Annotated in this window: 55 protein-coding genes and 1 riboswitch (2 of these 56 running past the window's edge); of the genes, 15 read left to right on the plus strand and 40 right to left on the minus strand. The window is 70.5% G+C overall.

The genetic code is table 11. The annotated features are described in order from the left end of the window. Nucleotides 1-1,022, minus strand: the 5' portion of a protein-coding gene (locus tag ACIBN2_RS41500; protein ID WP_399142654.1) for an MMPL family transporter. The gene continues 1,222 nt to the left of window position 1, outside the view; 1,022 of the gene's 2,244 nt are visible here — the first part of the coding sequence; it begins with the start codon at nucleotides 1,020-1,022; the stop codon falls past the left edge of the window. Nucleotides 1,023-1,445: 423 nt separating this feature from the next. On the opposite strand from ACIBN2_RS41500, the gene ACIBN2_RS41505 reads away from it, so the two are divergent. Continuing rightward, on the plus strand, nucleotides 1,446-2,249 hold the full coding sequence (locus ACIBN2_RS41505) for an SAM-dependent methyltransferase (RefSeq protein WP_399142655.1): 804 nt from the start codon (nucleotides 1,446-1,448) through the stop codon (nucleotides 2,247-2,249). A gap of 63 nt (nucleotides 2,250-2,312) precedes the next feature. On the opposite strand, the gene gatB is transcribed toward ACIBN2_RS41505, so the two are convergent. From gatB to ACIBN2_RS41535, 6 genes are all read right to left on the minus strand, one after another. After that, on the minus strand, nucleotides 2,313-3,827 hold the full coding sequence (gene gatB, locus ACIBN2_RS41510) for an Asp-tRNA(Asn)/Glu-tRNA(Gln) amidotransferase subunit GatB (RefSeq protein ID WP_399142657.1): 1,515 nt from the start codon (nucleotides 3,825-3,827) through the stop codon (nucleotides 2,313-2,315). 15 nt (nucleotides 3,828-3,842) lie between these two features. After that, the gene (locus tag ACIBN2_RS41515) at nucleotides 3,843-4,094 is read right to left on the minus strand and encodes a hypothetical protein (protein WP_358595498.1); all 252 of its coding nucleotides are present in this window, start codon (nucleotides 4,092-4,094) and stop codon (nucleotides 3,843-3,845) included. Then, entirely contained in the window at nucleotides 4,091-5,590 is a 1,500-nt protein-coding gene (gene gatA, locus ACIBN2_RS41520) for an Asp-tRNA(Asn)/Glu-tRNA(Gln) amidotransferase subunit GatA (RefSeq protein ID WP_399142659.1), read from the minus strand. Before gatA ends, ACIBN2_RS41515 begins: the two co-directional genes overlap by 4 nt. Nucleotides 5,591-5,594: 4 nt before the next feature. Further along, nucleotides 5,595-5,891, minus strand: coding sequence for an Asp-tRNA(Asn)/Glu-tRNA(Gln) amidotransferase subunit GatC (gene gatC / locus ACIBN2_RS41525; RefSeq protein WP_016432511.1), 297 nt, complete (start codon nucleotides 5,889-5,891; stop codon nucleotides 5,595-5,597). Between the two features lie 124 nt (nucleotides 5,892-6,015). Next, a complete protein-coding gene (locus ACIBN2_RS41530; RefSeq protein WP_399142661.1) occupies nucleotides 6,016-6,510 on the minus strand; it encodes a cupin domain-containing protein in 495 nt (164 codons plus the stop codon). A 26-nt stretch (nucleotides 6,511-6,536) separates the two neighbouring features. Then, nucleotides 6,537-6,908: a DUF4267 domain-containing protein gene (locus tag ACIBN2_RS41535; RefSeq protein WP_399142663.1), complete on the minus strand. Its 372-nt coding sequence runs from the start codon at nucleotides 6,906-6,908 to the stop codon at nucleotides 6,537-6,539. Nucleotides 6,909-7,002: 94 nt separating this feature from the next. Here ACIBN2_RS41535 and ACIBN2_RS41540 point away from each other — a divergent pair, with 94 nt between their 5' ends. Then, on the plus strand, nucleotides 7,003-7,587 hold the full coding sequence (locus ACIBN2_RS41540) for a TetR/AcrR family transcriptional regulator (RefSeq protein WP_399142664.1): 585 nt from the start codon (nucleotides 7,003-7,005) through the stop codon (nucleotides 7,585-7,587). Between the two features lie 18 nt (nucleotides 7,588-7,605). Here the strand turns inward: ACIBN2_RS41540 and ACIBN2_RS41545 are convergent, their stop codons facing one another. The 5 genes from ACIBN2_RS41545 to ACIBN2_RS41565 form a co-directional block, all read right to left on the minus strand. Further along, on the minus strand, nucleotides 7,606-9,852 hold the full coding sequence (locus tag ACIBN2_RS41545) for a putative bifunctional diguanylate cyclase/phosphodiesterase (protein ID WP_399142666.1): 2,247 nt from the start codon (nucleotides 9,850-9,852) through the stop codon (nucleotides 7,606-7,608). A 259-nt stretch (nucleotides 9,853-10,111) separates the two neighbouring features. Beyond that, nucleotides 10,112-12,304 (minus strand): NAD-dependent DNA ligase LigA, encoded by a 2,193-nt coding sequence (gene ligA / locus ACIBN2_RS41550; protein ID WP_399142668.1) that lies wholly within the window; start codon nucleotides 12,302-12,304, stop codon nucleotides 10,112-10,114. A 15-nt stretch (nucleotides 12,305-12,319) separates the two neighbouring features. Next, nucleotides 12,320-13,318, minus strand: a complete 999-nt coding sequence (locus ACIBN2_RS41555) for a methionine synthase (protein ID WP_399142669.1) — start codon at nucleotides 13,316-13,318, stop codon at nucleotides 12,320-12,322. Beyond that, the gene (locus ACIBN2_RS41560) at nucleotides 13,315-14,004 is read right to left on the minus strand and encodes an SDR family oxidoreductase (RefSeq protein WP_399142670.1); all 690 of its coding nucleotides are present in this window, start codon (nucleotides 14,002-14,004) and stop codon (nucleotides 13,315-13,317) included. Before ACIBN2_RS41560 ends, ACIBN2_RS41555 begins: the two co-directional genes overlap by 4 nt. A gap of 71 nt (nucleotides 14,005-14,075) precedes the next feature. Beyond that, entirely contained in the window at nucleotides 14,076-14,615 is a 540-nt protein-coding gene (locus ACIBN2_RS41565; protein WP_393866639.1) for a TIGR00730 family Rossman fold protein, read from the minus strand. A gap of 50 nt (nucleotides 14,616-14,665) precedes the next feature. Between ACIBN2_RS41565 and ACIBN2_RS41570 the strand changes: the two genes are divergently transcribed. Continuing rightward, entirely contained in the window at nucleotides 14,666-14,989 is a 324-nt protein-coding gene (locus ACIBN2_RS41570; protein ID WP_399142672.1) for a DUF427 domain-containing protein, read from the plus strand. A 47-nt stretch (nucleotides 14,990-15,036) separates the two neighbouring features. Beyond that, complete coding sequence (locus ACIBN2_RS41575) at nucleotides 15,037-15,822, plus strand: alpha/beta fold hydrolase (RefSeq protein WP_399142674.1); 786 nt, start codon at nucleotides 15,037-15,039, stop codon at nucleotides 15,820-15,822. A 7-nt stretch (nucleotides 15,823-15,829) separates the two neighbouring features. On the opposite strand, the gene mnmA is transcribed toward ACIBN2_RS41575, so the two are convergent. Continuing rightward, entirely contained in the window at nucleotides 15,830-16,960 is a 1,131-nt protein-coding gene (gene mnmA / locus ACIBN2_RS41580) for a tRNA 2-thiouridine(34) synthase MnmA (RefSeq protein ID WP_399142675.1), read from the minus strand. Nucleotides 16,961-17,021: 61 nt separating this feature from the next. On the opposite strand from mnmA, the gene ACIBN2_RS41585 reads away from it, so the two are divergent. Beyond that, nucleotides 17,022-17,681: an N-acetylmuramoyl-L-alanine amidase gene (locus ACIBN2_RS41585; RefSeq protein ID WP_399142677.1), complete on the plus strand. Its 660-nt coding sequence runs from the start codon at nucleotides 17,022-17,024 to the stop codon at nucleotides 17,679-17,681. A gap of 4 nt (nucleotides 17,682-17,685) precedes the next feature. On the opposite strand, the gene ACIBN2_RS41590 is transcribed toward ACIBN2_RS41585, so the two are convergent. From ACIBN2_RS41590 to ACIBN2_RS41600, 3 genes are all read right to left on the minus strand, one after another. After that, a complete protein-coding gene (locus ACIBN2_RS41590; RefSeq protein ID WP_399142679.1) occupies nucleotides 17,686-18,849 on the minus strand; it encodes a cysteine desulfurase family protein in 1,164 nt (387 codons plus the stop codon). 176 nt (nucleotides 18,850-19,025) lie between these two features. Further along, nucleotides 19,026-19,301, minus strand: a complete 276-nt coding sequence (locus ACIBN2_RS41595; protein ID WP_399142681.1) for a DUF4190 domain-containing protein — start codon at nucleotides 19,299-19,301, stop codon at nucleotides 19,026-19,028. 36 nt (nucleotides 19,302-19,337) lie between these two features. Beyond that, a complete protein-coding gene (locus ACIBN2_RS41600; RefSeq protein ID WP_399142683.1) occupies nucleotides 19,338-19,505 on the minus strand; it encodes a hypothetical protein in 168 nt (55 codons plus the stop codon). A gap of 123 nt (nucleotides 19,506-19,628) precedes the next feature. Here ACIBN2_RS41600 and ACIBN2_RS41605 point away from each other — a divergent pair, with 123 nt between their 5' ends. Beyond that, on the plus strand, nucleotides 19,629-20,255 hold the full coding sequence (locus tag ACIBN2_RS41605) for a TetR family transcriptional regulator (protein WP_399142685.1): 627 nt from the start codon (nucleotides 19,629-19,631) through the stop codon (nucleotides 20,253-20,255). Between the two features lie 483 nt (nucleotides 20,256-20,738). Here the strand turns inward: ACIBN2_RS41605 and ACIBN2_RS41610 are convergent, their stop codons facing one another. Then, on the minus strand, nucleotides 20,739-21,776 hold the full coding sequence (locus tag ACIBN2_RS41610; protein ID WP_399142687.1) for a helix-turn-helix transcriptional regulator: 1,038 nt from the start codon (nucleotides 21,774-21,776) through the stop codon (nucleotides 20,739-20,741). 122 nt (nucleotides 21,777-21,898) lie between these two features. On the opposite strand from ACIBN2_RS41610, the gene ACIBN2_RS41615 reads away from it, so the two are divergent. Then, a complete protein-coding gene (locus ACIBN2_RS41615; protein ID WP_399142689.1) occupies nucleotides 21,899-22,486 on the plus strand; it encodes a TIGR03086 family metal-binding protein in 588 nt (195 codons plus the stop codon). On the opposite strand, the gene ACIBN2_RS41620 is transcribed toward ACIBN2_RS41615, so the two are convergent. Continuing rightward, nucleotides 22,473-23,360 carry a thioesterase family protein gene (locus ACIBN2_RS41620; RefSeq protein WP_399142690.1) on the minus strand — a complete coding sequence of 296 codons (888 nt, stop codon included), beginning with the start codon at nucleotides 23,358-23,360 and terminating at the stop codon, nucleotides 22,473-22,475. The two genes, ACIBN2_RS41615 and ACIBN2_RS41620, sit on opposite strands and share 14 nt — an antisense overlap. A 165-nt stretch (nucleotides 23,361-23,525) precedes the next feature. Here ACIBN2_RS41620 and ACIBN2_RS41625 point away from each other — a divergent pair, with 165 nt between their 5' ends. Next, nucleotides 23,526-24,749, plus strand: coding sequence for an alpha/beta hydrolase (locus ACIBN2_RS41625; protein ID WP_399142692.1), 1,224 nt, complete (start codon nucleotides 23,526-23,528; stop codon nucleotides 24,747-24,749). Here the strand turns inward: ACIBN2_RS41625 and ACIBN2_RS41630 are convergent. The 10 genes from ACIBN2_RS41630 to ACIBN2_RS41675 all read right to left on the minus strand — a co-directional run bounded on the left by ACIBN2_RS41630 (nucleotide 24,658) and on the right by ACIBN2_RS41675 (nucleotide 35,905). Beyond that, a complete protein-coding gene (locus ACIBN2_RS41630; RefSeq protein ID WP_399142694.1) occupies nucleotides 24,658-25,314 on the minus strand; it encodes a trimeric intracellular cation channel family protein in 657 nt (218 codons plus the stop codon). The genes ACIBN2_RS41625 and ACIBN2_RS41630 overlap by 92 nt on opposite strands. 22 nt (nucleotides 25,315-25,336) lie before the next feature. Further along, complete coding sequence (locus ACIBN2_RS41635) at nucleotides 25,337-26,728, minus strand: M1 family metallopeptidase (RefSeq protein WP_399142695.1); 1,392 nt, start codon at nucleotides 26,726-26,728, stop codon at nucleotides 25,337-25,339. A gap of 97 nt (nucleotides 26,729-26,825) precedes the next feature. Beyond that, the gene (locus ACIBN2_RS41640; RefSeq protein ID WP_399142697.1) at nucleotides 26,826-28,034 is read right to left on the minus strand and encodes an ABC transporter ATP-binding protein; all 1,209 of its coding nucleotides are present in this window, start codon (nucleotides 28,032-28,034) and stop codon (nucleotides 26,826-26,828) included. A 14-nt stretch (nucleotides 28,035-28,048) separates the two neighbouring features. Further along, complete coding sequence (locus ACIBN2_RS41645; RefSeq protein WP_399142699.1) at nucleotides 28,049-29,146, minus strand: ABC transporter ATP-binding protein; 1,098 nt, start codon at nucleotides 29,144-29,146, stop codon at nucleotides 28,049-28,051. Next, nucleotides 29,143-30,141 (minus strand): ABC transporter permease, encoded by a 999-nt coding sequence (locus ACIBN2_RS41650; protein ID WP_399142701.1) that lies wholly within the window; start codon nucleotides 30,139-30,141, stop codon nucleotides 29,143-29,145. The genes ACIBN2_RS41645 and ACIBN2_RS41650 overlap by 4 nt, the downstream gene beginning before the upstream one ends. Before the next feature lie 111 nt (nucleotides 30,142-30,252). Further along, the gene (locus ACIBN2_RS41655) at nucleotides 30,253-32,049 is read right to left on the minus strand and encodes an ABC transporter substrate-binding protein (RefSeq protein WP_399142703.1); all 1,797 of its coding nucleotides are present in this window, start codon (nucleotides 32,047-32,049) and stop codon (nucleotides 30,253-30,255) included. Between the two features lie 70 nt (nucleotides 32,050-32,119). Next, the gene (locus tag ACIBN2_RS41660) at nucleotides 32,120-33,127 is read right to left on the minus strand and encodes an ABC transporter permease (protein WP_399142705.1); all 1,008 of its coding nucleotides are present in this window, start codon (nucleotides 33,125-33,127) and stop codon (nucleotides 32,120-32,122) included. A 309-nt stretch (nucleotides 33,128-33,436) separates the two neighbouring features. Further along, nucleotides 33,437-34,195, minus strand: a complete 759-nt coding sequence (locus ACIBN2_RS41665; protein ID WP_399142771.1) for an enhanced serine sensitivity protein SseB C-terminal domain-containing protein — start codon at nucleotides 34,193-34,195, stop codon at nucleotides 33,437-33,439. A gap of 133 nt (nucleotides 34,196-34,328) precedes the next feature. After that, complete coding sequence (locus tag ACIBN2_RS41670; protein WP_399142707.1) at nucleotides 34,329-35,123, minus strand: enhanced serine sensitivity protein SseB; 795 nt, start codon at nucleotides 35,121-35,123, stop codon at nucleotides 34,329-34,331. 77 nt (nucleotides 35,124-35,200) lie between these two features. After that, nucleotides 35,201-35,905, minus strand: coding sequence for an AAA family ATPase (locus tag ACIBN2_RS41675; protein ID WP_399142708.1), 705 nt, complete (start codon nucleotides 35,903-35,905; stop codon nucleotides 35,201-35,203). 191 nt (nucleotides 35,906-36,096) lie between these two features. Further along, nucleotides 36,097-36,189, plus strand: a riboswitch (glycine riboswitch). A 145-nt stretch (nucleotides 36,190-36,334) separates the two neighbouring features. On the opposite strand from ACIBN2_RS41675, the gene gcvT reads away from it, so the two are divergent. The 6 genes from gcvT (at nucleotide 36,335) to ACIBN2_RS41705 (ending at nucleotide 41,921) form a co-directional block, all read left to right on the plus strand. Beyond that, complete coding sequence (gcvT, locus tag ACIBN2_RS41680) at nucleotides 36,335-37,453, plus strand: glycine cleavage system aminomethyltransferase GcvT (RefSeq protein ID WP_399142710.1); 1,119 nt, start codon at nucleotides 36,335-36,337, stop codon at nucleotides 37,451-37,453. A gap of 117 nt (nucleotides 37,454-37,570) precedes the next feature. Then, nucleotides 37,571-37,948 carry a glycine cleavage system protein GcvH gene (gene gcvH, locus ACIBN2_RS41685; RefSeq protein ID WP_399142712.1) on the plus strand — a complete coding sequence of 126 codons (378 nt, stop codon included), beginning with the start codon at nucleotides 37,571-37,573 and terminating at the stop codon, nucleotides 37,946-37,948. 14 nt (nucleotides 37,949-37,962) lie between these two features. Then, the gene (gene glyA / locus ACIBN2_RS41690; protein WP_399142714.1) at nucleotides 37,963-39,243 is read left to right on the plus strand and encodes a serine hydroxymethyltransferase; all 1,281 of its coding nucleotides are present in this window, start codon (nucleotides 37,963-37,965) and stop codon (nucleotides 39,241-39,243) included. Nucleotides 39,244-39,299: 56 nt separating this feature from the next. Further along, nucleotides 39,300-40,667 carry an L-serine ammonia-lyase gene (locus tag ACIBN2_RS41695; RefSeq protein ID WP_399142716.1) on the plus strand — a complete coding sequence of 456 codons (1,368 nt, stop codon included), beginning with the start codon at nucleotides 39,300-39,302 and terminating at the stop codon, nucleotides 40,665-40,667. A gap of 98 nt (nucleotides 40,668-40,765) precedes the next feature. After that, nucleotides 40,766-41,323, plus strand: a complete 558-nt coding sequence (locus tag ACIBN2_RS41700) for a GH25 family lysozyme (RefSeq protein ID WP_399142717.1) — start codon at nucleotides 40,766-40,768, stop codon at nucleotides 41,321-41,323. Between the two features lie 55 nt (nucleotides 41,324-41,378). Then, on the plus strand, nucleotides 41,379-41,921 hold the full coding sequence (locus tag ACIBN2_RS41705) for an MOSC domain-containing protein (protein ID WP_399142719.1): 543 nt from the start codon (nucleotides 41,379-41,381) through the stop codon (nucleotides 41,919-41,921). 22 nt (nucleotides 41,922-41,943) lie between these two features. On the opposite strand, the gene ACIBN2_RS41710 is transcribed toward ACIBN2_RS41705, so the two are convergent. From ACIBN2_RS41710 to ACIBN2_RS41750, 9 genes are all read right to left on the minus strand, one after another. Continuing rightward, entirely contained in the window at nucleotides 41,944-42,603 is a 660-nt protein-coding gene (locus ACIBN2_RS41710) for an NADPH-dependent F420 reductase (protein ID WP_399142721.1), read from the minus strand. A gap of 176 nt (nucleotides 42,604-42,779) precedes the next feature. Continuing rightward, nucleotides 42,780-42,992, minus strand: a complete 213-nt coding sequence (locus tag ACIBN2_RS41715; RefSeq protein ID WP_384263574.1) for an EF-hand domain-containing protein — start codon at nucleotides 42,990-42,992, stop codon at nucleotides 42,780-42,782. Between the two features lie 60 nt (nucleotides 42,993-43,052). After that, on the minus strand, nucleotides 43,053-43,964 hold the full coding sequence (locus ACIBN2_RS41720) for a MerR family transcriptional regulator (protein ID WP_399142723.1): 912 nt from the start codon (nucleotides 43,962-43,964) through the stop codon (nucleotides 43,053-43,055). 57 nt (nucleotides 43,965-44,021) lie between these two features. Continuing rightward, the gene (locus tag ACIBN2_RS41725) at nucleotides 44,022-45,209 is read right to left on the minus strand and encodes a hypothetical protein (protein WP_399142725.1); all 1,188 of its coding nucleotides are present in this window, start codon (nucleotides 45,207-45,209) and stop codon (nucleotides 44,022-44,024) included. After that, the gene (locus ACIBN2_RS41730) at nucleotides 45,209-46,018 is read right to left on the minus strand and encodes a polysaccharide deacetylase family protein (protein WP_399142727.1); all 810 of its coding nucleotides are present in this window, start codon (nucleotides 46,016-46,018) and stop codon (nucleotides 45,209-45,211) included. The genes ACIBN2_RS41725 and ACIBN2_RS41730 overlap by 1 nt, the downstream gene beginning before the upstream one ends. Nucleotides 46,019-46,094: 76 nt before the next feature. Beyond that, nucleotides 46,095-46,598 (minus strand): ATP-binding protein, encoded by a 504-nt coding sequence (locus tag ACIBN2_RS41735; RefSeq protein ID WP_399142728.1) that lies wholly within the window; start codon nucleotides 46,596-46,598, stop codon nucleotides 46,095-46,097. A 296-nt stretch (nucleotides 46,599-46,894) separates the two neighbouring features. Further along, nucleotides 46,895-47,662: an enoyl-CoA hydratase/isomerase family protein gene (locus tag ACIBN2_RS41740; RefSeq protein ID WP_399142730.1), complete on the minus strand. Its 768-nt coding sequence runs from the start codon at nucleotides 47,660-47,662 to the stop codon at nucleotides 46,895-46,897. A 172-nt stretch (nucleotides 47,663-47,834) separates the two neighbouring features. After that, a complete protein-coding gene (locus tag ACIBN2_RS41745; protein ID WP_399142732.1) occupies nucleotides 47,835-49,076 on the minus strand; it encodes an Ig-like domain-containing protein in 1,242 nt (413 codons plus the stop codon). A gap of 165 nt (nucleotides 49,077-49,241) precedes the next feature. Continuing rightward, nucleotides 49,242-50,474 carry an Ig-like domain-containing protein gene (locus tag ACIBN2_RS41750; protein ID WP_399142734.1) on the minus strand — a complete coding sequence of 411 codons (1,233 nt, stop codon included), beginning with the start codon at nucleotides 50,472-50,474 and terminating at the stop codon, nucleotides 49,242-49,244. Nucleotides 50,475-50,692: 218 nt separating this feature from the next. On the opposite strand from ACIBN2_RS41750, the gene glgX reads away from it, so the two are divergent. Further along, nucleotides 50,693-52,945 (plus strand): glycogen debranching protein GlgX, encoded by a 2,253-nt coding sequence (glgX, locus tag ACIBN2_RS41755; RefSeq protein ID WP_399142736.1) that lies wholly within the window; start codon nucleotides 50,693-50,695, stop codon nucleotides 52,943-52,945. Between the two features lie 18 nt (nucleotides 52,946-52,963). Here the strand turns inward: glgX and ACIBN2_RS41760 are convergent, their stop codons facing one another. The 3 genes in view from ACIBN2_RS41760 to ACIBN2_RS41770 are tightly spaced (at most 25 nt apart) and all read right to left on the minus strand, a layout consistent with a single transcriptional unit that may run on beyond the window. Beyond that, nucleotides 52,964-53,608, minus strand: a complete 645-nt coding sequence (locus ACIBN2_RS41760; RefSeq protein WP_399142738.1) for a response regulator — start codon at nucleotides 53,606-53,608, stop codon at nucleotides 52,964-52,966. Next, nucleotides 53,598-54,848, minus strand: a complete 1,251-nt coding sequence (locus ACIBN2_RS41765; RefSeq protein ID WP_399142739.1) for a sensor histidine kinase — start codon at nucleotides 54,846-54,848, stop codon at nucleotides 53,598-53,600. Before ACIBN2_RS41765 ends, ACIBN2_RS41760 begins: the two co-directional genes overlap by 11 nt. 25 nt (nucleotides 54,849-54,873) lie before the next feature. Then, nucleotides 54,874-55,134 carry the 3' portion of an ABC transporter permease gene (locus ACIBN2_RS41770; protein ID WP_399142741.1) on the minus strand. It continues 474 nt past the right edge of the window, so only the last 261 of its 735 coding nucleotides appear in the window; the start codon falls outside the window, past its right edge; it ends in the stop codon at nucleotides 54,874-54,876.

The raw sequence follows: 55,134 nt of genomic DNA on the forward strand, positions 1-55,134 counted from the left end.
TCCAGACGCCGTCGCTCGCGCCGGCTCAGGGCGCGCGGGCCGATGAACGACAGCAGGGCCGGGAGCAGGGTGACGGAGGCCGCGACGGTGAGGATCACGGTGAGGCTGGCGGCGATCGCGACGCCGTTGAGGAAGCTGAGCCTGAGGATCAGCATTCCGAGCAGGGCTATGCAAACCGTGGCACCTGCGAAGACCACGGCGCGTCCGGTGGTCGTCACGGCGCTGGTGGCGGCCTCGGCGACCGTCAGCCCGCGTTTGAGGCCGCGGCGGTGTCTGGTGACGATGAAGAGCGCGTAGTCGATGCCCACGCCGAGGCCGATCAGCATGCCCAGCATGGGCGCGAAGTCGGCGACGGTCATGACGTGCCCGAGCAGCACGATCCCGGCGTACGCGGTGCCGACGCCGACCAGCGCGGTTCCGATGGGCAGCACCGAGGCGGCGAACGAGCCGAAGGCGAGGAAGAGGACGACCGCCGCGACGACCACGCCGACGATCTCGGCGACGTGCCCGCCGGACGACTCGGTCAGAGCGACGGCGCTGCCGCCCAGCTCGACCTGGAGTCCGTCCGTCTCGGCGGACTTTGCGGTGCTGACCACGGCCTGGGCCTCGGACTTCGTGATGTCCTCGGCGCGGTCGCGGAAGGTGAGCGTGGCGTACGCGGTGTGCCCGTCGGAGCTGATCCGGCCGCCGCCCTGGCCGTCGTAGGGGCTGCTGACGGAGGCGACACCCGGCAGGTCGGTGATCTTGTCCAGGGTCTGGTTCATCGTCTGCTCGACGTCGGCCGCCCGGACGGTGCCGGACGTGGTGTGCCACACGACGGTGTCGCTGTCGCCGCCGATTCCGGGGAAGCCCTGCTGCAACAGCTTGGTGGCGGCGCCCGATTCGGTGCCGGGAGCCTCGTAGTCGTTCGAGTACGCCGTACCCGTCACGGCGGCGGCCGCGCTGACTCCGCCGAAGGCGAGGAGCCACAGCAGTACCGCCAGGAGGCGGTTCCGAACACACCAGCGTGCAAGGGCTGCCACAGACGAGCTCCCGGAGGGGATATGTGGATCTTTGACCGGGAACAGACGTTCACGAGATGAACAGCCCGCAAAGAACGCGTGAGCAATGAAAGGCCCACTCTTGCAGGCAGAAGTGATCGTTTACGCCGTTCGTGGGCTTATTCACAAGAGTGGGAGGCAGATCACAGGACAGTAACGGCGACTCTGTCACCTCGGTCGAACTGATTCCGGCATCTCGGAATCAGCGCCTCCATCCATGGCGGGCGAGAGTAGCGCCTCCTCCTGAGAAACCGGCTGCGGGCCGCCCCGACCGGGTGCTAGCTTCCGCGGGTCAGCCCTCACCGGCCCCTGGCCGACGACACAAGCGGGTGCATTGTTTGAAGGTCCGGCCGAGCTCCTGTGCATCGCCTTCCACTACGAAGATCCGAAGGAGCCCGTTCACCGATGTCCGACATCGCCTCCAGGACCTCGAACGACCCTCTCGCCGACCGTGTGAACCACCCGTCCTATCCGCGCAGCAGCCAGTACGACGCCCGCTGGACGGTCGAGAACCAGATGGGCCCGAACGCCCTGTGGCTGCTGGAATGGCTGGCCCCCGCCCTCGGGCTTGACGCGCTGCGTCCGTGTGCCCGGGTGCTCGACCTCGGCTGCGGCCGCGCGATGACGTCGGTCTTCCTGGCCCGGGAGTTCCACGCCCAGGTCACCGCGGCCGACCTCTGGGTCCGGCCCGACGACAACGCCCGGCGCATCACGGAGGCGGGGTTCGCCGACCGCGTGCTGCCCGTGCACGCGGAAGCTCACGAGCTGCCCTTCGCCGAGGCGAGTTTCGACGCGATCGTGAGCATCGACGCCTACCAGTACTTCGGCACCGACGACCTCTACCTGCCCACGCTCACCCGGCTGCTGAAGCCCGGCGGCCGCATCGGCGTCGTCGTACCGGCACTGCGCGAGGAGCCGGCAGGCGACGAGCCTCCCGGGCACCTCAGGCCCTGGTGGGAGCCCGATTTCTGGTGCTTCCACTCCGCCGGGTGGTGGCGGCGCCACTGGACCCGCAGCGGGGCCGTCGAGGTCGAGGCGGCCGACTGGCAGCCGGACGGCTGGCGGGACTGGCTGCTGTGGTGCGAGGTGGTCGCCGAGGAGAGCCCGGACGAGTTCCACCGCACGATGGCCCGCCGGGTGGGCGAGATGGTGCGGGCGGACGAGGGCCGCACGCTCGGTTTCGTACGGGTCGTGGGGCGCCGTAAGTAAGCAGCCGGAACAGCCGAACGGCCCCGGAGGTCACACCTCCGGGGCCGTGTCGCGTGCTGCCGCTCAGCCTTCGGCGACGCCCAGCTTCTCCAGGATCAGCTCCTTGACGCGGGCCGCGTCGGCCTGGCCGCGGGTCGCCTTCATGACCGCGCCGACCAGGGCACCGGCCGCGGCCACCTTGCCGCCGCGGATCTTGTCGGCGACGCCCGGGTTGCCGGCGATGGCCTCCTCGACGGCGGCGGTCAGCGCACCCTCGTCGGAGACGACCTTCAGGCCGCGCTTGTCGACGACCTCGTCCGGGGTGCCCTCGCCCGCGAGGACGCCCTCGATGACCTGGCGGGCCAGCTTGTCGTTGAGGTCGCCCTTCGAGACCAGCTCGGTGACCCGCGCGACCTGCGCCGGGGTGATCGCCAGCTCGTCGAGCGACGTGCCCGACTCGTTGGCGCTGCGCGCCAGTTCGCCCATCCACCACTTGCGGGCGGAGGCGGCGTCGGCACCGGCGTCGATCGTGGCGACGATCGGCTCCAGCGCACCGGCGTTCAGGATCGCCTGCATCTCGGTTCCGGAGATGCCCCACTCCTCGCGCAGCCTGCTGCGGCGCACCAGCGGCAGCTCGGGCAGCGCGCCCCGGATCTCCTCGACCCACTCGCGCGAGGGGGCCACCGGCACCAGGTCCGGCTCCGGGAAGTACCGGTAGTCCTCCGCCTCCTCCTTCACGCGGCCCGAGGTCGTCGACCCCGTGTCCTCGTGGAAGTGGCGGGTCTCCTGGATGATCGTGCCGCCGGAGGACAGCACGGCCGCGTGCCGCTGGATCTCGAAGCGGGCCGCGCGCTCCACGGACCGCAGCGAGTTGACGTTCTTCGTCTCCGAGCGGGTGCCGAACTTCTCGCGGCCGTGCGGGCGCAGCGACAGGTTCACGTCGCAGCGCATCTGGCCCATCTCCATCCGGGCGTCGGAGACACCGAGCGCCCGGATGACCTCGCGCAGCTCACGGACGTACGCCCGCGCGACCTCGGGAGCACGCTCGCCCGCGCCCTCGATCGGCTTGGTGACGATCTCGATGAGCGGGATACCGGCGCGGTTGTAGTCGAGCAGCGAGTGCGAGGCGCCGTGGATACGGCCCGTCGCGCCGCCGACGTGGGTCGACTTGCCGGTGTCCTCCTCCATGTGGGCGCGTTCGATCTCCACGCGGAAGGTCTCGCCGTCCTCCATCTGTACGTCGAGGTAGCCGTTGAAGGCGATCGGCTCGTCGTACTGGGAGGTCTGGAAGTTCTTCGGCATGTCCGGATAGAAGTAGTTCTTCCGGGCGAAACGGCACCACTCGGCGATCTCGCAGTTCAGCGCGAGACCGATCTTGATCGCTGACTCGACGCCGGTCGCGTTGACGACCGGGAGCGCGCCGGGCAGGCCGAGGCAGGTCGGGCAGGTCTGCGAGTTGGGCTCGGCGCCCAGTTCGGTCGAGCACCCGCAGAACATCTTGGTCTTGGTGCCGAGTTCGACATGGACCTCGAGGCCCATGACGGGGTCGTACGACGCCAGCGCGTCCTCGTACGACACCAGGTCGGTCGTGGTGGTCACGGTGTAACTTCCCTCTCAGCCCAGCAGGACGTCGTCGTCGCCCAGCCGCTTCAGCTCGCGGTACAGGACGGCGAGGCCGGTGACGATGCCGACCGCGGCCACGGTCGCGTCGATCAGCCGCAGCGTGTCCTGCTCGGAACGCGCCTTCCTGATCCGCTTGGCGACACCGAGCGCGCCGAAGGCGGTGGTGGCGATGGACACGTACATACCGGACTTGGACTTCTTGAAGTCCTGAGCCTTGGTCAGTGTCTTGCCTGTCTTGGTCACAGCGACGGAGCCTCCTCCAGGAGCGGGTGCCCCCACTTTTCCACGTAGGCGGCTTCGACCGCGGCGCCGACCTTGTACAGACGGTCGTCCTTGAGCGCCGGGGCGATGATCTGCAGGCCGACCGGGAGGTTGTCCTCCGGGGCCAGACCGCAGGGCAGCGACATGGCCGCGTTGCCCGCCAGGTTGGTCGGGATGGTGCACAGGTCGGCCAGGTACATCGCCATCGGGTCGTCGGCGCGCTCGCCGATCGCGAAGGCGGTGGTCGGCGTCGTGGGCGACACGATCACGTCCACCTGCTCGAAGGCCTTCTCGAAGTCGCGCGTGATGAGCGTGCGGACCTTCTGCGCGGAACCGTAGTAGGCGTCGTAGTAGCCGCTGGAGAGGGCGTACGTGCCCAGCATGATGCGGCGCTTGACCTCGGGACCGAAGCCCGCCTCACGGGTGAGGGAGGTGACCTCCTCCGCCGAGTGACTGCCGTCGTCGCCGGTCCGCAGGCCGTAGCGCAGGCCGTCGAAGCGGGCGAGGTTGGAGGAGCACTCGGACGGGGCGATCAGGTAGTACGCCGACAGCGCGAGGTCGAAGGACGGGCAGTCCAGCTCGACGATCTCGGCGCCCAGCTCCTTGAGGAGGGCGACGGACTCGTCGAACCGCTGGATGACACCGGCCTGGTAGCCCTCGCCGCGGAACTGCTTCACGACGCCGACGCGCATGCCCTGGACGCTGCCGTTGCGGGCGGCCTCGACGACCGGCGGGACCGGGGCGTCGATGGAGGTGGAGTCGAGCGGGTCGTGGCCCGCGATGACCTCGTGCAGCAGCGCCGCGTCCAGGACCGTACGGGCGCAGGGCCCGCCCTGGTCGAGGGAGCTGGAGAACGCGACCATGCCGTACCGGGAGACCGCGCCGTACGTCGGCTTCACGCCCACCGTGCCGGTGACGGCGGCCGGCTGGCGGATGGAGCCGCCGGTGTCGGTGCCGATGGCGAGGGTGGCCTGGTAGGAGGCGATCGCGGCGGAGGAGCCGCCGCCCGAGCCGCCGGGGATCTTGGTGAGGTCCCACGGGTTGCCGGTCGGGCCGAAGGCGCTGTTCTCCGTCGACGACCCCATGGCGAACTCGTCCATGTTGGTCTTGCCGAGGATCACGACGTCGGCGGCCTTGAGCCGCTTGGTGAGCGTCGCGTCGTACTGCGGGATCCAGCCCTCGAGGATCTTCGAGCCGACGGTCGTCGGAACGCCCTCGGTGGTGAAGATGTCCTTGAGCGCGAGCGGGACGCCGGCGAGGGGGCCGAGCTTCTCGCCCCTCTCCCGCTTCTCGTCGACGGCACGGGCCTGCGCCAGGGCGCCTTCGCGGTCGACGTGCAGGAAGGCGTGCACCTTCTCGTCGACGGCCTCGATCCGGGCGAGGTGCGCCTCGGCCACCTGCACGGCCGTGAGCTCGCCGGACGCGATTTTCGCGGCCGTCTCGGCGGCGGTGAGCTTGATGATGTTGCTGTCCGTCATGGGATCAGTCCTCCCCCAGGATCTGCGGCACCTTGAAACGCTGCTGCTCCTGGGCCGGGGCGCCGGAGAGCGCCTGCTCGGGGGTGAGCGAGGGACGGACCTCGTCCTTGCGCATGACGTTCGTCAGCGGGAGCGGGTGCGAGGTCGGCGGTACGTCTTGGTCGGCGACCTCGCTGACGCGGGCGACCGCGCCGATGATGTCGTCGAGCTGGCCTGCGAAGTGATCGAGTTCTTCGGGCTTCAGCTCCAGACGCGCCAGCCGGGCGAGGTGGGCGACCTCCTCGCGCGTAATGCCAGGCATGCAGCGATCCTCTGGGGTGAGTGTGTGTGTGGTGTGCGACTGGCCCCAATCCTATGGGGCGGGGGCCTCGGGCCGTTAAACGGTTTGCCCGGCCCCCTCCGCGTCGCTGACGCACCCCCGCCGGTCAGCGCCGGCGGCCGTCCCAGACAGCGCTGCGCAGGAAGTGGTTGTCGTACAGCTCCTGCACCTCCAGCAGGCTCTCCGGGGTGACCTCGCCCAGGCGGATGCGCTGCAGATGACGGAAGTACTCGAAGCGCTCCACGCCCGGGGTGATGACGATGAGCAGGTCGGCCGGGGTCCCGGGGGCGGCGGCGAAGGCGTGCGGCCGGTCCGGCGGGACGACGACCAGGTCGCCGCGCTCGGCGGTGACGACGTCTTCACCGGACAGGACGTCGGCGGCGCCGTCGAGGAGGTAGAACATCTCGGCGGAGTGGCGGTGCAGGTGCGGGCGGGCGCCGTCGGCGCCCTCGGCGAGGGTGACGCGCACGGTGGACAGCGCACCGCCGGTGGCACTGCTGTCGGCCAGCAGCCGCACGGCGACGGGGTCGCCCCCGATCAGCTCGGCCTCCGCGTCGCGGACCAGCACGGTCTCGTCGAACTTCGGTACGAACAGCGACATGTCTCGGCTCCCCCTGTGAGATGTCGTCAGACCGCGAAGAGCAGCCCGGCACTGATCAGTACAACGATCGCGGTGGCGAAGTGGATCCCGAAGGCCACGGCCTTCGCACCCCCGTTGCGCAGGACTATCAGCGTGTCGAAGAGCGGGATGAGTGCCACGGTGAGCATGAACCAGGCCTCGGCCCGGGCGCCGGCGAAGGCCAGCAGGACCAGACCCATCACGCCGAAGGTGCCGTCCCGCAGCCCCTTGACCGAGAGATAGGCACCGGCGTCGCCGTCCGGGCGGGCGGGGACGCCGTAACCGGCGGCGGCCGGGCCCGGCTGGAACAGGAACCGGTAGCCGAGGAACAGGCAGAACAGGTCGAGCAGGACGGCCAGGGTGTAGGCGGTGACGGTCATGTCCACCTCCTCGTGGATTCGCTAGCAATGCTAGGGACTAGAGCGAAGCTAGAAGAGCATCGACAGCTTGGCTAGCGACGCTAGAATTTCTGCCATGCCGATCCAGACGCGCCGGGAGCGCGAACGAGCGGAACGTGAGCGGCTGATCGTCACGGCCGCACGGGAACTCGCCGAGTCGGAGGGCTGGGACGCGGTGACCACGCGTCGGCTGGCGGCGGAGATCGAGTACAGCCAGCCGGTCCTCTACAGCCACTTCAAGGGCAAGGACGCGATCATGGCGGCGGTCGCGGTGCAGGGCTGCGCCGATCCGGCGGAGGAACTGCGCACGGCCCGTACGGCCGCGAAGGGCATCCGTGAGGCCCTGGCGGCGGTGGGGCGGTCGTACTCCGACTTCGCGCGACAGCGGCCCGCCCTCTACGACGCGATGTTCACCCACGCCGTGGAGTTGCCGTTCGCCACGCCGGAGGCCCCGGAGCCGCTGAAGCAGGCGTTCGGGGAGCTACTGCAGGCCGTGGAGCCGATCGCGGCCGAGGGAGAGGATCCGGGGCTGCTGACGGAGACGCACTGGGCGGGCCTGCACGGCCCGGTGACGCTCATGCGCAGTGGGCGGCTGCCGGCGGAGGCTCACGAGCAGCGCCAGGCCCTGCTGATCGGGCACTTCACGGCGGGGGCGAGCTGACGGGCGGTGCCGGTCGGCTCACTCGTCGCTCGCCGCGGCCGGGAGGGCCGCGCGCGGACGCTGCCAGCCGCGGGTGCCGCGGGCCAGGAGCCAGGCCGTCGTCTCCTCGGCCGGCATCGCCGCCGCGACGAGCCAGCCCTGTACGGCGTCGCAGCCCAGGTCGCGCAGGCGTTCCCAGGTCTCGTCGTCCTCGACGCCCTCCGCGACGACCAGAAGGCCGAGCGAGTGGGCCAGGTCCACGGTGCAGCGGACGATCTCCGCATCCTCCGCGTCGACGGCCAGCCGCGCCACGAAGGAACGGTCGATCTTCAGCTCGCTCACCGGCAGGCGCCGCAGATGCACCAGGGAGGAGTACCCGGTGCCGAAGTCGTCCAGCGACATCTTCACGCCGTGCCCGGTCAGGGCGGCCAGGGTGTCCGCGGCGCGCTGCGGGTCCTCGAGCAGGACGTGTTCCGTTATCTCGAGTTGGAGCGCTCCCGCCGGAACTCCGTGCCGGGCCAGCCGCGCGGCGACGGAGCCCGCGAACCCGGGGGTGTGCACGTCCCGCGGGGAGACGTTGACCGCGACCGGCACCCGCAGACCCTGCGCCCGCCAGCGCGCCACCTGGGCGAGCGCCGTCTCCAGGACGTACTCGGTGAGATGGGGCATCAGCCCGGAGGACTCGGCGATCGCTATGAACTCGTCCGGCGGCACCTTCCCCCGCTCGGGATGCACCCAGCGCACCAGCGCCTCCAGCCCGGCCACATGCCCGTCGAAGCGGACCTTGGGCTGGTAGTGCAGCTCCACCTCCCGCGCGTCCAGGGCCCGTCGCAGATCACCGAGGAGTCCGAGCCGGTCCGGGGTGTTCGAGTCCCGCTTGGACTCGTAGACCTCGACGCCCGTACGGTCCCGCTTCGCCTGGTACATCGCCACGTCGGCCCGCCGCAGCATCCCCTCGGCGTCCAGGGCGTGGTCCGGGAAGACGGCGACGCCCGCGCTGGCCTCCAGGACGAGGGTGAGCCCGTCGAGGTCGAGCGGGGAGCTGAGCGCGGCGACGAGGCCGCGGGCCACGCGGGTCGCGGACGTCGTCGAGTCGGCGACGGGCAGCAGTACCGCGAACTCGTCACCGCCCAACCGCGCGGCCTCCGCTCCGCGCGGCAGTGCGAGACGCAGCCGGTCGGCTATCTGCAACAGCAGCCGGTCGCCCGCGAGATGCCCGAGTGTGTCGTTGACCGAGCGGAACCGGTCCAGGTCGATCAGCATCAGGGCGGCGCGGGCGCCGATGCGTTCGGCGTCGTCCAGCGCGGTCCAGATGCGCTCCTGGAGCCACTGCCGGTTGGGCAGTCCGGTCAGCGGGTCGCGCAACTGCTCCTCCGCCCGGGCGCGCGCTATCCACAGGGTGGAGTCGAGCGCGATCAGCGGGATGGCGAACAGGGGCAGCAGCACCGGCTGGGCGACGGCGACCACGCAGACCAGCGGGGCGATGCCGAGCAGCGCGACCGCGACAAGTCCCTGTCTGACCAGGGCTGTCCGGGCGACGGTGGGCAGACCCTCGCGGCGCGGGGCGTAGAGGTACCACAGCAGGGTGCGGGTGACCAGGAGATAGGCGGCGGCGACGAGCACCACCGCGGGGGCGGTGTAGAGAGTCCAGGTGTCCGGGTTCCAGGGCGTCTCGACGGACGGCACCCGGCCGAACGCGCCCAGCACCAGGGCCCCGGCGCCGATGCCGAGGATGTCCACCGAGCCGTGCAGCACGCCCTGGCGCCAGCGGTTGCGGCGGGCGATGCCGACCAGCACGACGACGGTGAGGCTGACCATTCCGGCCGGCACCCAGCCGTGGAGCAGCAGGACGGCGAGGGTGAGGGCGGCCCCGGAGCCGGTGCCGCCCCACCAGCGGGAGCGGCCGAGCATCACCAGGTGGCCGACGATGATGCCGGTCAGCACGGCGAGTGCCCACCCGACGGTGCCGCACGGGAAGAGCGCGTGGCTCCCGGTGAACGCCCGGTAGAAACCTGCCCCCAGGACGAAGGCCGCCGCGCCCACGACCGCGGCGGGCAGCGCGGGCCAGGACGGGTGCCGTTCGTGTTCGGCGTCGTCCAGCACTGCGGGGTGGTCTGCGGTGAGATGCGGGGCACGCCCGTCGGTCGCGGTGTACTGTCCGGTGGCGCGCCCCTCGGCACCCGGACGCTCCGAAGGCCGCCCGGCCCACCGGCTCGCCCGCCATGCGCCGGCGACCCGGCGCAGGCGCAGCCCTGAGTCAGGGGCGGCGCTCTCGGTCGGTTCCATTCCCGTCCCTCTCACAGCCGGCGGTGCCCACGCCACGCGGCCCGATGCCCGACATCCATCAACGGCACCGCGTTGGAAAACCCTTCCCCTTGCTCATCAAGAGCAAGGGGTTGCCCCAACCGCAGCTGGGCACGGCAGGCGCACATCTCAACAGTAGGCCGCAGAAGGCTTCCACGGGCAGCGGTCGTCGACGGTTGCCCGAATGCACCCCAGCCACCCGTATGCATCTGGTATGCGCCGATCGGGTGGCCTTCAATCGCTATTCCTCTGTGGGAAGCGCAACTTCGGCCGCCGCGTCCGGGCCCTGCTCCAGCAGGACGTTGAACCCCTCCTCGTTCAGCACAGGCACCTTGAGCTGCATCGCCTTGTCGTATTTCGAGCCGGGGTTGTCCCCCACGACGACGAACGACGTCTTCTTCGAGACAGAACCGGTCACTTTCGCTCCCCGGCTCTGAAGTGCCTCTTTGGCGCCGTCACGCGTGAAGTGCTCGAGGGTGCCGGTGACCACGAGGGTCAGTCCTTCGAGCGGGCGCGGCCCTTCGTCCTCGCCCGAGCCCTCCTCCTCCATGCGGACGCCGGCGGCCCGCCACTTGCGCAGGATCTCCTGGTGCCACTCCTCGGCGAACCATTCCTTGAGGGAGGCGGCGATGATCCCGCCGACGCCGTCGGTGTTCGCCAGCTCCTCCTCGCTCGCCTGCTCGATGCGCTCGATCGACCGGAACTCCCGGGCCAGCGCCTCGGCGGCGACCGGGCCGACATGACGGATCGACAGACCGGTCAGTACGCGGGCGAGCGGGCGCTCCTTGGCCGCGGCGATGTTCTCCAGCATGGCAACCGCGTTCTTCTTCGGCTCGCCCTGCTGGTTGGCGAAGACCGTGGCGATCTTCTCCTCGCCGGTCTTCGGGTCGCGCTTGGGCAGGCCGCTGTCCTGGTCGAGGACGTACGCCTTGATGGGCAGCAGCTGCTCGACGGTGAGGTCGAAGAGGTCGCCCTCGTCCCTCAGCGGCGGGTCGGCGGGCTCCAGCGGCTTGGTCAGGGCGGCGGCGACGACGTAGCCGAAATGCTCGATGTCCAGTGCCTTGCGGCCGGCGAGGTAGAACAGCCGCTCGCGCAACTGGGCCGGGCAGGCGCGCGCGTTGGGGCAGCGCAGGTCGACGTCGGCCTCCTTCATCGGCCTGAGCGGCGTACCGCACTCGGGGCACTCGGCGGGCATCACGAACTCGTGCTCGCTGCCGTCGCGCAGGTCGACGACCGGGCCGAGGATCTCCGGGATGACGTCTCCGGCCTTGCGCAGCACCACCGTGTCGCCGATGAGGACGCCCTTGGCCTTGACCACGTCCTGGTTGTGCAGGGTCGCGAACTCCACCTCCGAACCGGCCACCGTGACCGGCTCGACCTGGGCGTACGGTGTGACTCGGCCCGTACGGCCCACGCCCACGCGGATGTTGATGAGCTTGGTGTTGACCTCCTCGGGCGCGTACTTGTACGCGATGGCCCAGCGCGGGGCGCGGGAGGTGGAACCGAGGCGTCCCTGGAGGGGAATCTCGTCCAGCTTGACGACGACTCCGTCGATCTCGTGCTCCACGGAGTGGCGGTTCTCGCCGTAGTACGCGATGAACTCCCGTACCCCGTCGAGGCCGTCGACCACCTTGTTGTGCCGGGAGGTGGGCAGGCCCCAGGTCTTGAGCAGGTCGTAGCCCTGGGAGAGGCGGGTGAGGCCCTCGAAGCCTTCCAGCACGCCGATGCCGTGGACCACCATGTGCAGCGGGCGGGTGGCCGTGACGCGGGGGTCCTTCTGGCGCAGGGAACCGGCCGCCGCGTTGCGCGGGTTGGCGAAGGGCTTGTCCCCGGCCTCCACCAGGCGGGCGTTGAGCTCCTCGAACTTCTCCATCGGGAAGTAGACCTCGCCGCGGATCTCCACGCGGTCCGGGACGCGGTCGCCGTTCAGGCGGTCCGGAATCTCCGTGATCGTCCGGACATTGGGGGTGATGTCCTCCCCCGTACGCCCGTCGCCGCGCGTGGCCGCGCGGACCAGACGGCCGCGCTCGTACGTGAGGTTGACCGCTAGGCCGTCGACCTTGAGCTCGCACAGGAAGTGGTACTCCTGCTCGCCCAGCTCCCGGTGGATGCGGTCGGCCCAGGCGGCGAGCTCCTCGTCGTTGAACGTGTTGTCCAGGGACAGCATCCGGGAGGCGTGCCGGACCGCCGTGAACTCGGTCTCGTACGACCCCGACACCTTCTGCGTCGGCGAGTCCGGCGTGCGCAGCTCCGGATACTCCTCCTCCAGCGCCTCCAGGGAGCGCAGGAGCTTGTCGAACTCCGCGTCGCTGACGACCGGAGCGTCCTTCACGTAGTACCGGAAGCGGTGCTCCTCGATCTGCTCAGCGAGCTTCGCGTGCTGCTCCCGTGCCTCGGCGGGCACCGCCGTCTCCGCCTGCTTGTCGCCGGCCACCGTGTTGTCCTCCCGTTACTCTGGGTTGTCCGCGAGGGATCTCGCCGCCCGGACGCAGTGGGCGAGAGCCCGGCGCGCGTAGTCCGGGGAGGCCCCCGCGAGTCCGCACGACGGCGTGACGGTGACCGCCTCCGCGAGAAGCTCCGGTTGCAGCCCCAGCCTGCGCCACAGCGTCCTGACACCCATGACGCTACCGGCAGGGTCTGACAATCGGCCGTCCGTGCCCGGCACGACACCGGCGAAGAGCCGGGTACCCCCTTCCACCGCTTCGCCGATCGTCTCGTCGTCACGCTCGGTGAGGAGCGAGAAGTCGAAGGAGATCGCCGCCGCGCCCGCCCGGCGCAGCAGCGCGAACGGAACGTCCGGTGCGCAGGAGTGGACCACGGCCGGGCCGCCCGCGTGAACCCCGATGACGTCGCGGAGGGTGGCCTCGACGAGCTGGCGGTCGAACGCGCGGTGGGTGCGGTAGCCGCTGGCGGTCCTGACCTCACCGCGGAGCACCGCGGTGAGGGAGGGTTCGTCGAGTTGGAGGACGAGGCGGGCGGCCGGGACGCGGCGCTGCACGTCCTCCAGGTGCAGGCGCAGGCCCTCGGCGAGGGAGGCGGCCAGGTCGCGGCAGGCGCCCTGGTCGGAGAGGGCGGCCTCGCCGTTCCTCAGCTCCAGGCCGGCGGCGAGGGTCCAGGGGCCCACCGCCTGGACCTTCAGCGGGCCCTCGTAGTCCTGGGTGAACTCCTCCAGGGCGTCGAGGTCCTCGCCGAGCCAGGACCTCGCGCGCCTGGTGTCCCGGCCCGGGCGGTCGCCGATCCGCCAGCCGCTGGGCTCCACGCGCGCGTACAGGTCGACGAGCAGGCCGGCGGTCCGGCCCATCATGTCCGCGCCGGGGCCGCGGGCGGGCAGCTCGGGCAGGAACGGGAAGTCCTCGAAGGTCCCGGTGACGGTCTTCGCGGCCTCGCGGGCGTCGCCGCCCGGCATGGAGCCGATGCCGGTGGCGGGGCCGAACCGTGCCTCGGTCACCGGCCCGGCCTCACCGTCAGGTCGTTGACCTCGGCGTCCCTCGGCAGGTCGAGGGCCATCACGATCGTCGTGGCCACCGACTCCGGGTCGATCCACTCCGCGGCGTCGTACTCCTTGCCCTCCTGCTGGTGGACCTTGGCCTGCATCGGGCTCGCCGTGCGGCCGGGGTAGACCGAGGTGACGCGGACGCCGTTGTCGTGCTCCTCGCCCCGCAGCGAGTCCGCCAGCGCCTTGAGTCCGTGCTTGGACGCCGCGTACGCCGACCAGTCGGCGCTAGCCCGCAGGCCCGCGCCCGAGTTCACGAAGACCACGTGCCCGCGCGCCGTCCGCAGTTGCGGCAGGAAGTGCCGGGTCAGCTCGGCCGGGGCGATCAGGTTGACGTTGAGCTGGTGGCGCCAGGACTTCGGGGTGAGATCACCGACCGCCCCGAGGTCGACGACGCCGGCGATGTGGAGCAGGGAGTCGACGCGGTCGGGAAGCGTCTGGTGGGAGAAGGCCCAGGACAGCTTGTCCGGATCGGCCAGGTCGCCCACCAGGGTCTTCGCACCGGGGTACGCCGCCGCCAACTCCTTCGCGCGGCCGGCGTCGCGCGCGTGGAGCACGAGTTCGTCCCCGCGCGCGTGGAGGCGGCGGGCGACGGCCGCGCCGATGCCGGAGCCCGCTCCGGTGATCACATGTGTAGCCATGCCGCCATGCTCGCATCACGCGGGTGCCGGACGTCGCGCCGCCCGGCTCCCCCGCTCACCTGGGGCCGGTCTCACTCGACGCCCTGGCTCTCCTCGAGGTACGCCAGCGCACCCACCGGCTCCTCCGCGAAGAACACCAGGTCGGTGAGTGGACGCGGCAGGAAGCCCTCGTCCTCCATGCGCCGGAACTGCTCCTTGAGGCCGTCGTAGAAGCCGGCGGTGTTGAGCAGGACGACCGGCTTGTCGGTGTGCCCGTGCTTCTTCAGCTCCAGGATCTCGGTGGCCTCGTCGAGCGTGCCGGTGCCGCCCACCATGATCACCACCGCGTCGGCCTTCTCCAGGAGCAGCCGCTTGCGCTCGGCGAGGTCGCCGGCGATCACCATCTCGTCCGCGCCCTGCCGCGCCTTGGCCGCGAGGAAGTCGACGGAGACCCCGCAGAGCCGGCCTCCCGCCTCCTGCACGCCGTCGGCGACCACCTTCATCAGCCCGACGTCCGAACCGCCCCAGACGAGCGTGTGCCCGCCCTTGCCCAGCAGTTTCGCGAAGTCACGCGCGGGACGCGTGTAGCGGTCGTCGAGGTCGGCGGCGGAGAGGAAGACGCAGATACGCATGAGGCAACCGTACGCGGGAAGAACCCGGCGCCCGCGAGCGCTGCCCAGGTATGGCCCAAGGACACACGATCACCATCGAGCAAGTCGACCAGCACGTGCGCGTGGTGCACGGCGACCAGGTTCTGGCGGACAGCGACCGGCCCCTCCTGCTGCGCGAGACGGGCTGTCCGGTGCGGTACTACATCCCGGCCGAGGACGTACGCCTCGAGCTGCTGACGCCGTCCGACACGCACACGTACTGCCCGTTCAAGGGAACCGCCTCCTACTGGTCCGCCCCGGACGCGGCGGACATCGTCTGGTCCTACCCCGACCCCAAGCCCGACGTCGCCGAGATCAAGGACCACCTCTGCTTCTACGAAGTGGACGTGTCGTGAGCGGTTGAGCGCGCATATTTCCCTGTGGTGGGGCAGTCTCCACAGGCATGGAGAAGAAGACCCTTTCACGCGACGGCACCCCCGTCGCGTATGAACGGTTCGGACAGGGCCCGGCGGTCGTCCTCGTGAGCGGCGCGATGTCGACGAGCGCCACGGTGGTCCCGCTCGCCGCGGCTCTCTCCGACCGCTTCGGCGTCATCGTCTACGACCGTCGCGGCCGGGGCGAGAGCGGCGACACGGCGCCCTACGCGGTGGCCCGCGAGGTCGAGGACCTCGCGGCGCTCATCGACGTGGCGGGCGGCGAGGCCTCGCTGTACGGCATTTCCTCGGGCGGCGCGCTCGTCCTGGAGGCGGTGGCGAGCGGGCTGCCGGTCCCCCGGGCCGCCGTGTACGAGGTGCCGTTCGCCATGTCCGAGGACGCCGGCACGGAGCGCGCCGAGTACACGGCGAACCTCACCGAGGCGCTCCGCGACGACCGGCGCGGGGACGCGGTCGAGCTGTTCCTGAGGCTGACGGGTCTGGCCGAGGAGATGATCCATGGCGCCCGTCAGTCGCCCATGTGGGCCGCCATGGAAGCACTCGCACCGAGCCTCGCGTACGACGACGCCGTACTGGGCGACGGAACGGTGCCCCGCGCGCGGCTGGCCACGATCGACGTGCCGGTGCTGTCGGCCTCCGGCACGGCGAGCCCCGCCTGGATGGGCGAGGCCGCCCGGGCCGTGGCCGACGCGGTGCCGCAGGGGACGTACCGGAGCCTGGCGGACCAGACCCACCGGGTGGATCCGCACGTGCTGGCGCCGGTGCTGGCGGAGTTCTTCTCCCCGGCCGGCTAGACCTGGTTCAGGCCACCGTCGCCGTCGCGCGCGTGGTCGACGCGATCGTCGCCGAGCCCACCACGCGCGTGCCGTCGTACAGGACGATCGCCTGGCCGGGGGCGACGCCGCGGACCGGCTCCGTGAAGGTCACGTCGAGGGTGCCGTCGGCCAGCTCGGCCCGCACCTCGGTCTCGCCGCCGTGGGCGCGGAGCTGGGCGGTGTACGTGCCGGGGCCGGAGGGTGCCACTCCGCACCAGCGCGGCTTGACGGCGGTCAGCGCGGTGACGTCCAGGGCCGTGGCCGGGCCGACCGTCACCGTGTTGTCGACCGGCGAGATGTCGAGCACGTAGCGCGGCTTGCCGTCGGGCGCCGGGGTGCCGATGCGCAGGCCCTTGCGCTGGCCGATGGTGAAGCCGTACGCGCCCTCGTGGGTGCCGAGCCTGGCGCCGGACTCGTCCACGATGTCGCCCTCCGCCTTGCCCAGCCGCGAGGCCAGGAAGCCCTGGGTGTCGCCGTCGGCGATGAAGCAGATGTCGTGCGAGTCCGGCTTCTTGGCGACCGCGAGGCCGCGGCGCTCGGCCTCGGCGCGGATCTCGTCCTTGGTGGTGACCGTGTCGCCCAGCGGGAACAGGGCGTGCGCCAGCTGCCTGTCGTCGAGGACCCCGAGGACGTACGACTGGTCCTTGGCCATGTCGGACGCGCGGTGCAGCTCGCGCGTGCCGTCCTCGGTCACGACCACCTTGGCGTAGTGACCGGTGCAGACCGCGTCGAAGCCGAGGGCCAGCGCCTTGTCCAGCAGGGCGGCGAACTTGATCTTCTCGTTGCAGCGCAGGCAGGGGTTCGGGGTGCGGCCGGCCTCGTACTCGGCGACGAAGTCCTCCACCACGTCCTCCCGGAAGCGGTCGGCGAGGTCCCAGACGTAGAACGGGATGCCGATGACGTCGGCGGCCCGGCGGGCGTCGCGCGAGTCCTCGATGGTGCAACAGCCACGCGCGCCCGTGCGGAACGACTGCGGGTTCGCGGACAACGCCAGATGGACACCGGTCACGTCGTGGCCGGCCTCGGCGGCGCGGGCGGCGGCGACGGCGGAGTCCACTCCGCCGGACATGGCGGCGAGTACGCGAAGAGGGCGAGGGCGCTGCGGGGTGTCAGTCATAACCCCTCAAGAGTAAGGGGGGCACGGGAACCCGAGCCCACGAGTATCCGTTGGTGATCACATGGGGGACACGAGGAGCGACTCGGACCGGCGGATCGGGCGCCGCGCGCTGCTGGTCGGCGGGGCGGCGGCCGCCGTCGGCACGGCCGTCCTGGCGCGCGAGGAGCTGTCACATCTGTGGTGGCGGATGCCGGGGGTGGAGAAGCCGCGCACGCCGGGTGCGGTCGACTTCCGGGGCGCGCAGTGGATGGCGGCCTCCTCGGCGAACTACCGCCGTGCCGACCGGCCCGCGGACTACGCGATAGACCGGGTGGTCGTCCATGTCACCCAGGGCAGCTTCGCGAGCACGGTCAAGGTCTTCCAGGACCCGCGCCACCGGGCCGCGGCCCACTACATCGTCCGCAAGGACGGCGGGGTCACGCAGATGATCCGCGAACTGGACGTGGCGTTCCACGCGGGCAACCGGGAGTACAACGAACGCAGCGTCGGCATCGAGCACGAGGGCTTCGTGGAGCACGCGTCCTCGTTCACGGACGCGATGTACGCCGCCTCCGCGCGCCTGACGGCGGGGATCTGCCGGCGCTACGGCATACCCGTCGACCGCGGGCACATCATCGGCCACGTGGAGGTGCCGGGCACGGACCACACCGACCCGGGGCCGTACTGGGACTGGGACCGGTACATACGGCTCGTGCACCGGGCGTCGTCCACGAAGGCGTAGGCCGTCAGGTCAGTCCCGCCGCGCGGGCACGCTCGACCGCCGGGCCGATCGCCTTCGCCAGCGCTTCGACGTCCGCCTCCGTGGAGGTGTGGCCGAGGGAGAAGCGCAGGGTGCCGCGGGCCAGGTCGGGGTCGGTGCCGATGGCCAGCAGGACGTGGCTGGGCTGGGCGACGCCCGCGGTGCAGGCGGAGCCGGTGGAGCACTCGATGCCCTGGGCGTCGAGCAGGAGCAGCAGCGAGTCGCCCTCGCAGCCGGGGAAGGTGAAGTGGGCGTTGGCCGGCAGGCGGTCGATCGGGTCGCCGCCGAGGATCGCGTCCGGGACGGCCGCGCGGACCGCCTCGACCAGGCTGTCGCGCAGGGCGCCGATCTCGGCCGCGAACCACTCGCGCCGCTCGGTGGCCAGCCGCGCGGCCACCGCGAAGGAGGCGACGGCCGGCACGTCGAGGGTGCCGGAGCGGACGTGGCGCTCCTGTCCGCCGCCGTGCAGGACGGGGACGGGGGTGTGCTCACGGCCGAGGACCAGGGCGCCGATGCCGTACGGGCCGCCGATCTTGTGGCCCGAGACCGTCATCGCGGCGAGGCCGGAGGCGGTGAAGTCGACGGGGACCTGGCCGAAGGCCTGGACGGCGTCGGAGTGCAGCGGGATGCCGAACTCCTGTGCCACGTCGGCGAGTTCACGGACCGGCAGAACGGTGCCGATCTCGTTGTTGGCCCACATCACGGTGGCCAGGGCGACGTCGTCGGGGTTGCGGGCGATCACCTCGCGCAGCGCCTCGGGGTGGACGCGCCCGTGGGCGTCGACCGGGAGGTACTCGACCGTGGCGCCCTCGTGTTCGCCGAGCCAGTGGACGGCGTCAAGGACGGCGTGGTGCTCGACGGGGCTGGACAGGACGCGGGTACGGGCCGGGTCGGCGTCGCGGCGGGACCAGTACAGGCCCTTCACGGCGAGGTTGTCGGCCTCGGTGCCGCCGGAGGTGAGAACGACCTCGCTGGGGCGGGCGCCGAGCGCTTCCGCGAGGGTCTCACGGGCCTCCTCGACGGTACGGCGGGCCTGCCGGCCTGAGGCGTGAAGAGAGGAGGCGTTGCCCGTGACGCTCAGTTGGGCTGTCATCGCCTCGACTGCCTCGGGGAGCATCGGGGTGGTCGCGGCGTGGTCGAGGTAAGCCATGGTGCCCCGATTCTACGGGGCGTTCGTGAGGGGCCTCGTGTCAAGGTCCCCCTGTGCTGCAGCCAGGTCGCGCTTGGCCCGCGCTGCCCTTGACGTCGTCGGCAAGGTACCCGGCGCTGCAGGCCGTGCCCACCCGTTCCGTCCTGCGGAACGAATGCCCACGGCGGTAGGTGCTGTCACAGGCTCCAGGACACGGTGTTGGAGAGCTGCATCGCGATCGCCAGGACCGCGAGGTCGGCGACGCCCAGGGTCAGGCCCAGGAAGGCACGCCCGCGGCGGGCCGTGCCGCGCCAGAGGGCCGCGGCGGCCAGGGCGATGGCGATGGGGCCGAGGAAGACGTTGAGGACCAGCAGGCCGAGCAGGCCGAGGATGAAGGACGCGACGGCCATGCCGTCGGCGTCGCGGCGCGGTGTCGTGGTGGTGCGGCGCGTGGCCGGTGCGGTGAGTTGCATGACGGGTCAGCTCCAGGAAGCCGTAGGGATGGTCGGTCAGTGCGTGGACGTGTGGCGGCGGCGGCCGTTGCGCTCGCGGAGCGCGAAGATGCCGAGCCAGGCGGCGATGACGGCGGCCGCGACGAGCGTGAACGCGAACGGCGCGTGGGCCACGGTGCCCAGCACCGCGCCGAACAGCATCAGTGCGGCGACAAGGAACAGCATGGGATGGATCCCCCTCCGGGTTACGGTTCGGTGAACAGTTGTAGTAACACTTGTTCACTGACTACAGAGTCTAGCGTGCCGTACGGCTTTCCAAATCCAGAGAACAGTTGTTAACTGGATGACATGAGTCACACCCTCGGCATCCGGCAGGCCCAGAAGCAGAAGACCAGGCAGGCGCTCCTCGACGCGGCGCTCGCCCTGCTGGAGGAGCAGAGCCTGAGCAGCCTGGGTCTGCGCGAGGTCACCCGTGCCGTCGGCGTCGCCCCCACCGCCTTCTACCGGCACTTCCGTTCCATCCCGGATCTCGGTGTTGCCCTGGTCGAGGAGGCGCTGGGCAGCCTGCACCCGATGATCCGGACGACGGTGACCTCGGCGGACAACAGCGAGGAACGCATCGCGCGCGCTATCGAGTTGATCGCCGGTCATGTCGACGCGTACCCCTCCCATGTCCGTTTCATCGCCCGTGAGCGACATGGCGGAGTTCAGCCGGTGCGGGATGCCATCCGGGACCAACTGGCCCGGTTCGCCGAGGAGGTACGGGACGAGCTCGCCAAGGACCCGCAGTCCACGGGCTGGAGCGACGACGACCTGCTCATGCTGGCCCATCTGTACGTGGACCAGATGCTCATCACCGCCTCGCTGTTCCTCGAGGCCATGGAAGGCGCGGACGGGGACCGGGAGCGGGTGGCGCACGTGGCCTCGCGGCAGATGCGGCTCATCAGCATCGGGCGCCGTCACTGGCTGGACTGAGCTGCGACACGCAGGGGCGGCACCCCCGCCCACCGGGTGTGCCCGCCCCTGCCGTACGACGTGGAGAATCAGCCCTGACCCCCGCCCGGGCCGCCACCACAACCGGCGCCGCCACCGGGGCCACCCTGCCCGCCCTGCCCGCCCCCCGGCATCCCGGACGGCGCACCGCTCGGCATCCCCGAGGGCATCCCTGTAGACCTACCGGACGGCTTGGCAGCCGCCTTGCCTGTCGGGGCCCCCGACGGGGCCCCCGAAGGCGCACCGCTCGGCATCCCGGACCGGTTCCCGGTCGGCGCCGAACACGCCTGCCGCTGGCCGGAGTTGCCACTGCCCGAGGACGACGAGTCGCCGGAACCGCAGGCGGTCAGGGCCAGAGGCGAGAGCACCAGCAGGGCCACCGCGGGAACGAGACGCACGCGCTGCATGAGAAACAACTCCAAGAAGGATGAGGGACTCCTGAAGCCGGCACTCAATCAACGGCGCTTAGGGCTTCCTTGGGGACGGCCTGTCCGTGGCCTGTGGTTCGGGCAAAGAGGGGTACAGGCCCATGACGGAGGCGGCCGCGGCGGCCAGTTCCGCGCGTACCTCGGTCGGTTCCAGCACCTCGACGGTGTCGGCGAACTGAAGGAGCTGACGGGCCTCGCGCACGACGCCGTACGACAGCCGTACGGTCACCCACTCCTCCCCGCCGTCCCCGTCACCGTCCCCGCCCCCGTCGCCCGCACCGCCGTCGGGCAGCTCGGCGAGCTGCGAGGCGTTCAGGCGCAGGAACATGTCGAGGCGGTCGCGCCGGACCCGGACGGTGACGTCGAGTCCGCCGGGCCGCTCCTCCACCTGGCGGCGCAACACCTCCCAGACGTCGGCGAGTTCGACACCGGGGCGGCGCCGCACATCGTCGCCCAGGACGGTGGCGGACTGCACCCGGTCGACGCGGAAGAGCCGTGGCGCCGTCCCGCGGTCGGCCACCAGGTACCAGACGCCGGCCTTCGACACGAGGCCGTACGGGTCGACGGTGTACGTCCGCGCCTGCCGCTGTCCGCTGTGCCGGTAGCGCAGCCGCAGCCGGCGGTCGGCGAAGACGGCGTCCTGGAGGGTGTCGAGGTCGACGGCGGGCTGCGGACCGCCCTTCCAGCGCGTGGCGTCGACGAGGATGCGGCGGGAGGTCACCTCGGCGGCGGGGCGGTGCGGCGCCGGCAGCGCCGCCATCACCTTGCGCAGCGCCGAGCCGAGTGCCGCGTCCAGGCCGAGCGCGGCGTGCGCGCCCTGTGCGGCCAGGATGAACAGGGCACGGGACTCGTCCGCGGTCAGTCCGGTCACGTCCGTACGGAATCCCGCGAGCAGTTCGATGCCGCCGTGCCGCCCGCGCTCGGCGTAGACCGGGACGCCGGAGGCCGACAGGGCCTCGATGTCGCGGTAGATGGTGCGTACGGACACCTCCAGCCGCGCGGCGAGTTCGTGCGCGGGGACGCGGCCGCGGGTCTGCAGGAGCAGCAGGATCGAGAGAAGGCGGTCGGACTTCACGGGATCAGAATCGCGCCAAGGGCGGGCCGCGGCAAATGTTGACGGGATCTGTCAGGTTATGCGGGCACGCTCTCCCTCGACAGCCCGGCAGCCGGGCAGTCCCGGCAGAGAGAGGTCACCCGATGAACGCGATCGACCCGCGGCCCGTGTACGCCCGCGCCACCGAGCAGGCGGCGGCCCTGATCGGAACCGTCCGTCCCGAGCAGCTCAACGGCCCCACGCCCTGTGCCGAGTTCGACGTGCGCGCCCTGCTCGGACACGTCGTCGGCGGCACCCGGCGCATCGCGGTCGTCGGCGAGGGCGGCGACGGCATGGCGGTGCGTCCCGTCACGGACGGCGTGAAGGACGACGGCTGGCCGGCCGCGTACGAGGAGGTCCGCACGCGGGTCCTCGACGCCTGGGCGGGCGACGACCGCATGGAGGCACCGGTCCGCGTGCCCTGGGGCGAGGTCCCGGGCCGCGCGGCCCTCTCCGGCTACGTGATGGAACTGGTCACCCACACCTGGGACTTGTCCGAGTCGCTCGGTCATCCCTTGGAACTCGACCAGGAACTGGCCGAGTTCGCCCTCGCCACCGCCCGCCGCGTGCTGCCCGACCCGGACCGCGACGCGGACACACCGTTCGCCACGGCGCAGTCGGCCCCCGAAGAGGCCGACTCCTACGGGCAGTTGGCGGCCTGGCTGGGCAGGAAGCCGCTCAGCCGAGCCTGACGCGGGCCAGCTGGCGGGACTGCGCCACCAGCCGGTCCTCGCTGTCCCACACCTCCGCGTCCTCCTCCAGGAACCCGCCCGCGAGGTTGCGGGTGGTGATGGAGACGCGCAGGGGGCCGGGGGCCGGGCGGGTGCGGATGTGGACCGTGAGCTCGACCGTGGGGACCCAGCCGGAGAGGCCGATCTCGAAGGCGGTGGGCGGCAGCGCGTCCACCGCCAGCAGCAGGGAGAGCGGGTCGGCGTCGCGGCCGTCGGCGAGGCCGAACCAGGCGCGCATCTCGCCCTTGCCGGACGGGGCGCCGAGCGCCCAGCCGAGGGTCGCGGGGTCGATCTTGATCATCAGGCGGTCGGCGATCGCCGAGCTGCCGTCGACGGGCGCGCCACCCGACGGCAGTCGGACATCGGATGCAGTGTCCTGCGGGCCGAAGCACTGGTCCATGGGCGGGAACGCGGGCGGCACGGCGGTCGTGCGCACGTCCTCCGGCAGCGCGTCCAGGTCGCCGTAGGAGGCGAGGACGCGGATGCGCTCCACCTCGCGCCCCTCTTCGTCGTACTGGAAGAGGGAGGCCTGGCCGGTGGAGAGCGTGCGGCCGCCACGCACCAGTTCCGTGCGGACCACCGCCGGTCCCGGCTGGGACGCGGTGAGGTAGTGGGCCGAGATGGTGAACGGGTCGCGGTGCGGCAGGGCGTCGCCGAGGGCGCGGCCCAGGACGGCCAGCAGATAACCGCCGTTGACGGCGTTGATGATGGTCCAGCCGGCGGAGAGGTCGATGTCGTACACGCCGGGCTCGCGCAGGGTGAGCGCGGTGTCCCGGTCGAACTCGCTGTCGCCGACGGCGGCCCTCGTGGCCGCTGCGGAAGCTGCTTCTGGCATGCCTGAACCGTACAACGAGAAACTACTAAGCGGTAGCTTTCTAGGTTAACGGCAGATGACGCACCGGCCGCTCCGCCCGGCCTTGCGGGTGAGGTTCCGGCAATTTCTTGGTAAGTGTCCCCACTCGTCCGAAACCCGGGCCCCTCCGTCCCCCTCTATGGGGACATGAGCCTCACCGGGACTCCGTTCCTCTACACGCTGATCGTGCTGTTCGCGATCGCACTGATACTGCCGCTCGTCCTGTGGTCACGCGTCCGCGGGCCGCAGGCCCTGCGCACGACCGGCCGCATGCTGATGCTGCTGTTCGCCCAGGGGACGGCGGTCGCGCTGGTCTTCGTCCTCGTCAACAACGCCAACAGCCTGTACGACAACTGGGCCGACCTCCTCGGCACCGGCAACCATGTGCAGCAGGCCGCGAACCTGGGCGCCGACGGCACCGGCGGAATAGCGCTGAAACGACTCCCCAAGATCAAGCAGGACTTCACGCAGGCAACCGGCCCCGGGATGGGCGGCGTACGCGAGACCCAGCTCAAGGGCCGCGTCTCCGGCGTGAACGCCGAGGTCTACGTGTGGCTGCCGCCGCAGTACGGCGAGCCGCGCTACCGGCACCACAGGTTCCCGGTCGTGGAGCTGCTGCCGGGCTACCCGGGCTCGGCGAAGGCGTGGTTCGGGGCGATGAAGGTGACGCAGCAGCTGGCGCCGCTGATGCGCAACGGCGAGGTCGCGCCGTTCATCCTGGTCGCTCCGCGCACCAACCTGCTGGCCGGCGTGGACACGGGCTGCGCCAACATCCCGGGCACGGTCAACGCCGACAGCTGGCTCAGCATCGACGTCCCGCGGATGGTCACGGACAACTTCCGCGCCGCACCCGCGCCCAGGGGCTGGGCGGTCGCGGGGTACTCGGCGGGCGCGCACTGCGCGGTGAAGCTGGCCGTCGCGCACCCGGGCCGCTACATGGCCGCGATCAGCATGTCCGGCTACAACGACCCGATCGGCGAACGCAACTCGCTCGCCGCGCAGAACCTCCAGGTCAGGGCCGAGAACAACCCCTACCTGCTGCTGAAGAAGGCCCTCAGCCCGCCCCGGATCGCGCTGTACATCTCCGGCCAGCCGCACGACGGCTACGAGGCCGGCATCGGCCTCGAACAGGCCGCGAAGGCACCGACGACCGTGCACGTGGTCTTCATCCCGAGGAGCGCGGGCGGCCACACCATGGCGCTGTGGCGGCCGCAGGTGGTCCCGTCCTTCCGCTGGCTCTCGGTGGAGATGGGCCAGCACCACGCCCGGAGCGGGAGTGCTACTCCTCCCGTACCGTCGAGCGCCGGTTCCAGGCACGCGGCGCTCGCCAGTGGTACTTCATCGCGAACAGGCGCAGCACGAAGGCGGTGACGACGGCGAGTCCGCTGGTGAACGGGGTGAGGGCGTCGTAGCGGATGCACAGGACGACCATGGTCGCGCCGACCATGGCGGGGACCGCGTACAGGTCACGGTCCCAACGCAGCAGGGAGGGGACCTCGTTGGCGAGGACGTCCCGGAGCACGCCACCGCCCACGGCGGTGGCGAGCCCGAGGGTGGCCGACGAGGTGAGGTTCAGCCCGTACTCGTACGCCTTGGTCGTCCCGGCGACGCAGAACAGGCCGAGGCCGGCCGCGTCGAAGACGTTCACGCCGACCTGGATGCGCTCGACGTGCGGATGGAGGAAGACGACCATGAGGGCGGCGAGCAGCGGAGTGATGAAGTAGCCGAGGTCCGTGAAGGCGGCGGGCGGCACGGCACCGATGACCAGGTCCCGGAACAGTCCTCCGCCCAGCGCGGTGACCTCGGCGAGGACGGCGATGCCGAAGACGTCGAAGTTCTTGCGGACGGCCAGCAGCGCGCCGGAGATGGCGAACACGAAGATGCCAACGAGGTCGAGCGTGTGCTGGACGGAGGGGCTGAACAGTTGCTGAAGCACCCCACATTCTTACTCAGGGTCGCTAGAGGGCGGGCTTGCCCGTCGTGTAGAGCCACTTGTGGAACAGGTCCTCGAGCTTCTGCCCGGAGACCCGCTCGGCGAGCTGGATGAACTGCCGCGTGTTCGCGTTGCCGTAGCGGTGCAGGTGCGTCCAGGCCGGCAGCAGCTTGAAGAACGCCTTGTCACCGATCCGCTCGCGCAGCGCCTGAAGGGTCATCGCGCCGCGCTGGTAGACCGCGGACGCGAACATGGTGTCGCGCTGCGGGTCGGCGACCACGGTCTGCCAGAAGGAGCTGTCGGCCGGGCGCGCGTTGTAGCCGGCCAGGAACGAGTCGTGGGCGCTGCGGGTGCCCTGGTGCTCGGCCCAAAGCCACTGCGCGTACGTGGCGAAGCCCTCGTTCAGCCAGATGTCCTTCCAGCGCTCCACCGAGACCGAGTCTCCGAACCACTGGTGGGCCAGCTCGTGCACGATCGTCGTCTCGCTGCGCACGGCCGAGTAGGCGGGCTTGCTCTGCACCTCCAGCGAGAACCCGGCCTCCGGCATGTCGTCGACGATCGCGCCGGTCTCCTCGAAGGGGTACGGGCCGAAGACCTGCTGCCAGTAGTCGGTGGCCGCGGCGGTGACGGCGTACACGTCGACGCTGTTGCTGTTCGCCAGCACCGGGTCGATGGCGACGTAGACCGGGATCCCGGAGGGGGTCTTCCCCGTCTTCACGTCGAACTTGCCGATGGTGGCGGTCGCGAGATAGGTCGCCATAGGCCTGCTCTCGCGCCAGTGGGTGTACGTCGAGGCGCCCTTGTCGTACGTCGACACCAGCCGGCCGTTGGAGACGCCCGTCAGGCCCTTGGGGGCCTTGATGCGGATGTCGTAGGTGGCCTTGTCGTCCGGATGGTCGCTGGAGGGGAACCAGGTGGAGGCGGCGTTGGGCTCGCAGGCGACGAAGACTCCGTCGGCGGTCTTCATCCAGCCGTAGCTGGAGCCGAAGACGATGGGGCCGCCCAGGGCTTCGGGGACGCCGCCGTAGGTGACCGTGACCGTGAAGGTGCTGTTCCGGCGGAGCACGCCGTGCGGGGTGATGCGCAGTTCGTCGCCGTCGCGGGTGAACTCGGCGCGTCTGCCGTTCACTTCGACCTTGGTGACCTCCAGTTTCTGCAGGTCGAGGTCGAAGGAGGACAGGGACTGGGTGGCCCGGGCGGTGAGCGTCGTACGGCCGTCGAGGCGGTCGGTGTCCGGGTTGTACGCCACGTCGAGCGCGTAGTGGCGGGCGTCGAAGCCGCCGTTGCCGAGATTCGGGAAGTAGGTGTCACCGATGCCGGGAGCGCCCTGGGTGGGGGCGGACGACGCGGCGATGACAAGGAAAGAGGCCGCCGCGGTAGCGAGGGCCCCTAAGCGTGCCGAACGGGAGAGTTTCATGAGCCGTCCCTTTCGAGCGTGTGCCGATAAGTCGGACACGGACGACTCTGAACTCTCCCGTTCAGTCATGTGCATGACTTTGCCAACTTGTCATGCGTTACTTGTCGGTTGACTCCTGGCTTCCGGCCTCCGGGGCGCCGGACGTCTCCGCGACCTCCGCCGCGACCGCCGCCGACGTCTCCGCCGACTCCGCCAGCACCTCGTCGGCGACCAGCTCGGCCGCCTCCTTGGCCACGGACAGCAGCACCGTGTCCTGCGGGGCCTGGTCCTCGAAGTTCTCCGGGTGGTGGCAGGCGACCTGCTGGCCGGGCCTGAGCTCCAGGAGCGGCGGCTCGGTCGTCTTGCAGATCTCCGTCGCCTTCCAGCACCGGGTGTGGAAGCGGCAGCCGCTCGGCGGGGAGATCGGCGAGGGCACGTCGCCGCGGAGCAGGATGCGCTCGCTCTTCTCGCTCTTGCGCCGCGGGTCCGGGATCGGCACCGCCGACATCAGCGCCTTGGTGTACGGGTGCATCGGCGCCTTGTACAGCGCCTCGCGGTCCGCCAGTTCGACGATCTTGCCGAGGTACATCACCGCGATCCGGTCCGAGACGTGCCGGACGACGGAGAGGTCGTGCGCGATGATCACGTACGTCAGGCCCAGCTCCTGCTGGAGGTCGTCGAGCAGGTTGACGACCTGGGCCTGGATCGACACGTCGAGCGCGGAGACCGGCTCGTCCGCCACGACCAGCTTCGGCTTCAGGGCGAGCGCCCGGGCGATGCCGATGCGCTGGCGCTGGCCGCCGGAGAACTCGTGCGGATAGCGGTTGTAGTGCTCGGGGTTGAGACCGACCACCTCCAGCAGCCGCTGCACTTCCTTCTTGATGCCGCCCTCGGGCTCGACGCCCTGGAGCCGGAAGGGAGCGCCGACGATCGTGCCGATGGTGTGGCGCGGGTTCAGCGACGAGTACGGGTCCTGGAAGATCATCTGCACGTCACGGCGCATCGGGCGCATGCCCGCCACACCGAGGTGCGTGATGTCCTTGCCCTCGAACTCGACCGTACCGCCGGTCGGTTCGAGCAGCCGGGTGATCAGCCGGCCCATCGTCGACTTGCCGCAGCCCGACTCGCCCACCACGCCCAGCGTCTCGCCGGACTTGACCTCGAAGTCGATGCCGTCGACCGCGTGCACGGCCCCGACCTGCCGCTGCAGCAGGCCCTTCTTGATCGGGAAGTGCTTCTGGAGCCCGGTCACCTTCAGCAGAGTCTCTCCGGGGGCGGCCCCGTCCTTGGTGACCACGCTGCCTCCACTCTGCGCAGGGATGCTCACAGCTTTGTCCTCGCTCACAGCTTCGGCGCAATCTCTTCGGTCCAGATACGCTCCCGCTGCTCCTGCGTCATGTGGCAGGCGGCCCAGTGCTGGCTGTCGACCTCGGTCAGCTCGGGCCGGACCGTGCGGGTGACGTTGTCCTTGGGGACGTCGGCGTACGGGCAGCGCGGGTTGAAGGCGCAGCCGGACGGGACGTTGATCAGCGAGGGCGGGGAGCCCTTGACCGGAATCAGGCGGTCCTGCTGCTCGCGGTCCAGGCGCGGCATCGAGCCGAGCAGGCCCCAGGTGTAGGGGTGGCGGGGCTCGTAGAACACCTTCTCCGCCGGACCGCGCTCGACGCAGCGGCCGCCGTACATCACCAGGATGTCGTCGGCCAGTTCGGCGACGACGCCCAGGTCGTGGGTGATGATGATGACCGCGGAGCCGAACTCCTTCTGCAGATCGCGGATCAGGTCGAGGATCTGCGCCTGGACGGTCACGTCGAGGGCGGTCGTCGGCTCGTCCGCGATGAGCAGCTCGGGGTTGTTCACCAGCGACATCGCGATCATCGCGCGCTGGCGCATACCGCCGGAGAACTCGTGCGGGTAGCCGTCCACCCGCTTGTCCGGCTGCGGGATGCCGACCCGGTCGAGCATCTCGATCGCCCGGCGGCGGGCGGTCTTCTTGTCGACGTCGTGGTGGATCCGGTACGCCTCCACGATCTGCTGACCGATCGTGTAGTACGGGTGCAGCGCGGACAGCGGGTCCTGGAAGATCATCGACATCTGCCGGCCGCGCAGCTTGCGCACCTCGTCCGGGTTGGCGGTCAGCAGCTCGGTGCCGTCCAGCCAGATCTCCCCGGAGATCTGCGCCTTGCGCTTGCCGTACTGGCCGGCGGTGTGCAGGCCCATGATGCCGAGCGAGGTCACCGACTTGCCGGAACCCGACTCGCCCACGATGCCGAGGGTCTTGCCCTTCTCCAGCTTGAAGGACAGCCCGTCGACGGACTTGACCAGACCGTCGTCGGTCGGGAAGTGCACCTTCAGGTCGCGCACTTCCAGGAAGGAGGTCGGGGCCGGCGAGGCCGAGGTGGGTTCGCCCACGGCTGCTCCGGTCTTGCTGAGTTCGGTCATGCGAGCCTCACTCGGGGGTCGATCACGGCGTACAGGACGTCCACCACGAGGTTGGCGATGAGTACCGCGAGGGAGGTGATCAGGGTGACGCCCAGGATGATGGGCAGGTCCTGGTTCTTGATGCCGTTCAGGACCGCCTGGCCGAGGCCGGGCAGGCTGAACGTCGTCTCGGTCAGGATCGCGCCGCCGATGAGGGCGCCGAGGTCCATGCCGAGCATGGTGAGGATGGGCGTCATCGTGGAGCGCATGGCGTGCTTGCGGATGACGACCTGCTCCTTGAGGCCCTTCGCGCGCGCCGTGCGGATGTAGTCCTCACCGAGGACCTCCAGCATGGTGGCGCGGGTGATCCGGGCATACATGGCCGCGTACAGGAACGCGAGGGTGACCCACGGCAGGATCATGCCGCCCAGCCAGCCGGTGAAACTCTGACTCAGGGGCACGTACTGGCCGTCGATCCACCCCAGCCCGTAGCTGAAGATCGCCAGCGAGAGCAGACCCGTGAAGTAGATCGGGAGCGACACACCGCTGAGGGCGATGACCATCGCGCCGCGGTCCCAGAGGCTGCCCCGCTTGAGCGCGGAGAGCACACCGGCGGAGACACCGAAGACCAGCCACAGCACGGCGGCACCGAGCGCCAGACCCAGGGTCACCGGGAAGCGGTCGGTCAGCACCGGCCACACGGCCTGCTCGCTGCGGAAGGAGTAGCCGAAGCACGGCGCGGAGCAGTGGGTGATATCGCCGCCGGCCGCGTACGTGCGGCCCACGAAGATGCCCTTGAAGAAGTGCCAGACCTGCACGAAGACCGGGTCGCTCAGACCCAGCTTCGTCCGGACGGCTTCCACCGCCGCGGGGTCCGCCTGCTTGCCCACGAAGCTCGTGGCGATGTCCACGCCCGCCCACTTGGGGACGAGGAAGAAGATGCTGAAGACCACCAGGATGATGACCACCAGCATCACTGCGGCGGCGAACAGCCGCCTGATGAGGTAAGCGAGCACAGCTTACGGCCCGCCGCGGACCGCGGGCCGCCGGAGATTGTCCGGTGGCCCGCGGTCACGCCGCGCCGGCCTTCACCTGCCTTTCGTGCCGTTCGGCGGGTGTGCCGGGAATTACTTCGTGGACTTCAGGCCGAGGTTGACGAAGTCGTAGTAACCGCTGTACGCGTTCGTCGTGTACACGTTGCCCACGTTCGAGCCGCGGAAGTTGAGCAGCCGCTCGAAGGTGAAGGGCAGGTAGTACGCACCCTCACTGACCTTGTGGTTGATCTCCGTGGAGATCTGGGTCTTCTTCGCCTCGTCCGTCGCCTTGGTCGCGTTGTACTGGTCGAAGAGGCCGTCGATCGTCTTGTCCTTGATCATGGCGTAGTTGTTGTTACCGCTCTGGAGGATGTAGTTGCTGCTCCACAGCGGGATGCCATAGCCCTGGACGCTCGGGAAGTCGGGACCCCAGCCCATGATGATGATGCCGAGCTTCTTCTTCTCGACGTTGGCCGGGGCACCGATGATGCCGGCGCTCTGCGAACCGTCGTACTGGTAGATGTCGGCGTTGATGCCGACCTTCTTCAGCGCCGCCTGCAGGGACGTGGCCGTGGCCACCTCCTGCTGCTTGTTGTTGCGGACCGCGATGGTGGTCTTGAAGCCGTTCGGCTGACCGCAGGCCTTCAGCTCCTGCTTGGCCAGGCTGTCGTTGCCGTTCTTGTTCTCACCGGCGATCTTGTACGGGTCGTACTTCTGGCCCTCGGCGCCCGGGACGGACGGCGGGAGCATGTTGGTGCCGATGAGGCCACCGGCGACCGGGCCACCGCGCGCGGTCTGCAGCGACACGTGGTCGGCCGCGTAGATCACGGCCTTGCGGCAGTGGATGTTGTCGAACGGCTTGACCGTCTGCGGGAAGACCGCGTAGCGGATGAAGCCGGAGACCGGGTTGTCCAGGTTGGCCTTGTGCTGCTTCAGGGCGATGGTGCGGCCCTGCGGGCCAAGACCCGTCTGGCTGGCGTCGATGTCGTAGTCGCCGTTGATCAGACGCTGGTCGGAGTCGCTCTGGTTGGACGAGATGGTGAGCGAGATCTTGTCCGGGTAGGCCTTGCGGACCGGGTCCGAGGAGGCCTTCCAGTTGGTGTTGCGGACCAGCACCAGCGACTTGCCCGGGCTGTACGACTGGAACTTGTACGGACCCGAGGAGAACGGGTGCAGACCGTACTTGGACTTGGTGTCCTTGTCCTGGCGGACCGGCGAGGCCGAGGTCATGGCCAGCACCTGCTTGAAGTCGGAGTTCGCCGACGGCAGGTGGAAGACGATCGTCTTGGCGTCAGGCGTGTCGATCGCCTTCAGGCCCAGCTTGTCCTTCGACGTGTCCTTGTACGGGCCCTTGTAGGTGGCCTTGGGGTCGAGCATCTGCTGCAGGTAGACCGGACCGCCGGACAGGACGTCCTGCGCCCAGGAACGCTCGATGCCGTACTTGATGTCCTGGGAGGTGATCGGCTTGCCGTCCTCCCAGGTGATCCCGTCACGCAGCTTGAACGTGTACGTCTTGCCGTCGGCCGAGACCTGGCCCTCGTCGGCCGCGAGGTCGGGCGTGACCTCGGCGCCCTTGGCGCCCGGCTCGGTCTTGTAGGTGAGCAGCTGACGGCTGTAGTAGCGGGAGAAGTCCCACATGAAGCCGTAGTAACCACGCGTGGTGTCCCACGAGTCGGCGTCCTGGGTGCTGACGAACTTCAGTTCGCCGCCCTTCTTGACCGCGGAGGCCTGGGCGACCTTGTTGTTCGCAGCGTCGAAGCCGGCTGCGCCGCTCTTCGAACCACCGCTGTCGTTGCCGCCGCCGCACGCCGCCGTGGTCAGCAGCGCAGCGACCCCGACAGCAGCGGCCAGTGCCTGCTTACGCCGCCCTGAGGTGCGTTGGGTAGTCACGATCTCGGATCCTCCGGTGTTGATGAGAGACCCCGTGGCTGAGCTCACGGGACGCTGGGGGTACGGCAGTTCAGCGGGAGCCCTTCGGGTCGAGCGCGTCACGCACGCCGTCGCCGAAGAGGTTGAAGGCCAGCACGGTGATGAAGATCGCCACACCCGGAACCACCATGAACATGGGGTCCGAGTCGTAGTAGTCGATCGCCGTCGAGAGCATCTGCCCCCAGGACGAGGTGGGCGGCTTGACGCCCACACCCAGGAAGCTGAGTGCCGCCTCGGTCAGGATGTTGGTGGGGATCATCATCGTCGTGTAGACGATGATGGGCGCGACGAGGTTGGGCAGCAGCTCCTTGAACAGGATGTACATCCGCCCGCCGCCCAGGGACCGGGCGGCCTCGACGTATTCGCGCTCGCGCAGCGACAGCGTCTGACCGCGCACCACGCGCCCGATGTAGGGCCAGCCGAAGAACCCGATGACCAGGATCATCACGAAGACGCGCACGCTCGAACCGGTCAGGCCGAGCATCTCGTTCGGCATGACGGACACGAGGGCGATGATGAAGAGCAGCTGCGGGAAGGCGAGCAGGCCGTCCATGATGCGGCTGATGACCGAGTCGACCCAGCCGCCGAAGAAGCCGGCCAGGATGCCCAGGACCGTGCCGAGCACGACGGCGACGATCGCGGACAGGAAGCCGACGAGGAGCGAGATCCGCGCGCCGTAGAGGACGCGGGCGAAGATGTCGCGGCCGTTGACCGGCTCGACACCCAGCAGGTGATCGGCGCTGATGCCGCCCAGGGAGCCCTTGGGCGTCCCGAACAGCGGGTCGATCAGGCTCTCGTGGTAGGCGTCCGGATCCTGCCCGACCAGGTTCGCGAGCCAGGGAGCGAGCACGGCGATCACGATCAGGGCGAGCACGACGACGCCGCCCGCGAGGGCGAGCTTGTCCCGCTTGAGCCGCTCCCAGGCGATCCGGCCCAAGGATCGGCCCTGAACAGCCTTTTCACCGGCGGTGGCAACCGCCGCTTCCTCGGCCGCGCTCGGAGCCGCTTCCGCGGTCGGCTCGTGGATTGGTGCCGTCATCTGGCAGGGACCCCTCTCAACCGGCGGTAGCCGGCCCGCACTTGCCGCTGTAGCGGCGTGATCAGTCCGTCGTACATGGGGGCGAACCCCTCTGGAGCGGGAGTCTTCAACGCTTTGGCGATCTGTTGCCAGACTTGGCGGTGAATGGATGCGCAAACGTGATGCGGGCTGGTGTGTTCCGTTATCCGGACAGCAGGTTACGGCCGTCGGACACGGGTCATTTCGGACATCTACGGAAACTTCAGGTTCTTCCGGCGCTATCTACGCGCGCAGATCACCTGGGGTTCCGGCACGGACCAGGGTGTCGTCTCAGTATCCGCCATGCACCGGTGGGTAGCCGTAGCCGCCCGCCGGGGCCTGCGCCGGAGCCGCCGCGTGGGCCTCGCGATCGTAGAAGGGGCGGGCGCTCGCACGCATCCAGAGGGCCACGGGGTCGTACTCGTCGGACATCGCCACCGTCGACACCGGCAGCCCGTCCGGGACGGCGCCGATCGACTGCTGCATCATCGCCCGTACCGAGTCCACGGCGGGCGGGCTGGTGTCGTACACGTCCAGTCCGATGGCGAGGTACGGCGCGCCGAGCGCCGGCTGCACCCATGCGCGGCGCAGCGAGCGGACGGCCGGGGTGCGGTGGGCGTTCTGCGTGAGCAGGGCGTAGAACTGCGGGATCTCCAGTGCGGGTTCCGTCAGCCGCAGGGGGCCGGCGGCCTGGCGCTCCAGGCCGGTGGCGATGCGGCGCAGGTCCAGCCAGGGGATGCCCACGCCGCCGCCCGGGGCGTGCGGGTTGAGCCAGAGGCCGAAGTGGTCGGGGTACAGGGTGCGGGCGACGTCCAGGCCGTCGATCACCTCGTACGACCTGTTCCAGCCGCTGGCCGAGAGCTCCTGGGCGGAGGTGACGCAGGGCGCGTAGCCGTAGCCCTCGACCTCCATGTTGCCGTACTGGGCGTCCGGGGAGCCCGCCTGGCCGTGCCACAGGAGCATCCAGACCTGGCCGGAGCCCGGGGTCGCGAGTGCGCGGAGGAGTGCCTCGTAGGCGTCGTAGCGCCCTGGCGTCACCTGGCGCAGCATCTGCTCGACGCTGCCGCTGAGGCTCGCGCTCACGTGTCGTACCGCCCCTTCGAAGAATGCCCCGCGTTCTTGCTGACAGCTTAAGCGCCCGGTGGCCCGGGACCGGTGGTGTCCACGGCGAGCTCCGCGGCGGCTACAGGTGATCCCTCGTATAGAAAGGGCGTACCTGTTCGCGCATCCAGTTCGCCACCGGGTCGTCCGTGACGTCCAGGAGGACGAGGTTGACCGGCCACGGGGCCGGCGCCCTGGTGACGGCCCGCTCCAGCGCCTGGAGGGGAAGCGCCCTCAGGTCGCCCTCCCGGTGGGAGAGTTCGACGCCGACGAACATCACCGGGTCCGCGGTCTCCACGGCCGCCAGGCAGCGGCGGGCCGAGACGACCACGCCGGTGCCCGCGAACTCGGCGGAGGCGGCGGCCAGGAAGTCGACCGGATCGTCCTGCCAGTCCGGCTCGTAGAGGCGGACGCGGGCTCCGGTGGCGGGGCCGTCCAGCGGGGTCCGGCCCACCCGGCACAGTTCGGCGACGGCGGCCGGCGGGAGCGGGACGCCGACCACGCCGTCCGGGTTGATCGCCAGACCGACCTGCGGGGGCAGACCGCGGGCGAACTCGACCGCCGGGGCGATCGTGTACGGCATGTGGGCGCCGACGACGTGCCGGAACTGCTCCTCGGAGCTGAAGACCGGGACGTAGGCCTGGCCCTCGATCTCGAGCGAGGGCAGGTCCAGGGGGCCGCTGTGCGGGCCGCCGCCGCTCGGCAGCGGCACCCAGAGGAAGCTGCGGCCGAGCACCTCGATGATGCGGCCGCCCGCGGAGGGTATGCCGAGGGAGGCCGACAGCACCTCCTCCAGCTCGTTGCCGGGCCATCCGCCGTGCGGATGGGGGTGCGCCTGCATGGGAAAGTCCGCGGGAAGATCCGCTGGGAAGTCCATCTGTGTCCGACCGCCTGCTGAGAACCACTGCTGTTGGGAACCGGTGCTTCGGAGAACCACTGCTGAGGCTGGAAAGGCTAGCGGGTGGGCGGGGCGGGGGCCCGGTCCTCATGAGGCCGGCCCGTGAAGCCGATCCTGCGCAGCACGTCCGCCGCGTCCCGGTCCAGGAGCACTGCCGAGCCCACGCCCTCGGGCAGGTCACCCCGCTCGACGGAGCGGATCAGCCGGGCGGCCGCCGTGCGGTGCCGCAGGAAGGCGTAGCGGGAGACACCCCGGCCGCGCTCGTCCTGGCCCCTGAGGGCCGTGTCCGGGGTGACGTCCAGGAGCAGCAGATGCAGGGTGCCGCCGCGGCGGCGGGCCTCGCGGGCCAGCCAGCCGCGCACCCACGTCTGCGTGCCGCAGTCGTGCACGACCGTGCCCTCGCCGCCGCGCAGGGCCCGGCGCAGGCCGGCGTAGTGCGCGAGGCGGACCAGGGGGCGGTAGAGCGCGTACGGCAGGAGGCGGGGAAGGCGGGCGGCCCAGCGGTCGCGGGCGTCCTGGGAGTCGATGCGGACGCCCCGCACCGCGCGCTCCATCAGCGTGGACTTGCCGCTGCCGGGCAGACCGGTGATCACCACGAGGTCACGGGGGCCGAAGAGCAGCGCGTGCGGGCTGCGTCCCGAGCGGTCGCGCAGGTCGCGGACCACGGGAGCCCGGCCGCCGCAAGCCTCCCGGGCCGGGACCGCGGCCTGCTTCGGCAGCGCGAGCGCCGAGGTCGTGGCGTACGCCGTGGGCCTGTTCACCGTGATCGTCCTCCCCTGGGCCGGGTGCGGATTCCCTGCCCGTCGAGTGTAAAGAGAAGGTAATGCGCGGTGTCTCGTGTTTTCGTGATCGCTCTGCCACAAGCCGGTCACAAAGGGGAGGGCCGGATGCGGACCTGCCACCCGTGGAGAAGGCGTGCAATGATGTGCGCGCCAACTGCATACCGGCCGCTTGAATCCGCGCGGGAGAGTCCCCAGACCGCTGGGGCGCCGAAGGAGCAAGTTCCTCCCTTGAATCTCTCAGGCCCCGTTACCGCGCGGGCGAGGCACATCTGAAAAGCGGGCCGCTGCGTCAGTGGCTCCACCCAAGGTGCAAGCCCCGGATCGCCTGCCGCGATCAGGGCGAACCTCTCAGGTTCCGATGACAGATGGGGAGGAACAACCATCTGTCATGACTTGGGAGACGGACCGATGAGCAGTACCGAACCGCGCCGTACCGCGCTCGATGCCCTGCATCGCTCGCTCGGCGCGACGATGACCGACTTCGCCGGCTGGGACATGCCCCTGCGCTACGGCTCCGAGCGCGACGAGCATCTCGCGGTGCGCACCCGGGCCGGGCTCTTCGACCTCTCGCACATGGGCGAGATCACGGTCACCGGCCCCGAGGCCGCCGCCCTGCTGAACTTCGCCCTGGTCGGCAACATCGCCTCCGTGGGCCTCGGCCGCGCCCGCTACACGATGATCTGCCGGGCCGACGGCGGCATCCTGGACGACCTGATCGTCTACCGGCTCGGCGAGACCGAGTACATGGTCGTCGCCAACGCCTCCAACGCCCAGATCGTCCTCGACGCGCTGACCGAGCGGGCCGGGGGCTTCGACGCCGAGGTGCGCGACGACCGGGACGCCTACGCGCTGCTCGCCGTGCAGGGCCCCGAGTCGCCCGGGATCCTCAAGTCCCTGACCGACGCCGATCTCGACGGCCTGAAGTACTACGCGGGCCTGCCCGGCACCGTCGCCGGCGTCCCCGCGCTGATCGCGCGCACCGGCTACACCGGCGAGGACGGCTTCGAGCTGTTCGTGAAGCCGGAGCACGCCGTCGAGCTGTGGCAGGCGCTGACCAAGGCGGGCGAGGGCGCCGGCCTGGTCCCCTGCGGGCTGTCCTGCCGGGACACCCTGCGCCTGGAGGCGGGCATGCCGCTGTACGGGCACGAGCTGACGACCTCCCTCACCCCCTTCGACGCCGGGCTCGGCCGGGTGGTGAAGTTCGAGAAGGAGGGCGACTTCGTGGGGCGCGCCGCGCTGCAGGAGGCCGCCGAGCGCGCGCAGGAGAACCCGCCGCGCGTCCTGGTCGGCCTGGTCGCCGAGGGCCGCCGGGTCCCGCGCGCCGGGTACCCGGTCGTCGCGGGCGGCGCCGTGATCGGCGAGGTCACCTCCGGCGCACCCTCCCCCACGCTGGGCAGGCCGATCGCGATGGCGTACGTCGACGCGGCGCACGCGGCGCCCGGCACCTCCGGCGTCGGCGTGGACATCCGGGGCAGCCACGAACCGTACGAGGTCGTGGCACTGCCGTTCTACAAGCGCCAGAAGTAGACACTGGACGGGTGCGGCGGGCCACCCGCGTGACCCTGCGCACATCTCCCTGTTCCCACACGCATTCAGCAGTCCCCCATTCACCAGCACCTTCGCGCGTACAGGAGAATTCAGGCCATGAGCAACCCCCAGCAGCTGCGCTACAGCAAGGAGCACGAGTGGCTGTCGGCCGCCGAGGACGGCGTCTCGACGGTCGGCATCACCGAGTTCGCGGCGAACGCGCTCGGCGACGTCGTCTACGCCCAGCTTCCCGAGGTCGGCTCCGCGGTGACCGCGGGCGAGACCTGCGGCGAGCTGGAGTCGACCAAGTCGGTCAGCGACCTGTACTCCCCCGTCACCGGTGAGGTCACCGAGATCAACGAGGACGTCGTCAACGACCCGTCCCTGGTGAACTCGGCCCCCTTCGAGGGCGGCTGGCTGTTCAAGGTCCGGCTCACCGAGGAGCCGTCCGACCTGCTCTCCGCCGATGAGTACACCGCCCAGAACGCCGGCTGAGGAGCCGTAGACGCATGTCTGTCCTGAACACGTCCCTGCACGAGCTGGACCCGGAGATCGCCGCGGCGGTCGACGCCGAGCTGGTGCGCCAGCAGTCGACCCTGGAGATGATCGCCTCCGAGAACTTCGCGCCGCTCGCGGTCATGGAGGCCCAGGGGTCGGTCCTGACCAACAAGTACGCCGAGGGCTACCCGGGCCGGCGCTACTACGGCGGCTGCGAGCACGTCGACGTCGCCGAGCAGATCGCCATCGACCGGGTCAAGGACCTCTTCGGCGCCGAGTACGCCAACGTCCAGCCGCACTCCGGGGCCTCCGCCAACCAGGCCGCGCTGTTCGCGCTGGCCCGGCCCGGCGACACCATCCTCGGGCTGGACCTCGCCCACGGCGGGCACCTGACCCACGGGATGCGGCTGAACTTCTCCGGCAAGCAGTTCAACGTGGTCGCCTACCACGTGGACCCGGCGACCGGTCTGGTCGACATGGCCGAGCTGGAGAAGCTGGCCAAGGAGCACCGGCCGAAGGTGATCATCGCGGGCTGGTCGGCGTATCCGCGGCAGCTGGACTTCGCCGCGTTCCGCCGGATCGCCGACGAGGTGGGCGCCTACCTGTGGGTGGACATGGCGCACTTCGCCGGCCTGGTCGCGGCCGGGCTGCACCCCAACCCGGTCGAGCACGCCGACGTGGTCACCTCCACCACGCACAAGACGCTGGGCGGGCCGCGCGGCGGCATCATCCTGGCGAAGAAGGACTTCGCGAAGAAGCTCAACTCCTCGGTCTTCCCCGGCTTCCAGGGCGGCCCGCTGGAGCATGTGATCGCCGCCAAGGCGGTCTCCTTCAAGGTCGCGGCGAGCGAGGAGTTCGCGGAGCGCCAGCGGCGTACGGTGGAGGGTGCGCGCATCCTGGCCGAGCGGCTGACCGCTGCGGACGCCCGGGAGGCCGGGGTGAACGTGCTGTCCGGCGGCACGGACGTGCATCTGATCCTGGTCGACCTGCGCGAGTCCGAGCTGGACGGGCAGCAGGCCGAGGACCGGCTGCACGAGGTGGGGATCACGGTCAACCGCAACGCGGTGCCCGACGACCCGCGCCCGCCGATGGTGACCTCGGGGCTGCGGATCGGCACCCCGGCGCTGGCCACCCGCGGCTTCACCGCGGAGGACTTCGCCGAGGTCGCGGACGTCATCGCCGAGGCACTGAAGGCGCCTTCCCCCTTCGGGGAGGCCGAGGCCGAGGCACTCAAGGCCAGGGTCGGGGCGCTCGCCGACAAGCACCCGCTCTACCCGGGTCTGAACAAGTAGTTCCGTGGTGGGGGCACCCGACGACGTGTGCCCCCACCCTCTCAGGAGGATTTCCCGTGGCCATCTCGGTGTTCGATCTGTTCTCGGTCGGCATAGGCCCGTCCAGTTCCCACACGGTGGGCCCGATGCGCGCGGCCCGCATGTTCGCCCGCAGGCTGCGCAACGAGGAGCTGCTCGACTCGGTCGCCTCGGTGCGCTCCGAGCTGTACGGCTCCCTGGGCGCGACCGGCCACGGGCACGGCACCCCGAAGGCGGTGCTGCTCGGTCTCGAGGGCGCCTCGCCCCGCACGGTGGACGTGGAGACGGCCGACGACCGGATCGGGCAGATCAAGGCGGAGCGGCGCATCCGGCTGCTCGGTGAGCACGAGATCCCGTTCTCCTTCGACGACGACCTCAAGCTCCACCGCCGCAAGGCGCTTCCGTACCACGCCAACGGCATGACGCTGTGGGCGTACGCCGCGGACGGCACGGAGCTGCTGTCCAAGACGTACTACTCGGTCGGCGGCGGCTTCGTCGTCGACGAGGACGCGGTCGGCGCGGACCGCATCAAGCTCGACGACACCGTGCTGAAGTACCCGTTCCGCACGGGCGACGAACTGCTGCGCCTGACCAAGGAGACGGGTCTGTCGATCTCCGCGCTGATGCTGGAGAACGAGCGCGCCTGGCGCACCGAGGACGAGATCCGCGAGGGCCTGCTGGAGATCTGGCGGGTCATGCAGGCGTGCGTGGCGCGCGGCATCTCCCGCGAGGGCATCCTCCCCGGCGGTCTGAAGGTACGGCGCCGGGCCGCCATGTCCGCGCGCCAACTCCGCGCCGAGGGCGACCCGCTGGCGCACGCGATGGAGTGGATCACGCTCTACGCGATGGCGGTGAACGAGGAGAACGCGGCGGGCGGCCGGGTGGTCACCGCACCCACCAACGGCGCCGCGGGCATCATCCCCGCCGTCCTGCACTACTACATCAACTTCGTGCCGGGCGCCGACGAGGACGGAGTCGTCCGCTTCCTGCTCGCCGCCGGCGCGATCGGCATGCTCTTCAAGGAGAACGCGTCCATCTCCGGCGCCGAGGTCGGCTGCCAGGGCGAGGTCGGCTCGGCCTGCTCGATGGCGGCGGGCGCGCTGGCGGAGGTGCTCGGCGGATCTCCCGAACAGGTCGAGAACGCCGCCGAGATCGGCATGGAGCACAACCTCGGCCTGACCTGCGACCCGGTCGGCGGCCTGGTGCAGATCCCGTGCATCGAACGCAACGGCATGGCCGCGGTCAAGGCGGTCACGGCGGCGAAGATGGCGATGCGCGGCGACGGCTCGCACAAGGTGTCCCTGGACAAGGTCATCAAGACGATGAAGGACACCGGCGCCGACATGTCGGTGAAGTACAAGGAGACGGCGCGGGGCGGGCTCGCGGTCAACATCATCGAATGTTGACGTTTCCACCCTGTTTCCACATCCGGAAGGGATCACCCGTGCCAAGGTGAGGGGTAATCAACCCCTGTCCCCCCACCGGCACTTCAGGGAGTCCCCACATGCTGCGCGGCATCGACGTAAGCGCATATCAGTCCTCTTCGTACGGCACCGACGGCCTCTCCTTCGCCTTCATCAAGGCGACGGAGGGCCGTTCGTACGTCAACCCCAAACTCACCGCCCAGACGAAGCACGGCCGTGACGCCGGACTCGTCGTCGGCTTCTACCACTTCCTCTGGCCGGGCCATCTCGACGCCCAGGCCGAGTACTTCGTGAAGCACGCCCCCGAGAAGGCGGGCGACGTCCTCGCCGTCGACTGGGAGACGACCAGCGAGGGCACGCACGCGAGCAACGCGGAGAAGGACCTGTTCATCCGCAAGCTCAAGGAACTGCGCCCGAACAACCAGGTGGTCCTCTACACGAACCGGGACTACTGGCTCAACGTCGACCGGACGTCGTACGCCGGCGACGGTCTCTGGATCGCCGACTACGTCACCGCAGGCCACCCCCGCATCAAGGCCAAGTGGCGCTTCCACCAGTACACGAGCGAGCCGCACGACAAGAACGTCGCCGACTTCGCCGACAAGGCGGCTCTCAAGGAGTGGGCCTCCGGCGCCTGACGCCGTACCGCCGTATAGGGTCCCGGAAGCGGGGGTCGTGCGGCGGAGGGGCGTCATGGGCGGGTCGGTCAGAGCGGTCAGCAGCAACGGGGTGTACTCGTTCACCAAGCCGAACCGGGAGAGCATCACGCTGCTCGCGGGGCTCGGGGTGGAGGGGGACGTCCACGCCGGTACGACGGTGAAGCACCGGAGCCGGATGCGCAGGGACCCCTCGCAGCCGAATCTGCGGCAGGTGCACCTCATCCACGAGGAGCTGTTCGACGAGGTGCGGGATGCCGGTTTCGAGGTCGTCGCCGGGCAGCTCGGCGAGAACGTCACCACGCTCGGGATCGATCTGCTGGGCCTGCCCACCGGGACGCTGCTGCGCCTCGGCGACGAGGCCGTGGTCGAGGTCACGGGCCTGCGCAACCCCTGTCCGCAGATCGACGGTTTCGAGCACGGGCTGCTGAAGCAGCTGGTCGGGCGGGACGAGGACGGTGCGGCCTGGCGCAAGGCCGGGATCATGAGCGTGGTCCTGACCGGTGGTGTGGTGCGGCCGGGCGACCCGGTGAAGGTCGAGCTGCCGGACGGACCGCACCGTCCCCTCGAGGTCGTCTGAGCCGTACGGCTCGAGAGGCTCGTTACCCCCGGAAGTCCGCCGGTCGTTCCGGCGACGCCTCTCCCAGCGCCTTGGTGACCGCGTCGACGCCCTCCCGCAGGCCGTACACCGGCGTGCCGGGCTGCTGGCGCCAGGAGTCGTCGAGTCCGCCCACGTCGACGGTGTCGAAACCGAGCTCGTCGATCAGGTCCCGCACCTTGCTCTTCGCGACGTCGTCGTCGCCGGCGACCGGCAGCGCCATACGGTCGGGGTGGCCGGCCGGGTGGGGGCGTTCGAGCAGGTCCTGGGCGTAGGTCCCGTTGAACGCCTTGATCACGGGGTGGCCGATCTCGCGTTCCGCGTAGCGGCTCTCGGTGAGGCCGTCGTCCTCGATCGCCGCGATCCGGCCGTCGCGCTGCGGGTAGTAGTTGCCGGTGTCGATGACCGCGACGTCGTCCGCCGCCCCGTCCAGCAGGCCGGACGGGAGGTCGGGGAGCGCCTTCACGGGGACAGTGACGACGACGACCTCCGCACCGCGGGCCGCCTCCTCGGCGGGTACGGGCGTCGCGCCGGTCTCCTCGGCCAGTGCCGTGAGGGTGTGGGGGCCACGGGAGTTGGCGACGGAGACGTCGTGGCCGAGGGCGGTGAGCCGGCGGGTGAGGTTGCCGCCGATGTTGCCCGCGCCGATGATGCCGATCTTCATGACAGGCCCTTTCGTGAATCCATGCACACGCATCTGTCTCGGGCGGCGTCAACCTCTCGGGCTCCCGCGCTATTCCGAGGGTTGCGCCGACCGGGGCGGCCCGCCACCCGGGCGGGCCCGCGCAGGACGAAGGAGGTGCCCGTCCGCACGGCGGACGGGCACCCCCTTGGCATGTCCTACTTGCTGAGGTACGCCCAGAACTCGTCGAACGACAGGACCTTGTCGCCGTTCAGGTCACGGGTCTTGATGATCGCCTCGGCGACCGAGTCGGTGACGTTCCAGTCGCCTCCCTGGGCGAGGGCGGTCTTGAACTCGGCGGCGGTGATGAAGCCGTCGCCGTCGGTGTCGATCCGCTGGAAATCCTTGCGTGCTTCTTCGATGTCGGCCACCGGGTCCGCCCCTTTTTGTTCGTGCTTCACTGCCGTGCTGGCGTACTGACGCTGGTCAGACTAACGGCCCGGATGTGCCTCCAGTGCGGCGACCACCCACCCGAACTCCTCCTCGTAGGCCCGCACCGGCGCCCCCTTCAGGACGCCCAGCAGTTCGCGGTAGCGGGCGAGACGGATGTTGTGGGATGCCGTGATGCGTTCCAGGACCGCGGCCCGGTCGGTCTTCCCGAGCAGTTTCCTCAGCACCTTCTCGGCCTCCGGGGAGTCGGGCGCGATCCCCTTCTCGCGCGCCTGGCCCACCAGCTCCACCAGCCGCTTGGCGAACCACATGGACGCACCGGCGGGCGTGTGCGGGCCGCGGTCGGCGTGGTTGAACTCGGCGGCCCTGCGCATCTGCGCCCGGAATTCGGGGTCCTGCACCATCTCCGCCAGCTCCACCCAGGCGTCGACCTGTTCGGGCGTCGGGTCGTCCGGCAGGTTCACCGCGGTGTTCCGCATCCGTTCGCGGATGTCCGGGTCGACGAGGTCGAGCCCGTGGAACATCTCCTCCACGAACTCCTCCATGATCCGCCTGCGCTCGGCCGCCGACAGCCGTGCCAGTTTGTTCATCAGGGTCATCTCCTCCGCGGTCGAACCGCGTCGCGCCACCGACGACAGCACCGCCCGGGTCACCCGCAACGTGCTGATGTGCGCGTCCAGCGCCACCACGTGCGCCGCCGCGACCTCCGCGACCGTCCGCTCCCCGGCCAGCACCCGGCGCACGTCGTCCAGCCCGAGCCCCAGCTCGCGCAGCGTGCGGATCAGCTCCAGCCGGGCGGCGGACGCGGCGTCGTAGAGCCGGTAGCCGCCCGTGGAGCGGGTCACCGGGGTGAGGACGCCCTCGTCGGACCAGTAGCGGATGGTGCGCACCGTCAGGCCGGTGGACCTGGCCAGCTCGCCGATGGTGAACAGTGCGGTGCCGTCGTCGCTCATGTCGGCGAGTCTGGGCCTTCCAGCGGGTGGAGACTCAAGAAGCGCGAAGGAGGGTGGTCAGCGGAAGACGCCCGTGTGGCCGAGGGAGTAGCGGCCCGGCTGGGGGTACACCGCGAGGCCGTGCGGGCCGCTGCCCACCTTGATGCGGGCCAGCTGCTCCCCGGTGCGGGTGTCGATGGCGTACACCTCGGAGTTGTACCGCCCGGACAGCCACAGCACCTTGCCGTCCGCCGAGACACCGCCCATGTCCGGGCTGCCGCCGTCGGGCAGCCGCCACTTCTTGGTGAGCTTGTTCTCGGTGAAGTCGAAGACGGAGATGGTGCCTTCACCGCGGTTGGAGATATACATCTCGCGCGAGTCGCGGCTGACGTAGAGGCCGTGGGCGCCCTTGCCGGTGTGCAGCAGGGTGGGCCGGGTGAACTTGTCCCCGTCCAGGACCCACACGCCGTCGGCCACCATGTCGGCGATGTAGAACCTCTTGCCGTCCGGCGAGATCTTGACGTCCTGCGGCATCGCGCCGTCGTAGGGCAGCTTCTCCTGCGCGACCACCTTCATCTTCTCGGTGTCGACTTTGAGCAGCTCGCCACTGAACTCGCAGGAGACGATGAAGTAGCGGCCGTCGGGGGAGAAGTCGGCGTGGTTGACGCCGTAGCAGCTGACCGGGACGGTCTTCGCGCGCTTCATGGTGTGCGCGTCGCGGAAGACGAGTTCGCGGTCGAGGGAGGCCATGACGATCGCGTACTTGCCGTCGGGCGTGAAGTAGAGGTTGTAGGGGTCGTGCACGTCGACGCTCTTGCCGGCCTTCCCCGTCTTCGGGTCGATGGGGGTGAGGGTGTTGCCCCGGTCGTTGTTGACCCACAGCGTCTTCAGGTCCCAGGACGGCACGACGTGCTGCGGCTGGGTGCCGACCGGGATCGTCTCGATGACCTTGTACGTCGTCGGGTCGATGACCGAGACCGTGTTGGAGTTGGTGTTGGGGACGTACACGCGGGACGGGAAGTTCCTGACCACAGGCGAGAGCCGGTTCGGGCGGTCGGCCGCGTACACGTCGTTCTGGTCGAGGAGGGGCGGCATGCCGGGCAGGCCCCGGACGGCCGCCTTCTCCTTCACCGGGGCGACGGCGGGATTGCTGCCGAGGGCCTCGTCCTTGTGGTTCCCGGGGGCGCCGGTGCACGAGGCGAGGGTGGAGAGCGCGGCGAGCGCGGCGGTGGCGGTGAGGACGCGGGTGAGCCGGGTCGTGTGCATCAGCTGAACAACTCCGTGGTGGACACCGCGGACAGGCCGCGACGGGCGAGTTCTTCGAGTACGACGGGGAGGGCGGCGACCGTGTCCGGGTAGCCGAAGTGCAGGCTCACCACGGAACCGCCCCGGACCTCGCCGAGGACCTTGCGCGCCACGGCGTCCGCGCCGGGCCGGGTGTAGTCGAGCGAGTCGACGTCGTACGACAGCACGTGCGGATAACCGGCCTCGCGGGCCAGCCGCACGACCAGCGGTGACGCGAGCGGGGCGCGGGAGGGGCGGAACCAGGTGCCGATGGAACCGGTGAGCTTCTTCAGGCGGCCGGCGCAGGCGGTGATCTCGGTGCGGGCGTCGGCCTCGGACATGGTGTTCACCGCGAGGTGGCGCTGGGTGTGGTTGCCGAGGTCGTGGCCGCCGTCGAGGATGCGGCGCGCCAGTTCCGGCTGCGCGTCGAGCCAGCTGCCGACGGCCAGGACGGTGAGGTGGGCGCCGTGCTTCTCGGCGGTGGTGAGCAGCGCGCGGGCGATGGCGGGGTCGCCCTGGCCGTGGAAGGTGAGGGCCACCCGGGGGCGGGTGCGCGGACCGTGGGTGAGCTGGGCGGGCCGGCCCGGGTAGCCGCGGGGAGACGGCGCGGGTGAGGCGGTGGGGGGATCGGCGTCCGCGTGCGCCGAGGAACGGGCGGACGCGTGCGCCACGGAGGTGGAGCGCGCGACGGCGCCGTTCGGCGCGCAGCCTGCGGTGAAGGCGCCCGCGGCGAGAAGCCCGGCGCCCGTGCGAAGCGCCGTCCGGCGGTCGGTCGAGGTCACCTGCCCCATTTAAAGGGTGATCAGTGGGAAATCAGGTGATTCACCCTGTCGGGGGACATCGTTCGAGTCGCGCCCCAGGGGTCCCCTAGCGGTCCGCCACCCTCATCTCGAACCAGGTCGTCTTGCCGCGCGGCAGAAGGTCGACTCCCCAGCGGTCGGAGAGCTTGTCGACCAGGAACAGGCCCCGCCCGCTGACGTCCAGCTCCTGCACCGGCATCAGGCAGGGCAGGCCCCGGGAGGGGTCGCGGACCTCGATGCGGATCCAGCCCCGGCGGCGGCGCATCCGCAGACCGAAGGTGCGGGCGCCGGTGTGGCGGACGGCGTTGCCGACGAGTTCGGAGACGAGCAGGACGGCGTCCTCGGCCATCTTGGGCGTGAGGCCCCAGTGCCTGAGGACCACGACCTGGGTGAGCCGGCGGGCGGTGGCGGCGGACTCCGGACGCGACGGCAGCGGAACCTCCGCCTCGGTCGGGTTGCCGAACAAGTCGAGCGCCTTGAGCGCCTGTTCGTCCTCGATCGCGGGCGACCAGCGCGCCGCCGTCACACGGCTGTGTCCCCGCGGCTGTTCGATGCCCTCCAGCCCCGCCATGCCCCCATCATGGCCGCCCGGAGCGCCCTTCGGGGCCGTTCCGGGGGAATACGCCCCCCGGAACACATCCTTCCGAATGATCCGTTCGGCATATGCCAAAGGCAGTTTGGGGATGTCAGCAGCCCGTCTGTCCTGCGATGGGGGCTTCGCGGACGGCAATCGACAGCCCCCTCGACGAGACAGACTTAAGGTTGCCTTAAGGCTCCCATAAACCGCCCCATCGAGGGACCGGGATCAGACGCCGTGTCAATTGCAAGTGGTTCCGGGGAAGTTCACGGGTTCGTACGGGCGGAGGCTCAGAGGAACTTCGCCTTGCCCGGCCCCTCCTCCACGAAGCTCCGCATCCCGCGCTCGCGGTCCTCCGTCGCGAACAGGCCCGCGAACCAGTTCCGTTCGACGGCCAGTCCGGTCTCGATGTCCGTCTCCAGGCCGGTGTCGATCGACTCCTTGGCGGCCCGGAGGGCGATCGCCGGTCCCTGCGCCAGCTTCGCCGCCCACTCGTGCGCCGCGGTGTAGACCTCCTCGGCCGGCACCACGCGGTCCACCAGGCCCAGCGTCAGCGCCTCGGCCGCCTTGACCATACGGCCCGTGAAGATCAGGTCCTTGGCCTTCGACGGGCCGACCAGACGGGACAGCCGCTGGGTGCCGCCGGCGCCCGGGATCAGGCCCAGCAGGATCTCGGGCTGGCCCAGCTTGGCGTTCTCCGCCGCGATCCGGTAGTCCGCGCAGAGCGCCAACTCGCAGCCCCCGCCGAGCGCGTAGCCGGTGATGGCCGCCACCACGGGCTTGGGGATGCGGGCCACGGCCGTGAACGAGTCCTGCAGGGCGCGGGACCGCACGACCATCGCCGCGTGGTCCATGTTCTGCATCTCCTTGATGTCCGCGCCCGCCGCGAACACCTTCTCCCCGCCGTACACGATCACGGCCCGTACGTCGTCGCGCCGGGTCGCCTCCTCGGCGAGTTCCTTCAGCCGGTCCTGTGTGGCGACGTCCAGCGCGTTCATCGGCGGACGGTCGAGGCGGATGGTGCCGACACCTTCGGCGACTTCGAGATTCACGGTCATGAAGGCAGGTTAACGGGGACTAACGGCAACTGGGCCGGTGCCGTCGCTCACACTCGGCCGGGGGTCTGGGGGTCGCCCCCCAGGCAGACGCAGCACGGGGACTAACGGGGTTGGCCCCGGTGCAGTACCTCACACCGGGGCCGCAGCGCACGGTCCGTGGACCGCGGGAGGTCTACGACTTCCACTTCTCCCAGGACATGTTCCAGCCGTTGAGACCGTTGGCGGGATCGACCGTCCGGTCGTGCGAGCGCTTCACGACCACCACGTCGCCGATGATCGAGTGGTCGAAGAACCAGCCCGCGGGCACCTTGCGGTCGTAGCCGCCACGCACGTCGCGCAGGCCGACGCAGCCGTGGCTGGCGTTGTAGTTGCCGAAGGCGCCGCCGGCCCAGTAGTTGCCGTGGATGAAGGTGCCGGAGTCGGTCAGCCGCATCGCGTCGGGGACGTCCTTGATGTCGTACTCGCCGCCGTAGCCGACCGTCTCGCCGTTCATACGGGTCACCCGGAGCCGCTCACTGATGACCATCTGGCCGTTCCAGGTCTCGTAGCCGGGCTTGCCGGTGGTGATGGGCAGGGTCTTGACGACCTTGCCGTCCTGGGTGACCTTCATCTTGTGGGTCTTGGCGTCGACGACCGAGACCTGGTTGCGGCCGATGGTGAACCTGACCGTCTTGACCTGCTTGCCGTAGACGCCCTTGCGGCCCTCGACGCCGTCGAGGTTCAGCTTCACCGTGACCTTCGTACCGGACGCCCAGTACTTCTCGGGACGGAAGTCGAGGCGGTCGTTGCCGAACCAGTGGCCCTCGACGTCGACGGCCGGCTCGGTCTTGATGCTGATGGCCTTCTCGACGTCCGCGGGGTGGGTGATGCCCCGGGTGAAGCGGACGGAGAACGGCATTCCGACACCCACCGTGGAGCCGTCCTCGGGGGTGAAGTTGCCGACGAAGGTGTTCTGCGGGGTGAGGGTGGTGAACGTCGAGTCCTCCGCCGCCTCCCGGCCCTCGGCGTCCTTGGCGACCGCGTGCACCGTGTACTTGGTGGACGCCGCCAGGTGCGAGGCAGGGGCCCAGCCGGTGCCGCCGCCGGTCATGGTCCCGGCTATCTTCGTGCCCTTGTCGTCCTTGACCTCGACGGCGGTCAGCCTGCCCTTGCCGGCACTCACCTTCAGCGCGCCGGTGGTGTCCACGGACTTCGCGCCGCTCTTGGGGCTGATGGTGACGACGGCCTCCGACTGCTTGGTCTGCGCCGCGTCCGCCCCCTTGGCCTTGCCGTCGCCGGCTGATCCGGCGCTCGAACCTCCCCCGCCGCACGCGGTGAGGGCCAGCAGCAGCGCTCCGGATATGAGCACAGGCGCCCCCCGGCGCCGGCGCCGGCTCGCGTCAACCGACGCCCCCGATATCGGCCGCACGTTCAAGTTGATCTCCCCTCGCCGGGCCTGGTCAGGCCCGCGCCCCGGCGCGTTTCACGCGCGCATTGGCGCATATTAACCGCAAGGTTTTGGGGATCGTGTCAGGTGAAGGTCACCGTTCCGTCGCAACATCGTTCCTCGCGTCCGGCTCAATCCCCACTCCCTCACCGGTTACTTGACCATCCCGCCCGCCTTCCACTCCTTCCATCCCATGTTCCACCCTCCGAGGCCGTTGTCGGGAGCGACCTTTTTGTCATTGCTGTTGACGACCTGAACCACGTCCCCGACGAGGCTGCGGTCGAAGAACCAGCCGGCCGGGGTCTCGGAGCTGCCGCCCTTCACGTCCCTGAGCCCCACGCATCCGTGGCTGACGTTGACGTGCCCGGGGGCGTCCGGCGCCCAGTAGTTGCCGTGCAGGAAGGTGCCGGAGTCGGTCAGGCGCAGCGCGTGCGGGACGTCCGGGATGTCGTACTCGCCGCCGAAGCCGACCGTGCGGCTGTTCATGCGGGTGACGTCGAGCATCTCCATCACCACCATCTTCCCGTTGTAGGTGGTGTGTTTGGGCGCCCCGGCCGTGATCGGCACGGTGGCCAGCAGCGCCCCGCCCCGCCGTACCTGCATGGTGTGGGCGGCCGCGTCCACCAGGGAGACCTGGCTGCGCCCGACGGCGAAGGAGAAGGTCTTGTACTGGAGCCCGTAGACACCGCGCGCCCCCTCGACGTCGCGGAGCCTGAGGGAGACGGTGACCTGGGTGCCGGGCTTCCAGTACTGCTCGGGGCGGAAGTCGAGGCGGGCCTTGCCGAACCAGTGCGGGCGGATCTCGACCGCGGGCTTCGCGCTGACGCGGACGGCGCGCTCGACGGCGGCACGGTTCTCGATCTCCCGGTTGAACTCCAGCGAGACGATCATTCCGGTGCCGACCGTGGAGCGGTTCTCCGGGGTGACGTAGCCGATGAAGCGCTCGTCGGGGACGTACGTGGTGAACGTGGTGTGCCGTGCGGAGCGGCGTCCGTGGCCGTCCAGGGCCACCGCGTCGACCGTGTACTTGGCGGCCAGCGACAACCGGGGCTCCGCGGGTTCCCAGCGCAGGCCGTCCGCGGAGATGCGGCCGGGCACCGCGGAGTCCTGTGCGTCCTGGGACCTGACGACCTTCACCGACTCCAGGCGGCCGCTGGGCACCCGCACCAGGAGCTTGCGGCCCGGCCGGACGTCCTTGCTCCCGTCGTCCGGGGAGATGCGGATGACGTCCTCGGGTGCGGGGGCCTTGCCGAGTGCCTCTCCGATGTCGCTCCTGCCCGCCCCGTCCGAAGTGCAGCCGGCGGCTCCGGCCAGCAGTGCTGCCCATGTCAGTACGGCGGCCAGCGCGGCCCCTGCGCGGCGTGCGCGCCCTTGTCCATGCCTCACGTGCTGCCCAACGACGGGGCCGCCCAGGGGAAACGTGAGCGCGGTGCGCCGAGACCGCGGGCGAACCGCACGGGGGCTTCGCCGCACCCGCACTTCCCTCGGGTCGTTTGGCCAAGCTCTGGGCAGAACAGTGGGGAGGACGACGCGACGGGGAGCCGCGGCCGGGACGCCGTGCGCTCTTCTTCCAGGTCGTTCCACGAGCCGTGGGAGGCGGAGAGGTGTCCAGCGCAGCCGAGCAGGAGGCGGTGGCCGAGGGGCAGGCCGACGGGGAAGAACACCCGGCCGCCGTGGTCAACGGCGCGCCCCGGAAGGTGCCGGGCGTGCCGGTGCGGCCGGGTGCGCCGACGCCCCTCGGAGCGAGGTTCCGGGTCGGCCAGGACGGGGTGGCGGGCACCAACTTCGCGCTGTGGGCGGGCGGGGCCGAGGCGGTGGAGCTGTGCCTGTTCGACGAGCACGGCAAGGAGACGCGCGCGCGGCTGACCGAGCTCACCCACGAGATCTGGCACGGCTTCGTGCCGGGCGTGATGCCCGGGCAGCGGTACGGCTACCGGGTGCACGGCCGCTGGGACCCGTGGACCGGCGGTCGCTGGAACCCGGCGAAGCTGCTCCTGGACCCGTACGCGCGCGCGGTGGACGGCGACTTCAGCCTGCCGCCGGAGGTCTACGGGCATGTGCGGGACTGGCCGCAGCAGCACGTCGCCGACACCGTCCGCGACGACCGCGACTCGGCGCCGTACGTCCCCAAGGGCGTCGTGGTCCACGATGACGACGACTGGGCGGACGACCACCGCCCGAAGACGCCCTGGGCGGACTCGGTCATCTACGAACTGCACGTCAAGGGCTTCACCAAGCTGCACCCCGGGATTCCCGGGGAACTGCGGGGCACCTACGCGGGGCTGGCCCACCCGGCCGCCGTCGAGCACCTGGTCCGGCTGGGCGTCACGGCCGTCGAGCTGCTGCCCGTGCACCAGTTCGCGCACGAGGACCACCTGCTGCGCCGCGGACTGAAGAACTACTGGGGCTACAACTCCATCGGCTACTTCGCCCCGCACGCCGCGTACGCCGCGTCCGGAACGACGGGCCAGCAGGTCGGCGAGTTCAAGCGCATGGTGCGCGCGCTGCACGCGGCGGGCATCGAGGTCATCCTCGACGTGGTCTACAACCACACGGCGGAGGCGAACGAGCTGGGCCCGACGCTCTCCCTGAAGGGCATCGACAACCGCGGCTACTACCGCCTCCAGTCGGACGCGCGGCGCTACGCCGACTACACCGGATGCGGCAACACCCTGCACGTCGTGCAGCCGCACGTGCTCCGCCTGATCACCGACTCCCTGCGCTACTGGGTGACGGAGATGGGCGTGGACGGCTTCCGCTTCGACCTCGCCGCCGCGCTGGCCCGCTCGATGCACGACGTCGACATGCTCTCCCCGTTCCTCGCGGTCATCGCGCAGGACCCGGTGCTCCGGCGCGTGAAGCTGATCGCCGAGCCGTGGGACGTCGGCTCCGGCGGCTACCAGGTGGGCGCGTTCCCGCCCCTGTGGACGGAGTGGAACGACCGGTACCGCAACGCCGTACGGGACTTCTGGCGGGGCGCCCTGCCGGACGTACGGGACCTGGGCTACCGCCTGTCGGGCTCCAGCGACCTGTACGCGTGGGGCGGCCGGCGGCCGTACGCCTCGGTCAACTTCGTCACCGCGCACGACGGTTTCACCCTGCGCGACCTGGTGTCCTACGAGCGCAAGCACAACGAGGCGAACGGCGAGGGCAACCGGGACGGCACCGACGACAACCGGTCGTGGAACTGCGGCGCCGAGGGCGAGACGCCCGACGAGCGGGTGCGGGGCCTCAGGCGCCGCCAGCTCAGGAACCTGCTGACCACGCTGCTCCTGTCGACGGGCGTGCCGATGCTGGTCGCGGGCGACGAACTGGGGCGCACCCAGCGCGGCAGCAACAACGCGTACTGCCAGGACAACGAGATCAGCTGGCTGGACTGGGGACTGCTCGAAGAGCCGGGCTGGAAGGCCCTGTTCGACCTCACGGCCCGGCTGATCGCCCTGCGCCACCGGCACCCGGTGCTGCGCCGCCGCGCCTTCTTCTCCGGCCGGGCGCACTCCGCGGACGGCCTGCGCGACCTCGCCTGGTTCACCGCGCGCGGCACGGAGATGACGGAACGGGACTGGTACGCGCCGGCCGCCACCCTCGGCATGTACCTCTCCGGACGGGACATCCCGGGCCGCGACGAACTCGGCGAACCGGTCCTCGACGACAGCTTCCTCGCCGTCCTGCACGCCGGTGACCGGCCGGCGTCCTTCGTGCTGCCGGGGCCGCCGTGGGCCGAGCGGTACGAGGTCGTGGTCGACACCTCGTGCGAGGCCCAGGCGGAGGCGCCGGGGGTGGTGCACCGGTCGGGCACGTCGATCACGGTGCCGGCGCGGTCGGTCCTGCTGCTGAAGGTGTCGGCGGCCGAATGAGCGAGGGCCTGCCGCGCCCTAGCCGAGGATCCCGCGCTCGTACGCCGTCGCCACCGCCGCCGCGCGGTCGCTCACGCCCAACTTGGCGTAGAGGTGCGTGAGATGGGTCTTCACGGTCGCCTCGCTGATGAACAGTTCGCGGGCGATCTCGCGGTTGGAGGTGCCCTTGGCGACCAGGGCGAGGACCTCGCGTTCGCGGGCGGAGAGCGGCTCGCCGCCGGGGGTGCCGGGCGAGCGCACCGCGGAGACCAGGCGGGAGGCGACGGCCGGGGACAGCACCGTGCGCCCGTCGGCCGCCGCGCGGACCGCGGTGAACAGCTCGTCGCGCGGGGCGTCCTTGAGCAGATAGCCCGTCGCGCCCGCCTCGATCGCGGGCAGGGTGTCGGAGTCGGTGTCGTATGTGGTCAGGACGAGAACCTTGGCGCGGGCGCCGCGGCGGGAGAGTTCCTTGATGGCGTCGACTCCGCCGCCGCCCGGCATGCGCAGGTCCATGAGGATCACGTCGGGGTCGAGGTCGGCGGCCCGCTCCAGCGCCTCGACGCCGTTCGCGGCCTCGCCGAGGACGGTGAATCCGGCGGCCGCGTCGAACATGCCGCGCAGGCCGTCGCGTACGACGGGATGGTCGTCGACGATCAGCAGGGAGATCAGGGCGTCACTGGTCATGGCGGACCAACGGTACGCGAGCCGACAGCGCCGTGCCGTGCCCCGGTTCGGACTCCACGGCCAGCGAGCCGGCGATGCGTTCGGCGCGCGCCCGCATGCCGTCGAGGCCGAAGCCGCCGGCGCTGGTGCGGGCGGGCAGCGCCAGGGGGTCGAAGCCGGTGCCGTCGTCGCGGATGTCGAGGAGGACCTCGTCGCCGGTGAAGGAGAGGGTGACGCCGACACGGGTGGCGTGGGCGTGCCGGGCCGCGTTGGACAGGGCTTCCTGGGCGATGCGCAGGAGGGTGGCCGAGACCTCCTCGTGGAGGTGTTCCGCGGTGCCGGTCACCGTGAAATCGGCCCGTACGCCCGTGCGTTCGCCCCATTCGGCGACCGTCTTCTTCAGCGCCTCGGGCAGCCCGTCGTTCTCCAGCGCCACCGGCGCCAGGTTGTGCACGGAGCGGCGGGCCTCGCCGAGGCTGTGCCGGGCCAGCTCCATGGCACGGCCCGTGTGCTCGCGGGCCTGGTCCCGGTCGGGCGTGTTCACGACGACCTGGAGCTGGGCGATGATCCCGGTCAGGCCCTGGGCGATGGTGTCGTGGATCTCCGCCGCCAACCGCCGCCGCTCGTCGGCGACCCCGGCCTCCCGTGCCTGGACCAGCAGTTGGGCGTGCAGGGCGGCGTTCTCGTCGACGGCCTGCTGCAACGCCGTGTTGGTGCGGTTCAGTTCGGTGATGGTCTCGGCCTGGACGCGGGCGCGGTCCTGTTCCTGCTGGTTGAACCGGGTGAACACAGTCACCATGCCCATGTTGACGCCGAGGACGAGGTAGAAGCCGGTCCACAGGACCAGCCCGTGCGGCGGCATGCCGCCCACCTCGCTGCCGGCCATGGTGATCGCGGTCAGGAACAGACCGGTCGTCACCAGCCGGCGGGGCAGTTCCCGGACGGCGGTGTAGTAGCCGGTCACCGCGTAGAAGGCGAAGAACGGGTTGAGCCAGGTCAGCGCGAACCCGAGGGCCCAGCGCAGGAAGTACAGGCACACTCCGGTCCGGCTCGGGCCCGGCCGGCTGCGCTTCACCCTCCCCCACGCCACCTGCAGGACGACACCCGCGGCCACGAGGGCCGCCGAGACGACGACCGCGGAGCGGCTCATGCCGACCAGACGGGAGGAGAGGACCGCCGCGACGACGCCGGCGAACAGCAGCGCGTAGGGCCCCCAACTGTCGAAGAAGGCCCGGGGCTCCAGTGGCACGGTCTTCGTCATGACCCCAGTGTCCGGCACGGTCCGCTCACTCCCAGCGGAACCAGCGACCGGCCGCGCCCGTCAGCAGCAGGATCCACATCACCAGGACACCCAGGTGGCCCCAGCCCGGCCAGTGCCCTGCCGCCGCCTTGTTCAGCGCCTGCGCGGCCGCCCCGAACGGGGTCCAGCCGACGATCCGGGCCATCACGTCCGGCATCGACTGCACCGGCAGCCACACGCCCGCGCAGAACATCGACGGGAAGAACACCGCGGACCCGATCGCACCCGCGATCTTCGTCGTACGGGA

It is taken from the genome of Streptomyces sp. NPDC050534, from assembly GCF_044457745.1.
GTDB lineage: Bacteria > Actinomycetota > Actinomycetes > Streptomycetales > Streptomycetaceae > Streptomyces.

Bases quoted from the DNA above. Each gene is read 5' to 3' on its own strand.
- ACIBN2_RS41505 (WP_399142655.1), top strand. From the start codon at position 1,446: ATGTCCGACATCGCCTCCAGGACCTCGAACGACCCTCTCGCCGACCGT.
- gatA (WP_399142659.1), bottom strand. From the start codon at position 5,590: ATGACGGACAGCAACATCATCAAGCTCACCGCCGCCGAGACGGCCGCG.
- gatC (WP_016432511.1), bottom strand. From the start codon at position 5,891: ATGCCTGGCATTACGCGCGAGGAGGTCGCCCACCTCGCCCGGCTGGCG.
- ACIBN2_RS41530 (WP_399142661.1), bottom strand. From the start codon at position 6,510: ATGTCGCTGTTCGTACCGAAGTTCGACGAGACCGTGCTGGTCCGCGAC.
- ACIBN2_RS41535 (WP_399142663.1), bottom strand. From the start codon at position 6,908: ATGACCGTCACCGCCTACACCCTGGCCGTCCTGCTCGACCTGTTCTGC.
- ACIBN2_RS41540 (WP_399142664.1), top strand. From the start codon at position 7,003: ATGCCGATCCAGACGCGCCGGGAGCGCGAACGAGCGGAACGTGAGCGG.
- ACIBN2_RS41545 (WP_399142666.1), bottom strand. From the start codon at position 9,852: ATGGAACCGACCGAGAGCGCCGCCCCTGACTCAGGGCTGCGCCTGCGC.
- ACIBN2_RS41560 (WP_399142670.1), bottom strand. From the start codon at position 14,004: ATGGCTACACATGTGATCACCGGAGCGGGCTCCGGCATCGGCGCGGCC.
- ACIBN2_RS41565 (WP_393866639.1), bottom strand. From the start codon at position 14,615: ATGCGTATCTGCGTCTTCCTCTCCGCCGCCGACCTCGACGACCGCTAC.
- ACIBN2_RS41570 (WP_399142672.1), top strand. From the start codon at position 14,666: ATGGCCCAAGGACACACGATCACCATCGAGCAAGTCGACCAGCACGTG.
- ACIBN2_RS41575 (WP_399142674.1), top strand. From the start codon at position 15,037: ATGGAGAAGAAGACCCTTTCACGCGACGGCACCCCCGTCGCGTATGAA.
- mnmA (WP_399142675.1), bottom strand. From the start codon at position 16,960: ATGACTGACACCCCGCAGCGCCCTCGCCCTCTTCGCGTACTCGCCGCC.
- ACIBN2_RS41585 (WP_399142677.1), top strand. From the start codon at position 17,022: ATGGGGGACACGAGGAGCGACTCGGACCGGCGGATCGGGCGCCGCGCG.
- ACIBN2_RS41590 (WP_399142679.1), bottom strand. From the start codon at position 18,849: ATGGCTTACCTCGACCACGCCGCGACCACCCCGATGCTCCCCGAGGCA.
- ACIBN2_RS41595 (WP_399142681.1), bottom strand. From the start codon at position 19,301: ATGCAACTCACCGCACCGGCCACGCGCCGCACCACCACGACACCGCGC.
- ACIBN2_RS41600 (WP_399142683.1), bottom strand. From the start codon at position 19,505: ATGCTGTTCCTTGTCGCCGCACTGATGCTGTTCGGCGCGGTGCTGGGC.
- ACIBN2_RS41605 (WP_399142685.1), top strand. From the start codon at position 19,629: ATGAGTCACACCCTCGGCATCCGGCAGGCCCAGAAGCAGAAGACCAGG.
- ACIBN2_RS41615 (WP_399142689.1), top strand. From the start codon at position 21,899: ATGAACGCGATCGACCCGCGGCCCGTGTACGCCCGCGCCACCGAGCAG.
- ACIBN2_RS41620 (WP_399142690.1), bottom strand. From the start codon at position 23,360: ATGCCAGAAGCAGCTTCCGCAGCGGCCACGAGGGCCGCCGTCGGCGAC.
- ACIBN2_RS41625 (WP_399142692.1), top strand. From the start codon at position 23,526: ATGAGCCTCACCGGGACTCCGTTCCTCTACACGCTGATCGTGCTGTTC.
- ACIBN2_RS41635 (WP_399142695.1), bottom strand. From the start codon at position 26,728: ATGAAACTCTCCCGTTCGGCACGCTTAGGGGCCCTCGCTACCGCGGCG.
- ACIBN2_RS41645 (WP_399142699.1), bottom strand. From the start codon at position 29,146: ATGACCGAACTCAGCAAGACCGGAGCAGCCGTGGGCGAACCCACCTCG.
- ACIBN2_RS41660 (WP_399142705.1), bottom strand. From the start codon at position 33,127: ATGACGGCACCAATCCACGAGCCGACCGCGGAAGCGGCTCCGAGCGCG.
- ACIBN2_RS41665 (WP_399142771.1), bottom strand. From the start codon at position 34,195: ATGCTGCGCCAGGTGACGCCAGGGCGCTACGACGCCTACGAGGCACTC.
- ACIBN2_RS41670 (WP_399142707.1), bottom strand. From the start codon at position 35,123: ATGGACTTCCCAGCGGATCTTCCCGCGGACTTTCCCATGCAGGCGCAC.
- gcvT (WP_399142710.1), top strand. From the start codon at position 36,335: ATGAGCAGTACCGAACCGCGCCGTACCGCGCTCGATGCCCTGCATCGC.
- gcvH (WP_399142712.1), top strand. From the start codon at position 37,571: ATGAGCAACCCCCAGCAGCTGCGCTACAGCAAGGAGCACGAGTGGCTG.
- glyA (WP_399142714.1), top strand. From the start codon at position 37,963: ATGTCTGTCCTGAACACGTCCCTGCACGAGCTGGACCCGGAGATCGCC.
- ACIBN2_RS41700 (WP_399142717.1), top strand. From the start codon at position 40,766: ATGCTGCGCGGCATCGACGTAAGCGCATATCAGTCCTCTTCGTACGGC.
- ACIBN2_RS41705 (WP_399142719.1), top strand. From the start codon at position 41,379: ATGGGCGGGTCGGTCAGAGCGGTCAGCAGCAACGGGGTGTACTCGTTC.
- ACIBN2_RS41710 (WP_399142721.1), bottom strand. From the start codon at position 42,603: ATGAAGATCGGCATCATCGGCGCGGGCAACATCGGCGGCAACCTCACC.
- ACIBN2_RS41720 (WP_399142723.1), bottom strand. From the start codon at position 43,964: ATGAGCGACGACGGCACCGCACTGTTCACCATCGGCGAGCTGGCCAGG.
- ACIBN2_RS41725 (WP_399142725.1), bottom strand. From the start codon at position 45,209: ATGCACACGACCCGGCTCACCCGCGTCCTCACCGCCACCGCCGCGCTC.
- ACIBN2_RS41730 (WP_399142727.1), bottom strand. From the start codon at position 46,018: ATGGGGCAGGTGACCTCGACCGACCGCCGGACGGCGCTTCGCACGGGC.
- ACIBN2_RS41735 (WP_399142728.1), bottom strand. From the start codon at position 46,598: ATGGCGGGGCTGGAGGGCATCGAACAGCCGCGGGGACACAGCCGTGTG.
- ACIBN2_RS41740 (WP_399142730.1), bottom strand. From the start codon at position 47,662: ATGACCGTGAATCTCGAAGTCGCCGAAGGTGTCGGCACCATCCGCCTC.
- ACIBN2_RS41760 (WP_399142738.1), bottom strand. From the start codon at position 53,608: ATGACCAGTGACGCCCTGATCTCCCTGCTGATCGTCGACGACCATCCC.
- ACIBN2_RS41765 (WP_399142739.1), bottom strand. From the start codon at position 54,848: ATGACGAAGACCGTGCCACTGGAGCCCCGGGCCTTCTTCGACAGTTGG.